The organism is Blautia sp. XA-2221 (genome assembly GCF_028767025.1).
Taxonomy (GTDB): Bacteria; Bacillota; Clostridia; order Lachnospirales; family Lachnospiraceae; genus Blautia_A.
This window is the reverse complement of record NZ_JAJQXX010000010.1, coordinates 57,672-108,744: the sequence shown is the minus strand read 5'-3', so window position 1 is coordinate 108,744 and position 51,073 is coordinate 57,672. Positions and strand designations below refer to the sequence as shown.

Annotated in this window: 42 protein-coding genes, 1 tRNA gene, 1 pseudogene and 1 riboswitch; of the genes and pseudogenes, 6 read left to right on the top strand and 38 right to left on the bottom strand. The window is 43.6% G+C overall.

The window, feature by feature from the left end; genetic code table 11:
* Window positions 1-1,085: 1,085 nt before the first annotated feature.
* From LU279_RS09715 to LU279_RS09680, 8 genes and pseudogenes are all read right to left on the bottom strand, one after another.
* Window positions 1,086-1,217 (bottom strand): annotated as a pseudogene (locus LU279_RS09715) (DUF4825 domain-containing protein); the annotation flags it as partial.
* Between the two features lie 60 nt (window positions 1,218-1,277).
* The gene (locus tag LU279_RS09710; protein ID WP_055215974.1) at window positions 1,278-1,694 is read right to left on the bottom strand and encodes a YjdF family protein; all 417 of its coding nucleotides are present in this window, start codon (window positions 1,692-1,694) and stop codon (window positions 1,278-1,280) included.
* Window positions 1,695-1,967: 273 nt separating this feature from the next.
* On the bottom strand, window positions 1,968-2,822 hold the full coding sequence (locus LU279_RS09705) for a hypothetical protein (protein WP_015560107.1): 855 nt from the start codon (window positions 2,820-2,822) through the stop codon (window positions 1,968-1,970).
* 24 nt (window positions 2,823-2,846) lie between these two features.
* Window positions 2,847-2,999 carry a hypothetical protein gene (locus tag LU279_RS09700; RefSeq protein WP_015560106.1) on the bottom strand — a complete coding sequence of 51 codons (153 nt, stop codon included), beginning with the start codon at window positions 2,997-2,999 and terminating at the stop codon, window positions 2,847-2,849.
* 211 nt (window positions 3,000-3,210) lie between these two features.
* Window positions 3,211-3,582, bottom strand: a complete 372-nt coding sequence (locus LU279_RS09695) for a TnpV protein (protein WP_168932955.1) — start codon at window positions 3,580-3,582, stop codon at window positions 3,211-3,213.
* 31 nt (window positions 3,583-3,613) lie between these two features.
* Window positions 3,614-5,272, bottom strand: a complete 1,659-nt coding sequence (gene rlmD, locus LU279_RS09690) for a 23S rRNA (uracil(1939)-C(5))-methyltransferase RlmD (RefSeq protein ID WP_274422337.1) — start codon at window positions 5,270-5,272, stop codon at window positions 3,614-3,616.
* Window positions 5,273-5,277: 5 nt separating this feature from the next.
* Window positions 5,278-6,225 (bottom strand): 3'-5' exoribonuclease YhaM family protein, encoded by a 948-nt coding sequence (locus LU279_RS09685; RefSeq protein WP_274422336.1) that lies wholly within the window; start codon window positions 6,223-6,225, stop codon window positions 5,278-5,280.
* A gap of 16 nt (window positions 6,226-6,241) precedes the next feature.
* A complete protein-coding gene (locus tag LU279_RS09680) occupies window positions 6,242-7,507 on the bottom strand; it encodes a S1C family serine protease (RefSeq protein WP_274422335.1) in 1,266 nt (421 codons plus the stop codon).
* Window positions 7,508-7,750: 243 nt separating this feature from the next.
* Between LU279_RS09680 and LU279_RS09675 the strand changes: the two genes are divergently transcribed.
* The 3 genes from LU279_RS09675 to LU279_RS09665 are packed head-to-tail and all read left to right on the top strand — an operon-like array spanning window position 7,751 to window position 12,258.
* The gene (locus LU279_RS09675; RefSeq protein WP_274422334.1) at window positions 7,751-10,129 is read left to right on the top strand and encodes an endonuclease MutS2; all 2,379 of its coding nucleotides are present in this window, start codon (window positions 7,751-7,753) and stop codon (window positions 10,127-10,129) included.
* 18 nt (window positions 10,130-10,147) lie between these two features.
* Window positions 10,148-10,849 carry a response regulator transcription factor gene (locus LU279_RS09670; protein ID WP_274422333.1) on the top strand — a complete coding sequence of 234 codons (702 nt, stop codon included), beginning with the start codon at window positions 10,148-10,150 and terminating at the stop codon, window positions 10,847-10,849.
* Window positions 10,846-12,258 (top strand): HAMP domain-containing sensor histidine kinase, encoded by a 1,413-nt coding sequence (locus LU279_RS09665; protein ID WP_274422332.1) that lies wholly within the window; start codon window positions 10,846-10,848, stop codon window positions 12,256-12,258. Before LU279_RS09670 ends, LU279_RS09665 begins: the two co-directional genes overlap by 4 nt.
* Window positions 12,259-12,327: 69 nt before the next feature.
* On the opposite strand, the gene ade is transcribed toward LU279_RS09665, so the two are convergent.
* The 12 genes from ade to LU279_RS09605 form a co-directional block, all read right to left on the bottom strand.
* Window positions 12,328-14,055: an adenine deaminase gene (gene ade, locus LU279_RS09660; protein WP_274422331.1), complete on the bottom strand. Its 1,728-nt coding sequence runs from the start codon at window positions 14,053-14,055 to the stop codon at window positions 12,328-12,330.
* A gap of 409 nt (window positions 14,056-14,464) precedes the next feature.
* Complete coding sequence (locus LU279_RS09655; protein WP_274422330.1) at window positions 14,465-14,959, bottom strand: tRNA (cytidine(34)-2'-O)-methyltransferase; 495 nt, start codon at window positions 14,957-14,959, stop codon at window positions 14,465-14,467.
* A complete protein-coding gene (locus LU279_RS09650; RefSeq protein WP_274422329.1) occupies window positions 14,953-15,687 on the bottom strand; it encodes an AIR synthase-related protein in 735 nt (244 codons plus the stop codon). The genes LU279_RS09655 and LU279_RS09650 overlap by 7 nt, the downstream gene beginning before the upstream one ends.
* Window positions 15,688-15,844: 157 nt before the next feature.
* On the bottom strand, window positions 15,845-17,515 hold the full coding sequence (locus tag LU279_RS09645; protein ID WP_274422328.1) for a B12-binding domain-containing radical SAM protein: 1,671 nt from the start codon (window positions 17,513-17,515) through the stop codon (window positions 15,845-15,847).
* 24 nt (window positions 17,516-17,539) lie between these two features.
* On the bottom strand, window positions 17,540-17,842 hold the full coding sequence (gene trxA, locus LU279_RS09640; protein WP_274422327.1) for a thioredoxin: 303 nt from the start codon (window positions 17,840-17,842) through the stop codon (window positions 17,540-17,542).
* 14 nt (window positions 17,843-17,856) lie between these two features.
* Complete coding sequence (locus tag LU279_RS09635) at window positions 17,857-18,759, bottom strand: NAD(P)/FAD-dependent oxidoreductase (protein WP_274422326.1); 903 nt, start codon at window positions 18,757-18,759, stop codon at window positions 17,857-17,859.
* Between the two features lie 146 nt (window positions 18,760-18,905).
* Complete coding sequence (locus LU279_RS09630; RefSeq protein WP_274422325.1) at window positions 18,906-19,673, bottom strand: LamB/YcsF family protein; 768 nt, start codon at window positions 19,671-19,673, stop codon at window positions 18,906-18,908.
* A gap of 14 nt (window positions 19,674-19,687) precedes the next feature.
* Entirely contained in the window at window positions 19,688-21,034 is a 1,347-nt protein-coding gene (gene accC / locus LU279_RS09625; RefSeq protein WP_274422324.1) for an acetyl-CoA carboxylase biotin carboxylase subunit, read from the bottom strand.
* Window positions 21,035-21,056: 22 nt separating this feature from the next.
* Entirely contained in the window at window positions 21,057-21,494 is a 438-nt protein-coding gene (gene accB / locus LU279_RS09620) for an acetyl-CoA carboxylase biotin carboxyl carrier protein (protein WP_274422323.1), read from the bottom strand.
* Window positions 21,495-21,585: 91 nt separating this feature from the next.
* Window positions 21,586-22,590: a biotin-dependent carboxyltransferase family protein gene (locus tag LU279_RS09615; RefSeq protein ID WP_274422322.1), complete on the bottom strand. Its 1,005-nt coding sequence runs from the start codon at window positions 22,588-22,590 to the stop codon at window positions 21,586-21,588.
* Between the two features lies 1 nt (window position 22,591).
* Window positions 22,592-23,320, bottom strand: a complete 729-nt coding sequence (pxpB, locus tag LU279_RS09610) for a 5-oxoprolinase subunit PxpB (RefSeq protein ID WP_274422321.1) — start codon at window positions 23,318-23,320, stop codon at window positions 22,592-22,594.
* A 77-nt stretch (window positions 23,321-23,397) separates the two neighbouring features.
* Window positions 23,398-24,600, bottom strand: a complete 1,203-nt coding sequence (locus LU279_RS09605) for an NRAMP family divalent metal transporter (RefSeq protein ID WP_274422320.1) — start codon at window positions 24,598-24,600, stop codon at window positions 23,398-23,400.
* A 335-nt stretch (window positions 24,601-24,935) separates the two neighbouring features.
* Between LU279_RS09605 and LU279_RS09600 the strand changes: the two genes are divergently transcribed.
* A complete protein-coding gene (locus LU279_RS09600; RefSeq protein WP_274422319.1) occupies window positions 24,936-26,120 on the top strand; it encodes an iron-containing alcohol dehydrogenase in 1,185 nt (394 codons plus the stop codon).
* A gap of 201 nt (window positions 26,121-26,321) precedes the next feature.
* Here the strand turns inward: LU279_RS09600 and LU279_RS09595 are convergent, their stop codons facing one another.
* Window positions 26,322-26,969 carry a glycoside hydrolase family 31 protein gene (locus LU279_RS09595; protein ID WP_274422318.1) on the bottom strand — a complete coding sequence of 216 codons (648 nt, stop codon included), beginning with the start codon at window positions 26,967-26,969 and terminating at the stop codon, window positions 26,322-26,324.
* An 857-nt stretch (window positions 26,970-27,826) separates the two neighbouring features.
* On the opposite strand from LU279_RS09595, the gene LU279_RS09590 reads away from it, so the two are divergent.
* Entirely contained in the window at window positions 27,827-29,182 is a 1,356-nt protein-coding gene (locus LU279_RS09590; RefSeq protein ID WP_274422317.1) for an MATE family efflux transporter, read from the top strand.
* 78 nt (window positions 29,183-29,260) lie between these two features.
* On the opposite strand, the gene LU279_RS09585 is transcribed toward LU279_RS09590, so the two are convergent.
* Genes LU279_RS09585 through LU279_RS09570 form a run of 4 tightly spaced genes read right to left on the bottom strand, consistent with a single transcriptional unit; the run spans window position 29,261 to window position 32,913 of the window.
* Window positions 29,261-30,046, bottom strand: coding sequence for a CPBP family intramembrane glutamic endopeptidase (locus LU279_RS09585; protein WP_274422316.1), 786 nt, complete (start codon window positions 30,044-30,046; stop codon window positions 29,261-29,263).
* A gap of 41 nt (window positions 30,047-30,087) precedes the next feature.
* The gene (locus LU279_RS09580; protein WP_274422315.1) at window positions 30,088-30,735 is read right to left on the bottom strand and encodes an HAD-IA family hydrolase; all 648 of its coding nucleotides are present in this window, start codon (window positions 30,733-30,735) and stop codon (window positions 30,088-30,090) included.
* Window positions 30,736-30,785: 50 nt separating this feature from the next.
* Window positions 30,786-31,694 (bottom strand): hypothetical protein, encoded by a 909-nt coding sequence (locus tag LU279_RS09575; protein WP_274422314.1) that lies wholly within the window; start codon window positions 31,692-31,694, stop codon window positions 30,786-30,788.
* Window positions 31,695-31,698: 4 nt separating this feature from the next.
* Window positions 31,699-32,913: a serine/threonine-protein kinase gene (locus LU279_RS09570; protein ID WP_274422313.1), complete on the bottom strand. Its 1,215-nt coding sequence runs from the start codon at window positions 32,911-32,913 to the stop codon at window positions 31,699-31,701.
* Between the two features lie 452 nt (window positions 32,914-33,365).
* On the opposite strand from LU279_RS09570, the gene LU279_RS09565 reads away from it, so the two are divergent.
* A tRNA-Gly gene (locus tag LU279_RS09565) sits at window positions 33,366-33,438 on the top strand.
* A 384-nt stretch (window positions 33,439-33,822) separates the two neighbouring features.
* Here the strand turns inward: LU279_RS09565 and LU279_RS09560 are convergent.
* The 13 genes from LU279_RS09560 to LU279_RS09500 all read right to left on the bottom strand — a co-directional run bounded on the left by LU279_RS09560 (window position 33,823) and on the right by LU279_RS09500 (window position 51,019).
* A complete protein-coding gene (locus tag LU279_RS09560) occupies window positions 33,823-35,007 on the bottom strand; it encodes a phosphoribosylaminoimidazolecarboxamide formyltransferase (RefSeq protein ID WP_274422312.1) in 1,185 nt (394 codons plus the stop codon).
* 13 nt (window positions 35,008-35,020) lie between these two features.
* Window positions 35,021-35,734, bottom strand: a complete 714-nt coding sequence (locus LU279_RS09555) for an IMP cyclohydrolase (RefSeq protein WP_274422311.1) — start codon at window positions 35,732-35,734, stop codon at window positions 35,021-35,023.
* A 103-nt stretch (window positions 35,735-35,837) separates the two neighbouring features.
* Window positions 35,838-35,919, bottom strand: a riboswitch (ZMP/ZTP riboswitch).
* Window positions 35,920-35,967: 48 nt separating this feature from the next.
* Window positions 35,968-37,422: an IMP dehydrogenase gene (gene guaB / locus LU279_RS09550; protein ID WP_274422310.1), complete on the bottom strand. Its 1,455-nt coding sequence runs from the start codon at window positions 37,420-37,422 to the stop codon at window positions 35,968-35,970.
* Between the two features lie 104 nt (window positions 37,423-37,526).
* Window positions 37,527-38,030, bottom strand: coding sequence for a DUF6106 family protein (locus LU279_RS09545; protein ID WP_274422309.1), 504 nt, complete (start codon window positions 38,028-38,030; stop codon window positions 37,527-37,529).
* 112 nt (window positions 38,031-38,142) lie between these two features.
* Window positions 38,143-39,765, bottom strand: coding sequence for a chaperonin GroEL (groL, locus tag LU279_RS09540; protein WP_274422308.1), 1,623 nt, complete (start codon window positions 39,763-39,765; stop codon window positions 38,143-38,145).
* 112 nt (window positions 39,766-39,877) lie between these two features.
* Window positions 39,878-40,162, bottom strand: a complete 285-nt coding sequence (gene groES, locus LU279_RS09535; RefSeq protein ID WP_022068894.1) for a co-chaperone GroES — start codon at window positions 40,160-40,162, stop codon at window positions 39,878-39,880.
* A 539-nt stretch (window positions 40,163-40,701) separates the two neighbouring features.
* Window positions 40,702-41,487 (bottom strand): GTP-sensing pleiotropic transcriptional regulator CodY, encoded by a 786-nt coding sequence (gene codY / locus LU279_RS09530; protein WP_274422307.1) that lies wholly within the window; start codon window positions 41,485-41,487, stop codon window positions 40,702-40,704.
* Window positions 41,488-41,647: 160 nt separating this feature from the next.
* A complete protein-coding gene (gene topA / locus LU279_RS09525; RefSeq protein ID WP_274422306.1) occupies window positions 41,648-43,720 on the bottom strand; it encodes a type I DNA topoisomerase in 2,073 nt (690 codons plus the stop codon).
* Between the two features lie 27 nt (window positions 43,721-43,747).
* Window positions 43,748-44,638 carry a DNA-processing protein DprA gene (dprA, locus tag LU279_RS09520; protein ID WP_274422305.1) on the bottom strand — a complete coding sequence of 297 codons (891 nt, stop codon included), beginning with the start codon at window positions 44,636-44,638 and terminating at the stop codon, window positions 43,748-43,750.
* 48 nt (window positions 44,639-44,686) lie between these two features.
* On the bottom strand, window positions 44,687-46,204 hold the full coding sequence (locus LU279_RS09515) for a YifB family Mg chelatase-like AAA ATPase (RefSeq protein ID WP_274422304.1): 1,518 nt from the start codon (window positions 46,202-46,204) through the stop codon (window positions 44,687-44,689).
* Between the two features lie 315 nt (window positions 46,205-46,519).
* On the bottom strand, window positions 46,520-47,452 hold the full coding sequence (locus tag LU279_RS09510; protein ID WP_274422303.1) for a YARHG domain-containing protein: 933 nt from the start codon (window positions 47,450-47,452) through the stop codon (window positions 46,520-46,522).
* A 57-nt stretch (window positions 47,453-47,509) separates the two neighbouring features.
* Window positions 47,510-48,925: an amidophosphoribosyltransferase gene (locus LU279_RS09505; protein WP_274422302.1), complete on the bottom strand. Its 1,416-nt coding sequence runs from the start codon at window positions 48,923-48,925 to the stop codon at window positions 47,510-47,512.
* A 138-nt stretch (window positions 48,926-49,063) separates the two neighbouring features.
* On the bottom strand, window positions 49,064-51,019 hold the full coding sequence (locus LU279_RS09500) for a fructose-1,6-bisphosphatase (protein ID WP_274422301.1): 1,956 nt from the start codon (window positions 51,017-51,019) through the stop codon (window positions 49,064-49,066).
* Window positions 51,020-51,073 lie beyond the last annotated feature (54 nt).

The following is a 51,073-nucleotide window of genomic DNA, read 5'->3' as shown; positions in this document are numbered from 1 at the left end:
TTTATTTGTTTTTCAAAGTTTCGTTTTTCGGAACAACGAAAAACTCCACAATGTAAAACAGGGCCTTGCCCTAACAATAAAAAGCAGGCGTTGTCCCACAGAGAGGGCAGACGCCTGCATAACAACAAAGCACGAAAAAACACCACGATACAGTTCAAAGACTGCTCGTGTCAAACCTACGTGTTCCTTTGCATACGCACGCAAAAAAAGCCCACCATCATGTGGAAAGGTACTTCTACTTTTTATTGCTTATTAGCGTACACAAATTAACACACGTAAGCCTCCTTCCAATCTCAAACTGTCGCACAGTATAACACACATCCGATAGACTTGTCAACCATTTTTAACCTTGTTTTCCATCTTGTTTTTCCATCTCTTACGGGCAGTAGCAAAGCCAGGCGAGCCAGTCAACGGTCAAGATGAACGGCGCTTTCAGCGCCGCCGTTGACAGTCTCGCCCGTCTTTGCTAATGGGTAATCAAGGCGGGAAAGCCATTTTAGGGCTTTCCCGCCCATTTCAATTTTGGGAGAAGAAAGGCCCCAAAATGAACGAGTGCGGCCAAACACTTTTAGGGATTGGCCACCTTGTCCACCCATCCAGCGGGGCGGCGGGGAACGGTCAAGGCCGGGCGTCAGCCCATTCATTTCAGCCTTGACGGTTTCCTGCCGTCCTGCTACTTTTCCCGGAGTGTGGCCACACATCTGGTCACGGTGTCCAGAGCTTTGGGACTTTTTGTCCCATAGGCCGGGGGCGGAGGACGAGGGACGGGGGCTTTCATAATACGCCCTGTCTGCTGCTGAAATCAGCCCTTTGTTTCCGGCTTACCAGCCCCAAACAAAGCCCTGCTTTCCTGCCGCGTCAAATGCCCTTGCCCTCCCCGGCGGCAACGGTATTTTCAGGGCAACGCCGACAGAGCGTATAACACACTACACTTTGCTCCGCAAAGTCGTGTGCCAAATGGGGCGCTGCCCCCTTTGGAAACCCCCGCAACAAACAGGTGCTATGCACCCAGCCGGGAGCATAGCGCCGTTTGTTGTCAGCAGCCCGTTTCACGGTCTGCGTGTAGTTCCTTGTAAACTGACCTAAGAATCTCCTACATAATCTGTCTTATACTGCGATAAATCAGGAATTTCGTACAGTTTTTCTTTTTTTCCGCACGCCGAAATCAACATGATTGATACAGCAACTAACATAATTGCAAGTACTTTTTTCTTCATAGAAACACCCCCGAAAGCTTTATTCAACAATTTACGATTTGAGTAAAAGCCCAAGGAACTTTAATGTCCCTTATGCTTTTCTCTTTTCTTTCGCTGTTTCAGTTCAAACATTCGCTGCTCTTCTGCCTCTTTTCTCTTGCGGCTTTTCTCTTTACGTTCCTGCTTGTTCTGTTCCTGTTGTAATTTCAACGCCTGTTGCGATTTTGTACCAATGCCTATTTCCAGCATCTGCTTCTTTGCTTCCCGCTGCATCCGTTTCGGATTTCTTTTGATATCCTTTACAACAGTTTCAACAACCGGACTGAATTTCAAACTGAAATAGCACTTTTGAATATATTCCTGTACTTCATAATCTTTTGGCTCTGCACCAAATGTTACCTTTGCCACAGATAGTTTACCATCTTCGATGCGTTCAAAGATTCCCACCCAAAACGGCTCTTCAAAAAATACTGTCAGCTTTCCATTTACTTTGTCCATAAGAATCCCTCCTAAAAATGATTGAACAAAGAATGGACAACCCGGAGGGGCAGGTTACTTACCCTATTTATATAGGACGGCCGGGCTACCTACCGGCTCTGGTACATCAAAGATGTACGTTGCGTTTTTATCTTTGCTTTTATAATCAAGCCATATGGCACGATTAACTTAATTCTGAAACTTCTAAGTTACTTTTTATGCTAAGTAGCGAAACCATCACCTTTTGAGAAAAGGTTTATACTCCACTTAGGGAGATATCATTTAACTCACCATTTAAAAATCAATATCGGTATACTTATTTTTCAACTTGTAAAATGCTATTATTACGCTTGTATAATATTGCATCATCCAATCATACCATATTTCTTTGCTATAATCGTTCTTTTGATCTGCACGATTATGGCGAATATTATAACCATTAACTATACCAAAAATCAACTTATCATGTTCATTTTTAGGAACTTCATACTCAGCATTTAAAGTATCTTTTACTTCTTCACGTTCACTTTCCAAAATATCGGCAAGAATATTAATAGCTTTCTTTTTCTGTTCCAAATTGGCATCAAAACGATAATACATTTCTGTGGCTGTTGCTAATTGCTCATATACTGAATCGGGTAAATCAGAACCGTCATATTCTAACTGTTCACGCAACGCACCGTTAGGTATTTGCATTATAAATCCATTTGTCGGTTCAAGATAATATCCCTCTTTATATGCACGTAAGATATTATTAATTTGTTCAGCAAATTCTTCCTTTTGTGCTTCATTTTCAAACTGATCTGTTTCATAGTTATAAACACCAATATGGTCGTATAAAATCTCAATCACTGAAAACAATGTCTGCTCATCATATTCTTCAAGATATTGCCAAATTGGCCAAACCTCTTTATCCTGTAAGCATGTTGCAAAATACACTTCCGGTGATGGCAACAAACTTGGTGGTAAAATCTGCTCCGAATCCTGCGTATAAGGAATTTGCCTCCACACCCCTCTTGTAGCCACTTCAAAATACTCTTTATCACAAAAATATTTATATACCTGTCCGAAATACTGTAATAACTCATCAAAATCTATCTGTAGTTGCTTTGTAAGTAAACCATGTCTTTCTGCGTAATATTTTTTCATATTTTTCTGTTCTCCTTATGTCAACTAAAAATTGCCTTGTTCATTTTTAATACTATTTTCCATTAATCTAATCAAATCATCAATGAATGCATTACAGATTTCCCCAAAGTCATAAGCCTTATATTCGCAGGCAAATTGATTTGCAATTACATTTCTTAATTCATCAACTTTCCTCATTTCTGTCTGTTCAATCTAATAGTATTATTTTACCATATCACTTGTTTTTTTACCATCTTTAAAAGAGCAATAGCAAAAAAGCTGATCAAGAATCATAACCTTCCAATATTTTCTCGCTCTGCATCTGTTCCATGTAAATAGATTGCTTTCCGACACGTGAAAAAATTGTTTGTAGAAACGGTAAAAAGCTCCCGAAGGAGCTTTCCACACTTTAAATATAGACCAATTCTTTTAACACAATCTCTTCTGCCATATTACGAATACCATTTACCGCTCTGACCCATTCCATCTGATCACAAGCTTTCAATTCTTCCGTAATGCCCTGCCTCTCCATCATCTGACGCATCAGAATATCCATTCTCTCCTGTGCTTCATCGTCCACAGTATTCAGATGTTCTGTCAGTCTGTCTTCCAACATATACAGTGAATACATTGCCGGACGATGCTCTTTCAGATATGTTTTTCGCATTATTCCATATTTCCCATAATGCGGTTCTTCATCTGTACTGACAAGATTCGGATAGTAAATTCCGTCTGCGCCAAGTGTGTAGGTTCCACCCATTTTTTCAAATGTGCTTTTCATGTGTTATTCCTCCTTGAAATCAGCGATGTCCTTAGATCATCGCATAATATTTCAGGGCAGCCTTGATAGCATCTTCTTTCTCTTTCGGGCATTGTGGAACTCTTGCATTTTCTGATTTTGGAAGATTATAGTTCTCTCCCACTTCAATTCCACATTTGCGTTTTACCTGAGAAATATATAAATTTGAAACCTTCAAGCCAAATTCTTTCAGCACATAATCTTTGATTTCCTGATAGGTTGCTTTCAACTCGGCACTGGTGGCATCCAACTCATCCAGGTCTAAGTCGATCTCTATCGTGTCATCTGGCTTCTGTTGGGACAAAAGAACTACCGTCTCCACATGTACCGTCATCGGGAACATATCCACCGGGCACACCTTCTTCACCTGGTACCCTCTCTCGCACAGGTACTTCAGATCCCTTGCCAGGGTGGCGGAATCGCAGCTTACATACACGACTCTGTCCGGCTGCATTTCTACGATCGTATCAAGCAACACTTCATCGCAGCCTTTTCTGGGAGGATCTACAACAATCACATCGGCCCGGGCGTTTTCTCCCGGATGGTGTGCGGCATAATCTGCATAGTAATCCGGAAGGACTTCTTCTGCCTTTCCCACAAAAAATTCTGCATTCCGGATTCCATTCAGTCGAGCATTGCGGCGGGCATCTTCAATGGCCGCAGGCACAATTTCCACACCGCGAACAAATTTTGCCTTCTGCGCAAGAAAAAGTGAGATGGTTCCAATGCCGCAGTAAAGATCCCACACAGTCTCCTCTCCGTGAAGGTCTGCATACTCCAGAGCCTTGGAATACAGCTTCCATGTCTGCTGAGGATTCACCTGATAAAAAGACAGCGGAGAAATCTGGTAGGAAATATCTCCGATTTTATCTGTAATATATTCCTGTCCCCAGAGAACCTGGATTTTTTCTCCCAGGATCACATTATTACGGTTTTTATTGATATTCAGTGTAATGCTGACCATACCCGGAATTTCTCTCAGAGATTCCACCAGCTCCTGCTGATATGGAAGCTTACTGCCGTTGGCAACAATACAGACCATGATTTCTCCTGTATGATAGCCGCAGCGAGTAAAAACGTGACGGATCAGACCTTTCCCCGTAGCCTCATCATAAGAAGAAATACCATAGGTTTCCATATAGCCGATCACACGATCCAGAATCTCTTTGTTCTGGGGAACTCCAAGGGCGCAGTCTCTGTTTTCAATGATGCTGTGTGTACGTCCTGCATAAAAACCGGTGACAATTTTGCCATCCCTGTTCCGCCCTACCGGAAACTGTGCTTTATTGCGGTAATGGAACGGCTCTTCCATACCAAGGACAGGCTCCATGGGAAGGTCCGTAAAACCGCCGATCCGTTCCAGATGTCCACGAACCTTAGCCGCTTTAAATTCCAGCTGCTTTTCATAAGAAAGCGCCTGAAGCTGACAGCCGCCGCACTGACGGGCAGAGGGACATACCGGTTCCACACGGTCTGGAGAAGGGGTCAGGATTTCCATAAGCCTTCCATATCCGTAGTTCTTTTTTGCTTTCATGATCTTGGCTGTAACTCTGTCTCCAATGACTGCGTCCTTTACAAAAACAGTGAAGCCATCAGCTTTGCCGATGCCTTCACCATTTGTACCGCAATCCACAATATCTAACGTAACTATATCATTTTTACGATATTCCATGAGGATTACACTTCTCCTGTTCTTCTTAAATTTGATTCAAAAAATCTATTGTATCCAATCCAGTCTTTTTTGCCTTTATCTGCCGCAAAAATCTCAGTCAGTGTCTCCATTCTGGCATCTGTATTGTCCGCCAGGTTAAGAGCAACCGCCTCTACAAGGGCAGGTTTTTTGGGAGAACCATACTCCAGTTCCCCGTGATGAGCCAGAATACAGTGAATCAGTTCATTTTCCAACACTTCCGGAAAATCCGGAATTTCTTTTGCCAGATCATGAATCATCTGGGAACCAATGATGATATGTCCCAGAAGCTGGCCTTCATCTGTATAATCATTCTGTGGAAACGCAGAAAGCTCTTTTGTTTTTCCAATATCATGTAAAAGGGCTGCTGTGATCAGAAGATCTCTTTTCAGAAGAGGATAAGCACCTGCCATATAATCGCAGAGCCTTGCCACACTTAACGTATGCTCCATAAGACCTCCGATAAATCCATGATGGACTGTTTTGGCCGCAGAATGACCCTGAAAAGCTTTTATAAACTCCTGATCTTCCACAAACAGCTTCCTGAGGATAGTATTCAGGTAAGAGTTTTTTACGGTGCCAATCATGTCGCAAAGCTGGCGATACATATCGTCTGTACTATTTTCACTGACCGGAAGATAATCTGCCGGATCATATTCTCCCTCTCCGGCTTTTCGCACACGTTTGATATTTACCTGCATGGCCCCTGCAAAGCTTGTGACATCTCCTACAACATCTATGTAATCCAGCGAGTCAAATTCATCAATTCCCAGGGAATTAGGATCCCAGATCTTTCCGTCCAGCGTTCCTGTCTTATCCTGTAAAATAACGCTGTCATATGGTTTCCCGTTCTTGGTCACTGCTGACTGTTTCTGTTTGCACAGATAAATTCCGCTGATTCTGTCGCCTTCGTGTAATTCATTAATAAAACGCATTTCTTTTTCTGCCTCTCTATTTTTGTTTTATCAGTACTTCAAGTTCCACATCCACATACTGTCCTGACGGATTTTTGCGGTACACAGTAAGTTCTGCCTGCTGCCCCGGCTTCATATTCTGAAGCAGCTCGCTGTATTCCCGCATTGTGGTTATTTCCCTGCCATTCATCTTATGAAGAATGTCGCCGCTCTGGACACCTGCAGCCATAGCCGGAGAATTGCTTTCCACCCGGTCAATATAAACTCCTCCGGGAATGCCTCTGCTTTCAGACTGCATCTGAGAAATTGTGCTTCCGATCAGTCCCACATAACAGATGGATTTTCCATTGGAAAGTTTTTCCATAAGAACCCCCAGCTGTGCCACGGACACTGCGCGGATCACCGTACTTTCTTCATCCTCATGGGAAAGAATAATACCTATCATCTTTCCATCCATATCCAGAAGGACACCGCCTCCGTCATTTCCGGCAGCCATATCTGTTGTGATCAGCGTATATTCTGCATCCGGAATGGTAAGTTTCCCTGAAACAGAAGTGATATTTCCATAAATAAGAGAATTGGTATCTCCATTTGGACTTCCGATGGCAATCACCGGCTCTGTCTGCTGCTGGCTGGATTCGGAAGATAACGTAACTGCCGTGATCTCATCTCTGTACTCTTCCTCTATATTCCTTACCGGAACCCTGACAACCACCAGGTTGGTACGAGGATCTGCGCCGCACAAAGTTCCCTCTGCCATCACTCCGTTTGAAAACGTAATCTTAAACTTTTCTGCTTTATCCAGTTCATCCGATGTTGTTAGTATGTAGAAAGCATCCTTGTTTTTCAGAAAAACAATTCCCTCTTCATCCCCATAAGTAAGAAGAGAATCATCCAGAAGATCTTCGGTATCCGTAAGTCCTGTCACATGGACCAACGCCTTTCGGGGCTCCTCTGCAATATCTCTGATGGTGCTGTATATTTTTTTCAGATGTTCTGCCGATTCCCCGTCTTCTGTTTCTGTCTGCTGTACAGTTTCCGCAGTCTGTGATTCTTTTTTCTGTACAGAATCTGACTGGGCCGGAGGCGACAGCTGGACCATTTCCGGTTTTTTTGCTTCTTTTTCAAGCTGCCTGAAAATATCAGGCATAAAAGTCATAACTGTTACAACTGCACAGATCCCGAATACAATTCCACAGACAGCAGCCATTGCCAGTCTGCGTAACACTGTCTTTTTATCTATGGGTCGTTCTTTTATTGTTTCTTTTATAAATGGATAGTCCTGATCCTTTTTATCAACCATAACTATTCTCCCATAAACCAGATAATTTAAGTGTATTTTAGCAAAAATTTATGAACTTTTTATTAACAAAAACATACTTTTTCCTTTTCATTATGAAATAAATCATGTATGATAAGTTTATCAGAATAATTTTATTTCCGATTCTGTGTTTCATCTGGAAAAAAACATCAGAATCTGATATGATAAAAGACTAAATACTATCAGAATTTACAGGAGATGCTGCTTCTGGCAGCGACAAATATTATGAATCAAAAAGCATTAACATCACTTGAATATCCAAAAATCATAGAAAAGCTTACAGAAAAGGCTTCTTCTCCTATGGGAAAAGAGCTGTGCCGGAAACTTCTGCCTTCTACTGATATAAATAAGATCCGTCTCATGCAGACTCAGACAAAAGATGCTCTGACCCGTCTGTTTCAGAAAGGTTCTGTTTCTTTTGGAAGTGTAAAGGATATCCGCGGCTCACTGAAACGACTGGAAATAGGAAGTTCTCTGAGCATTATGGAAATTCTTTCTGTCTGCTCTCTTCTGGAAAACACCTCCAGGGTAAAGGCATATTCCAGAGGTGACCGAAGCGACCTTCCTTCTGATTCTCTTGACAGTATGTTTGAACAGCTGTCCCCTCTGACACCTTTGTCGGCAGAGATCAGAAGATGCATCCTCTCAGAGGATGAGATCAGTGATGACGCAAGCTCTGCGCTGCGCCAGATACGAAGGAATATGAAAATAACCAATGACCGGATCCATACACAGCTTTCCGGACTGGTAAACGGAAGCGCCCGCACTTACCTTCAGGATTCCGTGATCACTATGAGGAACGGCCGTTACTGTATTCCGGTCAAAGCGGAATACAAAGGACAGGTTCCAGGTATGATCCACGATCAGTCTTCCACCGGCTCCACCCTTTTTATTGAGCCTATGGCTGTGGTAAAACTGAATAATGACATGCGTGAGCTTGAGCTTCAGGAACAAAAAGAAATTGAAGTCATTCTTGCAGGCTTAAGTGAACAGATTGCAGAAGAACGTAAAACCATTTCTCTGAACCTGGAGCTGATGGTACAGCTCGACTTTATTTTTGCCAGAGCCGGTCTTGCCATGGATATGAACGGAAGTGAACCTGTTTTTAATGAGGAGGGCCGCGTGCTTTTGAAAAAAGCCCGTCATCCCCTGATTCCCAAAAAGAAAGTAGTTCCTATTGATATCCGTCTGGGAGATGATTTTGACCTTCTTATTATCACAGGTCCCAACACCGGCGGAAAAACAGTTTCTCTGAAAACCGTTGGTTTGCTTACGCTTATGGGCCAGGCAGGACTTCACATTCCCGCTCTTGACCGCAGTGAGCTGGCTCTTTTTCATGAAATTTATGCAGATATCGGAGATGAACAGAGCATCGAACAGTCTCTGAGTACATTCTCCTCTCATATGACCAATATTGTATCCTTTCTGGAAAAGGCAGATTCCCGTTCTCTGGTTCTCTTTGACGAGCTGGGCGCAGGAACGGATCCTACAGAAGGCGCAGCGCTTGCCATTTCCATTCTTTCCTACCTGCATGAAAGAGGTGTGCGCACCATGGCGACTACGCATTACAGCGAGCTTAAAGTATACGCTCTTTCTACTCCGGGCGTGGAAAATGCCTGCTGTGAATTCAGTGTGGAAACCCTGCGTCCTACCTACCGCCTTCTGATCGGTATTCCCGGAAAAAGTAACGCTTTTGCCATTTCTTCCAAGCTTGGACTTTCCGATCAGATTATTGAAAGAGCAAAGGAACAGATCAGCGAGCAGGACGAATCCTTTGAGGATGTCCTTTCTTCTCTGGAAGAAAACCGTGTTACCATCGAAAACGAAAAACTGGAGATCGCACGTTACAAAGAGGAGATCAAAACCCTCAAAGCACAGCTGGAATCCCGCCAGGAAAAACTGGACGCACAGCGTGACCGTATTCTCCGTCAGGCAAATGAAGAGGCTCACAAAGTTCTTGAGGATGCAAAAGAATACGCAGACCAGACCATGAAGCTGTTCCATAAATTCCAGAAAAATAATGTGGATACGGCTGCCGTGGAAAAAGAGCGCCAGGAGCTCCGCAAACGGATGAACAAAGCGGAAAAAAATATGTCCGACAAGCAGGAAACAAAAAAGCCGAAGAAGCAGCTTACTGCCAAGGATATCCATCCGGGAGATTCTGTTAAGGTCCTCAGTATGAATCTGAAAGGAACTGTGGGAAGCCGTCCGGATTCCAAAGGTTTCCTCTTTGTGCAGATGGGAATTATCCGTTCCAAAGTACATCTCTCTGATCTGGAACTTGTAGATGAGCCGGTAATCACCACGCCTTCTCTTCAGAAAACAGGCGCCGGAAAGATCCGTATGTCAAAATCTGCCAGCGTTTCCACAGAAATCAATCTTCTTGGACGCACCGTAGATGAAGCCATTGCCGAACTTGACAAATACCTGGATGATGCCTATATTGCTCACCTGAAAAGTGTCCGTGTGGTCCACGGAAAGGGAACAGGAGCCCTGAGAAAGGGAATCCACGACTATCTGCGCCGCCAGAAGCATGTTTCCTCTTTCCGTCTCGGCGAATTCGGAGAAGGTGACGCAGGCGTGACTATTGTAGATTTTAAATAACAGAGGGAGGGTTGTCTAATGACATCCAAACAGAAAATTCTTATCGTCGATGATGATAATAACATTGCAGAACTGATTTCTCTGTATCTTACCAAAGAATGTTTTGAAACAAAAATCGTAAATGACGGAGAACAGGCTCTGAGGGAATTCGACTCTTTTCACCCGGATCTTATTCTTCTTGATCTGATGCTGCCCGGAATTGACGGCTATCAGGTATGCAGAGAACTCCGTCATACCTCGGATGTTCCCATTATCATGCTCTCTGCAAAGGGCGAAACCTTTGACAAAGTTCTTGGACTTGAGCTGGGAGCAGATGATTATATCATCAAACCCTTTGATGCAAAAGAACTGGTGGCTCGTGTCCGGGCTGTTCTCCGCCGCTTTAAGGTCAGACAGCCGTCTGCTGCTTCCGGCGGAAAATCAGTATCCTATCCCGACCTTACCATCAATCTTACCAACTACTCTGTCACCTATATGGGAAAACAGGTAGACATGCCCCCAAAGGAGCTGGAGCTGCTTTATTTTCTTGCATCTTCTCCCAACCAGGTTTTTACAAGAGAACAGCTTCTTGACCACATCTGGGGCTATGAATATATCGGAGATACAAGAACTGTGGATGTCCACATTAAAAGACTCCGTGAAAAAATCAAAGATCATCCCGGCTGGAGCATCGCAACGGTCTGGGGTATCGGCTACAAATTTGAGGTAAAAAGCAGATGAAAAAAAAACTGTCCCGGAAATTCATGGCAGTCTATCTTCTTGTAGGTCTCCTGGGTTTTCTGCTGGTCACACTGTTAGGCTCCCATATGATCGAATCTATGCTGGAAAAAGATATCAGTGCAGATCTCTATCAGAGTGCCTGCCGCATCTCAGAAAATGAAGATATCCGGTACAATATTTCCGCTTCCAGCCTTGACAGCATCCGCGAAAAACTTACCATGGTTGCCGACTATCCCAATACCATTATCTGGATCATCAATGACAGAGGCGAAGTTGTTCTGAGTACCCGAAAGGATATTGCACCGGAAGACCCGATTCCTCTTAAAAATTTTGATCCATCCATCTGGGGAAGCACCTATTATCAGGTTGGGTATTTTTACGGATATTTTGAAGACGATGCACGTCTCAGTGTAATCACTCCTATTACGGACAACATGACTACAAAAGGCTATGTTGCCATCCATTACATGATGAGCAGCCTTTACCAGCAGCGGGGCAGATATCTTTTTGTGCTTCAGTTTCTTTTCCTGCTTGTCTATATACTGATGTCTCTGATCCTGATCGTGTTCCGTCAGCATGTATACAAACCGCTTTCAGAGATCAAAAAAGGAGTTACCGAGTATGCCGGAGGCAACCTTACCTATAAAATCCCTGCGTATACAGATGATGAACTTGGATATCTGGCCAATAACCTAAACTACATGGCAGATAAAATGAACCGGAACGGAGAATATCAGAGACAGTTTATTTCCAATATCTCCCATGACTTCCGCTCGCCTCTGACCTCCATTAAAGGTTATGTGGAAGCAATGATGGACGGAACCATCCCCGTGGAAATGCAGGACAAATACCTGAAGATCATTGCCTATGAGGCTGACCGTCTGGAAAAACTTACAAAAGGACTTCTCACCCTGAATGAACTGGATATCCACAAACGTCTCCTGAACATTCAGACCTTTGATATCAATGACGCCATAAAAAAGGCAGCCGCCACTTACGAGGGCGACTGCACCAGACATCATATTCTCCTTGAACTGATCCTTTCCGGAAAAGAACTGTATGCCAGGGCAGATGTGGAACAGATCCAGCAGGTACTTCATAATCTGCTGAACAACGCTATCAAGTTCAGCCCGGATCATTCAACCATCATTATAGAAACAACCGAAAAAAATGAAAAAATTTTTGTTTCTGTCAAGGATCATGGAATCGGCATCCCAAAAGAAAGCCTTTCCAAAATCTGGGAACGCTTTTATAAAACCGATATTTCCAGAGGAAAAGATCAAAAAGGAACCGGTCTGGGACTGTCTATTGTCAAAGAGATCATTCATGCCCACGATCAGCACATTAATGTGATCAGTACAGAAGGCATTGGAACAGAATTTATTTTTACTCTGGAAAAAGCACGATAGGAATTATTTCCTGTCGTGCTTTTCCTCATTTATCGGTAATATTCTCTTATCCTTCCAGGGTTGATAAAATTATTTTTCAAAAGGACTGGAAAGGATTCTGTCCTCTTTTACAAGATAAATTCCTCTTGGAGTAACACGTATCTCAGGAATAACCGGAAGCGCCATAAAGGACAGCGTGATAAAAGGATCAAACCCTTTTTTTATGCCCATTTCATAGGCTCTGGGGATCATCTTTCCAAGAAGGGCGTTTACCTTTTCATATCCTTCATCACTCATCAAGCCCATAACCGGAAGCGGCAGTGTCTCATAAACTTTTCCGTTCTGCACCAGAGTATATCCGCCCTGAGTTCGCAAAAGCTCCTGTACAGCAAGGTACATATCTCTGTCATTATCTCCGATCACAATAAGATTGTGAGAATCATGGGAAACACTTGACGCGATGGCGCCTCCTGTGATTCCAAAGCCTTTTACAATACCTACTCCTGTTTTTCCTGTATTCTTATGACGTTCAATCACTGCAATTTTCTGGTAAACACTGTCTGCAGCAAAAAACCTCTCTCCGCCTTCTTCCCGGAAAGGAACCTCCTCCACAAGATCCTCTGTTACAATCTGCCCCTCCACCATCCGGAGCACATGAGCTTTTTCACCGGTATGTATAAGTCTCAGGTCATTTTCACTGAAATTCTTTAAATGAACTGTATTTTTTAGAGATGGCGCACAGGGACGAATCTCAGCTTTCTCATCTTTCTGGATTTTAATGCCTTTATGATAGACTTCCAGCACGTTCATGTCCTTCAGATTATCCAGAATTACAAGATCAGCCTGATATCCCGGAGCGATTGCGCCCAGATGCCTTAATCCATAACACCGGGCAGCCTGGATTGTTGCCATTTTAAGAGCTTTTTCCGGAGCCAGCCCAAGCTGTACCGCACGTTTTACATTATAATTAATATGTCCCTCTCTCCGTATTTCTTCAATATGTTTGTCATCTGTGCAGAAACAGAACCCTGAAGTATCTGTATTGTTTTTTACAACACCTTTTATAATAGCCTCCAGATTGCGAGCCGCGCTGCCTTCCCGGATCAGAACCTGCATACCGTTTCTGCACTCTTCCATGGCATATTCATAATCCACACATTCATGGTCCGTTGAAATTCCCGCCAAAGCGTAGGCGGCCAGTTCTCCCTTTGCCAGAAACGGCGCATGGCCGTCCCGGATACGATTCTGAAACAGTCCCAGCTTTTCATGCATGGAAACACTGCCATTGATCACGGAAACAGCGTCCATCACCTCTCCCAGTCCCAAAATTCTCGGATTGTCCAGATATCCTTTCATTTTTCCTGCCGTCAGAGTGCAGCCATTGTCATCTACATGAGTTGCAGGTACGCAGGAGGGCATCATCACATACACATTGGCCGGAACAGCCTCTGTCTGCTCCAGAATATAATCAATCCCGTCTGTTCCTGACACATTGGCAGATTCATGAGGATCCACAATAAATGTAGTGGTTCCACACTGCGCAGCCTGGCGGATCAGCTCTCCCGGAGTCACAAGAGTGGATTCCAGATGAAGGTGGCTGTCAATAAAGCCCGGGCAGACATACTTTCCGGTAAGATCTGTCTCCTTCTCTCCGCTGTAGCTTCCTGTTCCAAGGATCAGCCCGTCTGCAACAGCCACATCGCCTTTACGGAATTCACCTGAATGTGCATAAAAAATATTCGCATTTTTCAAAACAAGAGGAGCCTTTCGGATTCCTCTTGCCATTTCAGAATACACACGATACTGTTCAAGCTCCATATCCCTGCCTCCTTTATACATCCGAGAATATCCCGTTTCTATATTCTCATAAAATTTGTTCATTATCCATATATACAGAATCTTCTCTGTCTATCAAAGTTATATTTTTATTATATTACCATCTTTTCTATGTATTTTCAATTATTATTTGTATATTTTATATAAATATCAATGGTTTTCTTTTTTATTTTAGTTCTTATTTGTAAATATTCTGAAAATTATTTCATTTTCTTTCCAGATCTGTCCCTGTATAATGAATATACAGGGCGTATTTTAAAAGAGAAGTTTTTCCAGTATAATTTTCTATAAAACAAAAACTCTGAGGTATTCCACATTCAGAATGTATCTCAGAGTTTTTATTTTTGTTCAGTACAGAATCTTCTCACAGACAAGCATTCTGTCTGATTTTTTATTTCCAGTGATATTTCGTAAGCTGACCTTCCAGCTGCATATGACTGAAATTCTGCTGTCTCAGCGCTTCATAGAGGATCACCGCTACTGAATTACTGAGATTCAGGGAACGGATGTCATTGATCATTGGAATCCTCACACAGCGTTCCTGATTTTTAAGAAGAATTTCCTCCGGTATGCCTGCGCTTTCCTTGCCAAACATAATAAAGCAGTCTTCCTCATAGCTGACCTCTGCATAAGTCTGAGGCGCTTTTGTACTGGCATAATAAATTTTTGCTCCCGGATTTCTGTTCAGGAAATCCTCATAATCAAGATAAGTGGTAACATCCAGATCCTTCCAGTAATCCATTCCGGCTCTTTTTAATGCCTTTTCGCTGAGACTGAAGCCAAGAGGCTCGATCAGATGGAGCCTGGTTCCTGTTGCCACACAGGTCCTTCCGATATTTCCGGTGTTTGCCGGGATTTCCGGCTCATGAAGTACGATATTCAGCATTTCTGTTTCTCCTTATGTTTTCCCGGAAGCAGACCTTTCTTTTTCCAGGAACTTCCCCAGGAAAATTTTGTAAGTTCATCTTCTGCCGGCCGTTCCAGGTATCGGCAGTTCTCTCCGCTGTACAGCAGCCTGTCGTTTCCTTTTACAGCCTGCCCGATCACCGCAGCAGGAATCCCCTTTTGCCTGCAGAACAGTTCAAGTTCTGTCCCGTTTGGAGTGCCGATCAGCAATGCCCCTTCAGAAAAAAGTCTGTAAGGGTTCAGATCAAACCTTTCACAAATTTCTATGGTTTCCTGACGGACAGGAATTTTACGGAGATCTGCCTGAATTCCTGTTTCCCCGGCCTCTGCCATTTTCCAGAGTCCGGCAAGCACGCCGCCTGTTCCCAGAACACAGAGTGCATCTGCGCCCATATTCCGGGCAGCTTTCCACACAGAGGATTTTTCTGCGCGGACTTTATTTTTTTCATTCAGCTGCTCACAGGTAAGATTTTCCCATTTTCCCGGAAGAATCTCCAGTTCATATGCTCCATAGAGAGAATGACTTCTCTGCGCATCCCAGAGAAAACCTTCTGAAAAATAGCATTTAAGAGTTTCTTTTTCCTTTTCAGCAATCAGAGCAGTTCCCGACAGGGCAATGTCTCCCACAACAACCAGATCATCCCCTGCTTTCAGCTCACCTGTGATCTCAGCTTTTAATGCTTCCATTGCTTTTTGTCCAAGTTTCATTTTTATTTCCTCTGTCAGGCAAGAATGGACAGGATACTTGGAACTACCATGGCAAGCACAAGGATAATAGCAATCACTGCTGTAATTATTTTACGTTTTTTCGGATTAAACATTCCCATTTTTGTCACCTCTTTTATGTTACAGATCACATTTCTGTTTATACATTACTTTCTGAGTTCTGTTTCGGAAAAATCAGTTCCGCCAGGGCATTATTTGTAAGAGGATCACGCTTTTCATAGTCAAACAGAACTGCGCTTCCATCCTCAAATACTTCAATATGAGCGGTTTTTGAAATCTTGTTTGCTTTCCTGTAATTTCGCACAGATGCTTCATAAGGTTTCTGATCCGAAGCAAACACCGGACGTTTTTTCAGCTTTTCTCTCAGATAAAGATCATATACCATATACTGAGCTACTGTATTTACAGAAAGCTGAGTCTTCTCTTTTAGAAATTCCAGAAGAATCTCATAACGCCTGAGTCTGGAATGGGAAACCTCTTCATATCCTTTTTCCTCATAATAGGCTCCCAGACTTTCATAAAAAGAAAACATGTCCTGATAAAACGTTTCAATCCAGGAAAGTGTTTTCCGAAACTGACCACTATTATAATACACTTCCACCATACTTTCCACCATTTTTAGCTTCAAAATATCCTTATAAGAAAGCCAGGCGGTAGACAGAACCTCATAAGGCTCCTTTTCCTTATACACAATTTCGTATTTTTGCGCCTCATGATACATGGAGGATCCTTTCAGCACTTTCAGAAATCCCAGCTGAAGCTGATCCGGTTTCATACGATAAACCTGTTCAAAAGAACGGCGGAAGCTTTCATAATCTTCATAGGGAAGTCCGGCGATCAGATCCAGGTGCTGATGAATGTTTCCAAAACTTTTTACACGTGCCACAGATGTTTCCAGTTTTTTCAGATCCATATTCCTGTGGATTGCACAGATGGTATCCGGATTTGTGGACTGAACCCCGATTTCAAGCTGGATCAGTCCCGGGCGCATCCTGCTCATCAGTTCCAGCTCTTCCTCACGAAGCAGATCCGCAGATATTTCAAAATGAAAGTTCGTCACTCCATTGTCATGGTCCAGAATATATTTCCAGATCTCCATTGCATGGTCATGTTTACAGTTAAAGGTTCTGTCCACGAACTTTACCTGAGGAACTTTTTTGTCCAGGAAAAACTGAAGTTCTTTTTTTACAAGCTCAAGATCACGGAATCGGAGTTTTTTATCAATAGATGAAAGACAGTAACTGCATGAAAAAGGACATCCCCTGCTGCTCTCATAATAAATGATCCTGTTTGCAAAATCTTCTGTCTGCTCATAGGCAAAAGGTACTCTGCTTAAATCCATCACATCCCGCCATCCGTTGTGAAAAATCTGACCCTTTTCCCGGAATGCGATACCCCGGATATCTGCCAGTACTCCTTTTCCTTCTATGTAATAACGGGTCAGCTCCAGAAAAGTTTCTTCTCCTTCTCCTACCATAACGCCTGTCACCTGCGGCATTTCCCTTAAAAAATTTTCCGCATCAAAAGAAACCTCCGGGCCACCGACCCAGAAAGCCGTACCCGGAAGTATTTTTTTGAGGTCAGGGATCAGATCCCGGATAAAAGAAATATTCCAGATATAGCAGGAAAAGCAGACCACCTCTGCACCGCTTCTGTAAATATCCTTCAGGATCTCATCCCTTGTCTGATTGATCGTATACTCCCCAAGAAGTATATGTTCTTTATATTCAGATGCAAACGCTCTGAGATCATACACTGCCGGATTAGAGTGGATGTACTTTGCGTTGCATGCTGCCAGCAAAATTTTCATATGTCAGACTCCCCGCTGATCTCTTCAGTCATTGAGAAGCGCAAGCAGGTCATTCTTGGAGGTAAGCCCTACAATACGGTTTGCTTCTTTTCCATTCTTAAATACAATCAGGGTAGGAATACTCATGATCTGAAACTGCTGAGCAAGAGCAGGCTCCTGATCCACATCAACCTTCCCTACTGTATATCCCTCAGCTGCGATTTCTTCCACAATAGGGGCCTGGCGCATACACGGTCCGCACCATGTTGCCCAAAAATCCACCAGAACCGGCTTTTCTGACTGAAGTACCTCTGCTTCAAAATTCTGTGATGTTAATGTAATTTCCATAATCAATCGCTCCTTTATTTTTTGAATTTTCTTCGAATATATTTTCCTGCACTGATTCCTGCCACGCAGCCTTCTGAAACTGCTGTCGCTACCTGAAGCAGACCGCCTGTGCAGTCTCCTGCTGCAAAAAGTCCCGGAATCGTTGTTTCCATTTCCTGGTTTACTCTGATATTTCCTTTTTCTGTCAGTTCAGCTCCCATCTGGCGGGCAATTTCTGCGCTCCCCGCAGTTCCAAGCGCTACGAAAATCCCATCAGCCGGATAAAAAGAATCCTTTCGGTCCTTACAATCCAAAGCGCTCATATCCTGATCCATCCGAAGGCCGGAAACAGTATTTTCACCTTCTACCGACTGGATTTTCATGGTATTCACCTGAATATCATGCTCTCTTGAAAACTCAGGCTCCTCGCCATTGGTATAGATTGTTACGGAAGGAGTCACATTCTTCAGCTGTTCTGCCTCATGGAGGGCAAAATCGCTGTTTCCAAGAACTGCAACCTGTTTTCCTCTGTAAAAAAAGGCATCGCAGATGGCGCAGTAACTGACACCTTTTCCCTCGTATTCCCTGAGTCCCGGAATGGAGGGCGCTGCCCGTTTACTTCCTGTAGCAAGGATCACACTTTCGGTTTCTATCTCTCCGTCTGTTGTCCGGATCGTAAAAGTATCAAATCCGCTGATCCCCAGAACCTGGGTTTCCATTACTCTTACTCCCAGAGCCTTCGCCTGGGAAATTCCTCTGTCAAAAAGCTCCTGCCCGGAAAGCGGTTTCTCCAGACCATAATAATTTTCTATTTTTTCTGCTTTTTCAAGGGCTCCGATCCCTGTGTGGATCACAAGGGGATCCAGATTTCCTCTGGCTGTATAAAGGGCTGCGGAAATCCCTGCGGGACCTGCGCCAATGATCACTACATGTTCCATTTCCATTCACCTGCCTTTTCTATAATATACTGTTTTCATGAAAAAATTTCCGTGATATTGTCACAGAAAAAATTTCCTGTTTTTAAAATAAGTAAGACAGAACCCTCCAGAAGCTCTGAACTGATTCTGTCTTATTTTATTCACATTTACACAATCCTGTCAAGGGCGCAGATTTCCACACCCTCATCCGTCAGAGCTCTGCGGATTTTTTCCACAAAGGCCAGAGCCTTTGCTCCGTCTCCGTGAACGCACACAGAATCTGCCTGAATAGGAATATCCTTTCCTGTAATGGCTGTAACCTTTTTCTCTTTTACCATCCGCACCACACGAGAAACCGCAAGATCCTCATCTGTGATCATTGCGCCCTCTTTACGGCGATTTACAAGAGAACCGTCCTCCTCATAAGCGCGGTCCGCAAAAACCTCCAAAGCAGTACGAAGCCCCAGATCTTTTGCCGCCCGGGCAAGCTCGCCTCCGGAAAGCGCCAGAACAATAAGATCCGGATCAAACTCTTTAATTCCCTGGCAGATTGCAAAAGACAACTCATAATCTCTGGCAGCCATATTGTAAAGAGCTCCGTGAGGCTTCACATGCTGCATTTTCATATGATGGACTCTGCAGAATGCGTCCAGCGCTCCAAGCTGATACAGAACATATGCCTTGGCTTCATCAGGGCTGACACTTAAATTCCTTCTTCCAAATCCCATAAGATCCGGAAATCCCGGATGTGCTCCCACACCAATTCCGGCTGCTTTTGCCATGCCAAGAGTTTTATCCATCACAACAGGATCTGAAGCATGGTAGCCACAGGCTACATTGGCTGAGGTGATCAGAGGGATCACTTTTTCATCATTTCCAATGGTATAACTGCCAAAGCTTTCTCCCAGGTCACTGTTTAAATCTACTTTGTACATAAACGCCCTCACTCCTATTTAATATTCATCATACTTTCTATAAATCCTGTATCTGCTTTTCCCTCACAGAATACCGGATGCTTCATGATCTGGTACTGAAAATCAAGATTTGTTTCCACCCCTACGATAAGCATCTCATCCAGCGCAGAACGCATTTTCTGAAGAGCTGCCTCACGATCCGGCGCATGGACGATCACCTTTGCGATCATGGAATCATACTCAGAAGGGATCCGGTACCCTGTATAAAGCCCGGTATCCACCCGCACTCCGTTGCCTGCCGGAAGATGAAGATTCTGGACCACACCGGGACTTGGCATAAAATTCTTTTCCGGGATCTCCGCATTGATCCTGCACTCAATGGCATGACCGCGCAGTTTCACATCCTCCTGGCCAAAGCTCAGAGGAAGTCCCATAGCAACTCTGATCTGTTCAATGATCAGATCTGTACCTGTAACCATTTCTGTCACACCATGCTCCACCTGGATTCGGGTATTCATTTCCATAAAAAAGAATTCACCTTTTGGGCTTACAATAAACTCAATGGTTCCTGCATTGGTGTAGTTTACAGTTTTTGCAGCCAGTACCGCATACTGATTCATTTTTTCTCTGATTTCTTCTGTAATGGCCGGAGACGGAGATTCCTCGATCAGCTTCTGATGATTTCTCTGGACAGAACAGTCCCTTTCGCCCAGCGCCACAACATTTCCAAATTTATCTGCCATAATCTGTATTTCCACATGACGGGGATTTTCCACAAACCGTTCAATATACATGGTGTCATCGCCAAAGGCATTGGCAGACTCTCTCTGCGCCACATTAAACTGAAACTCAAACTCATCTTCTGAAGCAGCCACCCGCATTCCTTTTCCGCCGCCTCCGGAAGATGCCTTGATCATAACAGGATATCCAATCTCACCGGCCAGCTTCCGCCCGGTTTCTGCATCATAAACCGGTTCCTTTGTTCCCGGCACTACAGGAACTCCTGCTTCCATCATAGTTTTTCTTGCCTGGGATTTATTTCCCATTTTATCGATCACATCTGCATCCGGACCTATAAAAGTGATTCCGTTTTCCTGACATCTGCGGACAAACTCACTGTTTTCAGACAAAAAACCAAATCCGGGATGAATGGCGTCCGCTCCCATATTTCTGGCTGCCTGGATGATCCTGTCCATATTCAGATAACTGTTTCTGGCAGGTCCCTCTCCAATACAGATTCTCTGATCTGCCAGCTGTACATGAAGGCTTTTGGCATCTTCCTTGGAATAGACAGCCACACTTCGTATTCCCAGATTCCTGCAGGCACGGATGATCCGGACAGCAATTTCTCCCCGGTTGGCAATCAAAATTTTGTTAAACAATATTCAGGCCTCCCTCCGGCTTTTATAATTTTTTTACACGAAACAGAGGCTGTCCGTATTCTACCTTCTGCTCATTGCTTACAAGAACTGCCTCGATCTCACAGTCAAAATCACTCTGAATCTCATTCATCAGCTTCATTGCTTCAAGAATACATACCGTCTGTCCGTTTTTCACCTGATCTCCCACCTTTACAAAAGTCGGGGCATCCGGCGCCGGAGCTGAATAAAAGGTTCCCACGATCGGAGAAGTGATAAAAAGTTTTTCATCTTCCGGATCTGCTTCTTCCACTGTTACTTCCGGTACTGCCGGAGCAGTCGGCATCGGCATTCCGGCTGCCACTACAGGAGGATGATCCAGCTTGCTCATTGTGATCTTCATATCTCCCTCTTTCAGAGTAAATTCTGTCAGAGAAGAATTTTCGATTATTTTTACCAGTCCTTCAATTTTTTCTAAATCCATTCGTATCTCTCCTTTTCTGCTGCATTTTCTGTTTCTGTTGGTTTCTGAAAGTACAGGATACTGTTCTCACAGTACTGTCCCATACAAAACTTTATTCAAATAATTTCCTCAGTCTTTTTGCCACCAGTCTGCAGTCCAGAACCTCTTTGCAGGGCTGATGGATAATTTTTCTCATGGCATCCAGTTCTTCAATTTCCTTCAGATAAAGAGCCTGAGCTTCCTGCACTGTAACTGCCCGGAACCGCAGCTTCTGATCCGTTTTCCTCTGCACTACAGCCGGGATATCTACAGATGCCACTGTGGCGATCTTTCCATATCCTCCGGTTGTCTGCCTGTCAGAAAGAAGGATGATCGGTTTTCCATGAGAAGGAACCTGCACAGAGCCAAACGCAATTCCGTCAGAAATAATATCCGAGGTTTCCTTTGGAGCAATAAACGGACCTTCCAGTCTGCATCCCATTCTGTCAAAGTCGCTTGTCACTGTGTACTCGCTGCTAAGAAAAGTCTCAATTCCCTGTCTGCTGAAAAGTTCTTCCTGAGGTCCCATAACCACACGGATTTCCGCCTGATCCTGATCGAAGTTTTCCGGCTCCAGCTTTCTGGAAAGGAAAAACGGAAGATATCTTCTCTTGATCCGGAAATTCATATAATCTCCTGCCTGAAGTTTCCTTCCCTTAAAGCCACCGATCCCGCTTTTCATATTGGTACAACGGCTTCCCATAACCACCGGGATATCCAGATAGCTGGAAAAAGCAATATAACCTCTGCTTCCGGTTCTTGCGCTTCCAAATTTCAGAATATCCCCTTTGTTCATATAAAGGGCCGTATACATAGGTACCGGCTCTCCATTGACCTGTGGCTGAAAATCTCCTCCGGTAATGGCAATAATGGTTGCTGATGTAAATTCCAGTGTTGGACCGATCAGCGTCATTTCCAGCACCGCCTCGTTTTCCGGATTATCCAGAAGAAGATTAGCTATTTTAAAGGAACGCACATCCATGACTCCTGCCACAGAAAAGCCCTGACTCTGATATCCGGTGCGGCCAAGATCCTGAACTGTTGTCATCATTCCACCTTTTAATACACGAATTCCCATTTTACACCTCTTCCTCGTGGATCACGCACTGATATTCTCCACGTTCCACAGCATCCTTGATACGAAGATATTCTGCTTCGTCTACCGGGACAAACCTGATATAATCTCCGGCTTCTACCAGGATAGGCACTTCCCTGTCCGGATCATAGGTTTTTACCGGAGTCATGCCCATAAGCTGCCAGCCTCCCGGAGAGTCCAGAGGATAAATACCTGTCTGAGAGCCTCCGATTCCCACACTGCCTGCACTGATCCGAATTCTCGGATTGGCAAGCCTTGGTGTATGAAGCCGTTCATCCAGTCCTCCCAGATAAGTAAAACCAGGCAGAAAGCCCAGCATATAGATGAGATAATCCTTTGAAGAATGAATGCGGATAACCTCTTCCTCTGTCAGGTCTGCATGTTCTGCAATATTTGCAATATCCGGTCCATATTCACCGCCGTAGCATACCGGGATCTCAAAAATTCTTTTGCGGTTCTCTCCCGCTTTTACTTCTACCTTTACCAGCGCCTGCATTCTTTTGCGGATCTCATCATAGGAGATCACGCGGGGGTCGTAATTGATCAGAAGAGAACAGAAGGCAGGGATCATGTCCACCACTCCCTCAATATGCTGTTCCTTCATAAGCTGAATAGTAGCAGAAATCTTCCTGTTGATCTCCGGACTGATCTCCTTTCCGAATTCAATTAAAATAGAAGAATCTCCTGCTGTTAAAATTCTGATATTCTGCATGTTTTTCTCCTTGATTCATAAATATCAGAAAAAGGTGTAAGCCTCTGTGACCACACCTTTCCCCGTTCTCACTATGCTCAGAATAAACTTCCCAGATTTGATACAAAGGTTGTGATTCCAAGATAAGCAGAAATAATAACTACAATAATTCCAAGTACCAGAAGCCATGTAGGATGATGATATGTTTCTCCCATAATGGTTTTCTTCTTTGATGCGATCAGACAGATTCCCAGAGTGATCGGAAGGATCAGTCCGTTCAGAGCTCCTGCAACAACAAGAAGCGTTGCCGGATTTCCAAGGATCAGCATGATCAGTGTAGATGCCGCGATAAAACCAATGATCACTCCATTCTCATGCTTTTCAATAGCCGGATGGAAGGTCTTTAAAAAGGATACGGATGTATAGGCAGCACCAATGATGGAAGTGATCGCCGCACACAGCAGAACAAGTCCTGCAAAACGGTATCCGATCTCGCCCGCACCTTTTTTGAACGCATCAGCTGCCGGGTTGGCAGGATCAAGAGTCACACCCTTTACGACTACGCCAAGCACTGCCAGAAACAGGAAAATACGCACAATCGTTGCAATACCGATTCCCATTACAGAGCTTTTGTTGATCTCTTTTAAGTTCTTTTCACCTGTAATACCTGCATCGATCAGACGGTGCGCTCCGGCAAAGGTAATGTAGCCTCCCACAGTTCCGCCCAGAAGCGTGATAATGGCAGGAACAAGAGCCTGAACACCTGCATCCGGAACAAATGTATTCTTAATCGCTGAACCTACCGGTGGTCTTACAACTACGATCACTATAAAAATAACTGCGATCATGATCGCTCCAAGAACTTTTGTCAGTGTATCCATGGCTCCTTTTGCATTTCTGGAGAGAAATACCAGGATTGCCAGCACTCCGGCAAGTACATATCCCACTTTGGTAGGAATTCCCAGAAGTGTATTAAAACCAAGAGCTCCTCCGCCAACATTGCCGATATTAAATACCAGGCCGCCTAAGACTACCATGAAAGATACCAGATACCCAAGTCCCGGAAGAACTTTATTGGCAACTTCCTGTCCTCTCAGACCTGTCACGCAGAGCACTCTCCAGATATTCATCTGTGCCACTGCAGCCAGAAGAATGGAGATCAGGATTACAAAGCCGAAGCTTGCCTGAAAATCACTGGTAAATTTTGATGTCTGAGTCAGAAATCCAGGTCCGATTGCTGAGGTTGCCATCAAAAAGGCAGCACCCAGAAGCGCACCTCCATTTTTCTTTTTGTCGCTCATTCTCTTTCCTCCTTTTTCGTTTTTGATAGAAAAAGACACTCTGCGTTGCGCAGAGTGCCTGCTTCAAACTCTTTGGTTATTATATCATAATTTACAGTATTCAACAAGAATTTTTTGATTAACCGGCAAGCGATGATTTATCTGTCAGTGTTTTTATAATGGATTTTGCCTGCTCTCTGTTATCAGGGATTTTCAGCACCAGAGAAATACCTTCCGCGATCAACTCCATTATACAATTTTTTTGTATTCTTTTTCAATTTTATTAAATTTTTTTTGACTATTTGTGATATCTTTTTTATAATAGAAAGAGTATTAACATAAAAGGAGCATTTGCTATGAGAGGCTTTGAATATTACACCCCTACAAGGGTTATTTTTGGAAAAGATACGCATTTAAAAGCCGGCGAACTTCTGAAAGAATATGGCTGTAAAAAAGTCCTGATCCATTACGGAAGCGGAAGCGCTGTTTCTACTGGACTTCTGGATCAGATCAAATCCAGCCTGACCGAAGCCGGAGTAAATTTTGTCACACTGGGAGGCGTTGTATCCAATCCCAGACTCAGTAAGGTTCGTGAGGGAATTGAGCTGTGTAAAAAAGAACAGGTTGATTTTCTTCTTGCCGTAGGCGGCGGAAGTGTGATAGATTCCTGCAAGGCCATCGGCTACGGAGTTGCCAATCCCTGGACAGACGTATGGAATTTCTTCCTGAAAACAGAAGTTCCTGAAGACTGTCTTCCCATTGGCGCCATTCCTACCATTGCCGCATCAGGAAGTGAAATGAGCGGATCCTGCGTGATCACAAACGAGGACGGATGGCTGAAACGAGGAAGCACCAGAAGCGATCTCTGCCGCCCCAGATTCGCTCTTTTGAATCCCAGACTCACATATACGCTGCCTCAGTACCAGACCGAAAGCGGATGTGTGGATATTCTTATGCATACCATGGAACGATACTTTGTTAATCTGGAAACCATGGAGATCACTGACAGCATCAGCGAATCTCTGATGCAGACTGTGATCTATAATGCCAGAATACTCATGAAAGAACCGGGCAATTACAATGCCAGAGCTGAGGTAATGTGGGCCGGAAGCCTTTCCCATAACGGGCTGACAGGCTGTGGAACAGGAGGAGGCGACTGGGCCTGTCATCAGCTTGAACACGAGCTGGGCGGCCTGTATGATGTTGCCCACGGCGCCGGGCTTGCCGCCATCTGGGGCAGCTGGGCAAGATATGTATATCAGGAAAACCCGGAGCGCTTTGCCCAGTTTGCCACAAATGTATTTGATATTCCCTGCTATGTGGACTTTGAAAAAACAGCCCTGGCAGGTATTGAAGCCATGGAAGATTTTTTCCGCTCAATAAAAATGCCTACCAGCCTCCGGGAGCTTGGTCTTGATCTGAATGAAAAACAGATTCACGAGCTTGCCTTTAAATGCAGTTTTGAAGACACCCGTACCATTGGCGTTTTCAAACAGCTGAATATGAAAGACATGGAAAAAATTTATCTTATGGCACGCTGATCTTTCCGATCCGCATACCAGAACAATATTTTTTCTCTGTAATCAAAGATTTTCCTCAGATATCCTGAAATTCCACCACATATTTCTGATCTGTTTCAGAAGCAAGGGTGGATTTCAGGATTCTTTTTTATTTACTTGGAAACAAAGTAATACTTTCTGTACTAACCTTCCTGGTAAATAAAAGCGCTCCGCTTTGTTCTCTTATAGAGAAATACTTTGCTCCTTTCCGTCATATGCAAAACGCTTCTCCACCTTATCCCCTTCCAGAATCACACGACATTCGCGTCCCTTCAGTCCCTGTGCAAAGGTATGCTCTGCTGCCCCCACAGTCAGACAGCGCTCATCATCCTTCCAGATAAGAGAAATCTGGTTGTATTTTCCCTGCTCATAAGCATATCCGTCTCCGTCATCCTCATACAGAACAAAGCTTCCGTCAGCACCCGGATAAATATGGATCTCAAAGGGTGTTTCCACCACCTCATCCGCATAGCGCATTCTCTGCTCCATGGGAACGATGGCTCCGGCTTTTACAAATACCGGAATATGGTCAAGAGATGCATCGGCTTTAACCTCTGTGCCGCCCTCATATACCCCCATAGTGTGGAAATTATACCATTTTGTGCCGGCCGGAAGATAGCAGCTCCAAATTTTCTCACAGTCAATGGCACGATTTTCCCTCTCATAATACATGGGCTCTGTTACCGGACACACCAGAAGGCTGTCGCCGAACATATACTCATCCCCCAGCGCCGCCGCACGTTTATCCTCTGCAAAATCAAAAAGCAGACTTCTCATTATGGTGTAATCGTCTGTCCAGACCCTTGCTGCATTAGAGTAAATATAAGGCATCAGTCTGTATCTCAGCTCAATATTCTTTCCTGGTATGTGTGTCGTGGGTACTGGTAAGTTCTGCTCGTTTGAAACTGAATATCACGAAATCTGTGATACCATTCAGTTGGAAAAGTATCGTTATCTTTTTCAATATGCAAAGGAAAGTAATGATTTTGATTCATTTATGAAAATCGCAGTGTAGTTTTGTGCAATTTTTCAAATTTGCTCATTTATAGTATAATTACTAATCTTAGCCTACTCTAGGAAAAATCACATTTTCTTTTACTATTTTTTATTTATGTGTACTGTTTTAATTTCTCAGGCATAGTATAAATACTTTATATAGTTCTCTCTACACTGTTGAAATTTTCACACTTTGAAACTAGAATATGACATACTTTTATGTCTGCAAATGATATAACACTATTGCTGCCGAACCTCCAGCAGAAAGGAGGTGAATGCTAATGTCAGAACTTATCATGACGTTTTTTGTTTCTGTCGCAGCAGGTATAGTTAGCTACTATATCTGCAAATGGCTGGACAAAAACAATAGGCAGTAACAGTCTAAAGGTCTAAGCCACCTTACATAAAAGGAATAGCCCCCCCGGAAGTGTTGTGGACTTCCGGGGGGGCGTTTTCGCTAATGTCAGAATCATAACGTTTTTAGCTATTATCAGTATATGCTTCTCCTACCTGAAAGTCAACAAAATCTCATCGACAATATTCTTTTAATCTGTCACCTGGTTTCAGGTATCTCTAAAAATCCTAAAAATCCAAAATCCAACGCTTCCTTGACAATTCCTGATGATTTTCAGTATAATTTAGTGTAGTAAATCAAAAGAGAATTAAAATACTGAACAAGCGAGGTTTTACATATGAGCGCCACTTCTTCAAAAACACTTCTCACAGAAGGAGCCATCTGGAAAAGGATGACGGCTTTTGCCATTCCTATTTTTCTGGGCAATCTTTTTCAACAGCTTTACAATACTGCCGATTCTCTGATCGTAGGAAACTTTCTGGGCAGTAATGCTCTGGCTGCAGTCAGTTCTTCCGGAAGCCTTATTTTTCTTCTGGTAGGTTTTTTCAATGGGATTGCCATCGGCGCCGGAGTGGTCATTGCCCGATACTTCGGCGCAAGACAGACAAAGAATTTACAGAAAGCCATCCACACCACTATAGGCTTTGGACTATTCTCCGGAATTCTCTTGACGATCCTCGGTCTCCTTCTTGCTCCAAAGATCCTGGTTCTGATGAAAACTCCTGCAGACGTACTCCCCAATTCCATCCGATATTTCAGGATCTATTTCCTGGGGTCTGTGGCTTTTGTCCTCTATAATAATTTTGTCGGTATCCTGCAGTCCGTGGGGGACAGCAAGCATCCCCTTTACTACCTGATATTTTCCTCCCTGGTAAATATCTGTCTGGATCTTTTATTTGTAGGTGTTTTCCACATGGGAGTAGGCGCCGCAGCAGCTGCCACGATCATTTCCCAGTTTGTCAGCGCCTTTCTCTGCCTGAACCGTCTTACCAGGAAGAGTCCCGAAGAATATCGAGTATCTCTTCGTAAAATCCAGCTGGATCCCTCCATGCTCCGTCAGATCATTTCCAACGGACTGCCTGCAGGAATCCAGAATTCCATTATCTCTCTGGCAAATGTGGTGGTTCAGTCCAACATCAACAGCTTTGGCAAACTGGCTGTAGCCGGTTGTGGTTCCTATTCTAAAATAGAAGGTTTCGGTTTTCTTCCCATCACCTGTTTTTCCATGTCACTGACTACCTTTATCAGCCAGAATCTCGGGGCAAAAAAATATGACAGGGCAAAAAAAGGAGCCCGCTTCGGCATTATCTGCAGTCTTGTCATGGCAGAGTGCATAGGAATCATTATCTACTTTGCCTCTCCTGTACTGATCGCAGCTTTTAACAGCGATCCTGATGTTGTTGCTTTCGGAGTACAACAGGCCCGCACAGTGACTCTGTTTTATTTTCTTCTGGCATTTTCCCATTGTCTGGCAGGGCTTCTCCGGGGAGCAGGAAAATCCATTATTCCCATGTTTGTTATGATGATCTGCTGGTGTATCATCCGTGTAAGTTATATTACTGTTATTGTAAAGCTTATTCCATCTATCCAGGTAATCTTCTGGGCATACCCACTGACCTGGACGCTGAGTTCCATCGTATTTCTTATTTTTTATTTAAAGTCGGATTGGCTGCATATTACTTCCCGCAGTTAAAAATAGAATATGAAATAGCAGTCTCTACGGAAAGGGGATGTAAAAAAACTCGATTGAGTTTTTTTGCATCCCCTTTTTTTAAATCATCCGTCTGTAACATGTATGTCTTTTAAAATAACTGATGCCTGTTCCAAGTATGCATAAAAGAACTATATCAATCCCCAACGCAACCGTGATCATCTGTTCCTCCGGCATCCGAATCAGTAGTTCCGGAAGAATCAATGACCAGATATTTGCCCCCATATGAAGCAGAACACTTGCCCACAGATTTCCTGTGAGTTCCAGAAAATACGCAAACACAATTCCCAGAATCCCTGCATAAACAGCCTGGGTAAGATTCATGTGATAGATGCCAAAGAATACTCCTGATATCACTGCTGCAGTTGCCATCCGGGTATAATCCCTCAGTCTAAGATAAATCAGCCATCGAAAAACAATCTCCTCTGCAAGAGGAGCGATCACTCCCATCCAAAGTATAAGCATAAAAAAGCTTTTTCCGTTTGTGATCTGTGCTATATTTTCCTGATATTCCTGTACATTCAGAACGTTTTGAAGCAAAGCCACCAGCATATTGGCAAATGTAGCAAACGCCGCTCCTATCAACAGTAAAAAGATTCCTTCTCCAGGTTTCAGTTTTCTTCCCGGCTGCTCCGGAATCAATCCCCTGGCAACTCTTGCATTTTTATCCTTCTGATAAAACCAGATACAGGGAACCATTGTCAGAAGCGCGGTAATCCCAATCATCAGAATGGTCTGGGACTGATAAAATTCCAGTCCATATCCCATACCGTAACAAAGAACTGCCAGAGCTGTATATCCTACAATCTGGCTAATCAGAAAATGAATTCCACAGGGATAGATCACCCTCCACACTTTTTTGAAAATGTTCTGTTTATGCAGAGGGGTCAGCAGAAAAAATCAGTGATCCCCTGTACAGAATCTACAATCTTTAAAGGCTGCGCCTGTTTCAGTTCGTCTTCTGTACCATATCCATAAGATACTGCCACACATTCAAGTCCTGCCTTTCTGGCGCCTAACACATCATGCTCCTTATCCCCTACCATAATAACTTCATTACGATGATTCTGCATATTCAGACGGTTCAGAACCTCCTCGATTACTTCCGCTTTTCCGGTTCTTTTGCCGCTCATTTCACTTCCCACAATCTCACTGAAATATCCGGTCAGTGCAAAATGATTCAGGATTTTTTTTACAAAATATTCCGGCTTGGAAGAAGCAACTGCAAGGATATATCCTTTGTCGCACAATGTATCCAGCATCTCTTCCACTCCAGGATACGGCCGATTTTCAAAAATCCCGACAGTAGCATACCGCTCTCTGTAATACTCCACTGCTTTTCTTCCTGTTTCCTCGTCCAGTCCGGCATATGTCATAAACTGCTGTAAAAGAGGCGGTCCCACAAACACCTCCAGTTTTTTCAGATCTTCCTTCGGTTTTCCCAGTTTCTCCAACGCATACTGCACAGATTTAGTGATTCCCTCACCTGATTCTGTCAGTGTGCCGTCCAGATCAAATAAAATTACTTTATACATAAACGCCTCCGATTTTCAGAATTTTTATTTACTGATTATCGGATAGTATATCATGATTTTCCCGGGACGTCCATGTAAATTCCGCTCTCCATTCCGTTATAGGAAAGAAAAGCTATTTCTGTATGAAATGCTTCTTCTGATTCCTTCTGCTCCTCAGGGATGTCAAGATAGATCCTGCTTTTCTCCTGGTGCCATCTGGTTTCTTTTCCATTGACCCGCAGGGAAAGAATCTGAACATTTCTGTTTAGTTTTATACTCAGCGCAGGCTCTCCCGCATTTTTTATTGTCCTCTTCCAGTAAACAACCTCCGGTACAACATTCAGCTGATCCGAGAATCGTTCCGGTACCTTATTTCTGTTATCTTTTCCTGTTTTCTCTGTCTGATATAACTCCGGTTCCAGATCTGGCGCAGTATCAACAGCAGCAGCTGGCGAAACTGTTACCACTGGTAACTGTGTCCTGTAAGACGGTCTGTTCCGGACACTTTCTGTACAATCCGACTCCCCTCCCTCAATCCAATTTTCCGGTAACTGTTCTGTCACATCCTGGCTCACCGGTTCTTCTAAATATTCTTCGTCTGTAGTTCCAATGCTGTTTTCCCATCCGGATCCATCCCCACTTTCCGGTTCTTCATAAACATCCTCCTGCCAGTTTCCTTCGCCTGACCCAAAGATATCTTCATATCCATTTTCCTCAGACTGCTGTTGTTCCCCAAACTCTTCTCCTCCATTTCCTGTTTCCCAATCAGACGGAAGGCCTTCGCTCTCTCCCGGAAGTGTCTCCACATGAAACCCTCCAAGGTCCTGAGCAGCGCCGGTCTGTCTTAATGCTGTTATAAATACAAGCGATAAGATCACTGTCAGATACTTTTTGTATGCAGAAATACCAGTCCGATATTTTCCCTCAGAATGTCTCTTTCTCCTTGCATCATACTCTCTATTCTTTCTATTGAAACTCATCCCTCTATTTTTCTCCTTTCGCAAAAGATAAACGGCTCAAATACTGTTTCCATTGTTTTATATTCTCCTTTGACCCAAAATCATTTTTCAGAGATTTCTGCTCCTTCATCATTTGATATAATTCCGCACTTTCATTTTCTCTTCCCTGCCTGATAAGGAACAACCCGTACAGGGAATATCCTTTACTGCATGCCTTTTCCCGAAGCATCTCTCTGTAATACCCTTCTGCCTTTGCCATATTTCCTTCCAGTTCGCTGTTCTGAGCAAGAAGTATAAGTATCTGTTCCTGCTGCTCCCAGGCATCATACATCCTCAGAAGTCTCTGTCCGGCCTTTTCTGTCTGACATGTAATTATTTTTCTGATACCGTTCCCGCCTGACCGATAATCCATAGAATAATACCAGGCAGTAACCGGAGATAGGACAGTTTCCAGTTCCGGCATTTTCGTTCTATGCATCGTTTCTATTGCCAGAAATCCTATCGCGGATACAATACATAGAAAACAACACAGTCCAACAGCAGTTCCCTTCCATACTTTCCATGACAACGGTTTTATTTTTTTCAGGACATTCTCTGCTTCCTCTGCTGATTTCCAGCGCTTCTCCACCTGGCTGCGACAACTTTTTCTGATAAAAAGACCAAGTCCGGGATACTGGAAAAAATACAGGAATCTGCGTTTCCCACACAGCTCATCCACTGTTTTTCCCAGAGCATAAAAATCACTGGCCGGAACAACCTGTCCCTGATACTGCTCCGGAGCTGCATACCCTTCTGTTCCCAGACAGATCACACTTTTTCTTTCATATCCCAGAACAGCGCTTCCAAAATCAACCAGATAAAGTCTGCCAGTTTCTGTCAGCATCAGATTATCCGGTTTCAGATCGCCATAATAAACTGCAGGCTTTCTGGAATGCAGATACTTCAATATCTCCAGAACCGTACCTGCAATACTCATAATCTCTTCTCCTGAAAATACCTTTCCATCATCCAAATACTGTCTCAGAGATTTTCCTCTGATATATTCCATTACAAGATAACAATGACCGTTCTGTTCTGCATAATCAATCATTTTTGGCAAAGAAGGATGCTCCAAAAGCCGCAGAAGACCTGCCTCACGTTTTTTCTCGGCAGGCAATTCCTTTACCGCCCGGTATATTCCAAGTTCCAGATCTCTCGCAAGATAAAGGGAGCCCTCCCCACCTCTTCCAATTCTCTCCACAATACAATAACGCCCTTTTAAAATAATTCCGGTTAATTCGATATGATCTCCTCCTCTTTCCAGGCACACGAATTACCTGTTTGTTCTTTTCATATTTTTCTGAAAAATAAAATGGGAATTTACCGGATGAACTCCGGCAACAGAAATGTTGATAAATTTATTCTAGCACAAAACGTTCTTATTAATTCTTAAATTTTTATAAAACATACAGAAAAAACTCCAATCAGCGAAATTTTATCACTGACCGGAGAAATGATTGTACCTGGTTTTTTACAGAAACAGCCGGACATTAACAGGATTAATTCCTCCTCAAAATCCTAACATATGATATCTCCGAAATTTTTTTTGAAATTTTTTAAAAAATTTCAAAAAAACATTTGACAAATACAATTCTATCTGGTATAGTATATTTTGTCAGCGAGGGAAACACCTCACAAGACAATCTAACACATGCGATAGTGGCGTAGTTGGTAACGCGCGACCTTGCCAAGGTCGAGACCGCGGGTTCGAGCCCCGTCTATCGCTCTTCTAAACCAGAACAGTTTTGTTCTGGTTTTTTATTTTTATAAATTTTAAATCATGCACTATATTTTCTATCCAGATAAACAATACCGGGAGGCAATAAACTGTGTGCACTTTCAGCATATGGGATTCAAATCTGTTGTCATAAAAAATCCTGAAAATAGCACTATTGCTGTAAGTGATTTTAAAATAGCAGAAGAAACTTATCTGTCTCTGTTCATGCTTGATGCAAGCTATAAAGAAAAAGGATTTGGCAGCAAAATCTATGGTCAGTTAGAAAATATTTTTAAATCAAAGGGTTCCACAAAAGTTCGAATTGATAATGATACCAGAACAGGGCAGCTCCTACGGCTGCCCTGTTCTGGTATCATCCTTATTATAAAACTTTTAGTGATGGAACAGTCTGATTCCGGTAAATGCCATTGTCATACCGTATTTGTCACAAGTTGCGATTACATCCTCATCTCTTACAGATCCGCCCGGCTGTGCAATATATTTCACACCGCTCTTATGAGCCCTTTCAATGTTATCGCTAAACGGGAAGAACGCATCTGATCCCAGCGTTACGTCAGTCAGCTGATCCAGCCATGCGCGTTTCGCTTCTCTTGTAAATACTTCCGGCTTCTCAGCAAAAATTCTCTCCCACGCGCCATCAGCAAGAACATCCATGTATTCTTCGCCAATATAAACATCAATGGCGTTGTCTCTTTCTGCACGGCTGATTCCCTCTTTAAATGGAAGGTTCAGAACCTGAGGACTCTGACGGAGGAACCAGTTATCTGCTTTCTGTCCTGCCAGTCTGGTACAGTGTACACGGGACTGCTGACCAGCTCCTACGCCAATTGCCTGTCCGTCCTTTACAAAGCATACGGAGTTAGACTGAGTATATTTCAGAACGATCAGAGAAATTTTCAGGTCACGTTTTGCATCTTCTGTAAGCTCTTTATTCTGAGTCACAATGTTCGCGATCAGATCATCATTGATCTCAAGCTCCTGTCTTCCCTGCTCAAAAGTTACCCCAAACACTTCCTTGTGTTCCAGAGGAGCCGGTACAAAATCAGGATCAATCTCAATGACATTGTAATTGCCTTTTTTCTTGGCTTTCAAAATCTCCAGTGCTTCTTCGGTATATCCCGGAGCAATCACACCATCGGAAACTTCTCTTTTAATAAGAAGAGCGGTATCTTTGTCGCAGACATCAGAAAGAGAAATAAAATCTCCAAAAGATGACATACGGTCTGCGCCTCTTGCTCTTGCATAAGCGCAGGCAATTGGCGAAAACTCTTTCCAGTTCATATCGTCCACCCAGTAGATCTTTGCCAGAGTTTCTGTAAGAGGAAGTCCCACAGAAGCACCTGCCGGGGAAACATGTTTAAAGGAAGTTGCTGCTGCAAGTCCGGTAGCTTTTTTCAGATCTCTTACAAGCTGCCAGCCGTTAAAAGCATCCAAGAAGTTAATATATCCAGGGTTTCCGGAAAGAACTCTGATAGGAAGTTCGCTTCCGTCGTTCATATAGATTCTGGAAGGCTTCTGATTTGGATTGCATCCGTATTTTAACTGTAACTCATTCATTACTGCATTCTCCTTATTTATTCTTATTTACAATAGTTGTCTCATATTTACCGGTTTCTATATCAATATAACGCACAAACAGAGACACTTTATTTTCTTCATTAAGGCTGTTCCAGAGAAGATCTGTAAACTCTTTCATATCGTTTGGAATCTGAACCAGCTTCGGTTCTCCCTCAAAGCTTGGAAGTGGATTTCCGTCACATTTATATGTATGAATGAATCGTCCTTCTCCCGGAATTGCTTTTTCATAAGCATATGTGTAACGAAGACATGCATCCGGATTTCCGTTATCGCTTTTCAGTATAGACATTGCGTAGCTGTAATTGCCGTCTTCAATGTGCATCACGCCGGAAATACGAGGTGTATAGTTCGGTCCGTCCGGCTCAAATTCACGGCATCTCAAGGACTGTTCAAAGGTCATCTGTTTGTCCATTCCTTCGTAAATGGTATCTGTCTGATCTCCGTTTGTAACAATGGTCTTGTTTCCAAGGACACGTACCGGAGCATAAATGATCAGGCTTGGATCTGTAAGTTTGGACGGGTCAAATGCCTGTGTACGGATCCCCTCTCCTTCTGTGACAAACACACGGTTTCTGCTGTTTTCACTTCTTCCCATAATAAAGTAAGCTGCCACTGCTTTTGTTCCGTCAAGAGAACGGCCGAGGATGATTCCTCTTCCCGGATAAGAATTATTTTTCAGTTCATTTTCCAGTGATATCATTTCCATAGTCTGATCTCCTTTTTCTAAAAATCGTAATATAAACGCGCTGTTCTGGCCCCATATCGCATTTCTGTTAAAAATAAAACAAACCGCCTGGGTAGTCTGTATTTCAGGCTGCCCAGGCGGTCGGCTTATCACTTACTGCACTCCCCACAGGTAACTCCTGTTTTCCGCCAGTCATGCAGTCGTTATTATTATCATATCATATTTTTTGTTTTTTTCAAGAAAAAATTTCCTGATTATTCATCTACGCTGTAGTTCGGAGCCTCTTTTGTAATATGAATATCATGAGGATGAGACTCTTTCAGGGAAGCTGCAGAAATCTTAATGAACTTACCTGTTGTTTTCAGAGCTTCGATATTTTCTGCTCCACAGTATCCCATACCTGCGCGAAGTCCGCCGATCAACTGATAAACAGTGTCTTCCACGTGTCCCTTATAAGCCACACGACCTTCTACGCCTTCCGGAACAAGTTTCTTGGCATCCTGCTGGAAGTAACGGTCCTTGCTGCCGTTTTCCATTGCTGCAATGGAGCCCATTCCGCGGTATACCTTAAATTTACGTCCCTGGTACAGCTCAAATGTTCCCGGGCTCTCATCACATCCGGCAAACATACTTCCCATCATACACACATTAGCGCCTGCTGCAATAGATTTTGTGATATCTCCGGAATATTTGATTCCGCCGTCTGCAATGATCGGCACTCCATAACGGTTTGCAACCTCATAGCAGTCCATGACAGCTGTGACCTGAGGAACACCGATACCTGCAACCACACGAGTGGTACAAATAGAACCAGGTCCGATACCAACCTTAACTGCGTCAACACCTGCTTCAATAAGAGCCTTGGTAGCAGCTCCTGTAGCAACGTTTCCGGCAATTACCTGAAGATCCGGATACGCCTCTTTCATTTCGCGTACAGCCTTTAAAATATTCTCAGAGTGACCGTGAGCAGAATCCACTACAATCACGTCTACACATGCTTTTACAAGAGCTTCCACTCTTGCAAGAACGTTGGATGTGATACCAACTGCCGCACCGCAGAGAAGACGTCCCTGCTCATCCTTTGCAGCCAGAGGATATTTGATCTGTTTTTCAATATCCTTAATGGTGATCAGACCTTTTAAATTGAAGTTATCATCTACAATGGGTAATTTTTCTTTACGGGATTTTGCGAGGATCTTTTTTGCTTCCTCCAGAGTGATTCCTTCTTTGGCAGTGATCAGACCTTCAGAAGTCATGCACTCGCCAATCTTTCTTGAGAAATCCGTCTCAAATTTCAGATCACGGTTGGTAATAATACCTACCAGTTTTTTGCCTTCTGTGATCGGCACACCGGAAATACGGTATTTCGCCATAAGATCATTGGCATCTTTCAGAGTATGCTCTGCGGATAAATAAAATGGATCAGTAATAACGCCGTTTTCGGAACGTTTTACCTTATCTACTTCCTCTGCCTGAGCCTCAATGGACATGTTTTTGTGAATGATACCGATACCGCCCTGTCTTGCCATGGCAATAGCCATGCGATGCTCGGTAACTGTGTCCATTCCCGCGCTCATAAGCGGAATGTTCAGCTTCACCTTTTTAGTCAGCCAGGTTGTTACATCCACCTGGTTCGGAATCACCTTTGAATACGCAGGAACTAACAGTACATCGTCAAATGTAATGCCTTCACCGATAATTGTACCCATTGTATTTTTTCCTCCCTTGTATGTAATTTTTACAGGATGTGCTTATTCACACCTGCATGATATTTTGAGTTTGGTTCATAGTGTAGCAAAAAAAAAATACGGTGTCAATCCAAAAAAACTTTGCTGGGCGCTGAATTTTTTATAGCATTCGCCATAGCATCGTCCGGTTCTACGATCACTTTGCACGCCTCGCCTCCGTCACGGATGATGATGCCAAATCTTTTATGTTCCGGATTCCCTGAAGAATAATCCAGAACTTTCATTTTCTGGTTGCCGTTATAATAATCCATTCTGTGAGAATTCAGAGGAGCAATCAGATCCGCTTCGGTAATATTCAAAGATTTTATTCTTTTTCTTTTTGATTTTGCCATGATCTTATCAATATCCAGTTCCCCGTTTACAAACAGGTATTCGTACTCAAGATCTGTTTTGGGAATAATAAAATAACACGCCACGCCCAGACCAATGGCAACGATCAGAAGCAGCGGATTCAGAAAAAGTCCTGCTGCCGCAGCCACTACAGTCAATCCGATCATTCCGAATTTAATCAGAGCATCCTTAAATGTGGATTCCTTTTTCACAAGGAATTCCGAGTACAGTTCACTCATAATTCACTCTCCTTACGAGACACAGCTCGTGCTTATATTAATAATATTTTTATTCTAACATAAAAAGGAATCAGCGTCTATGACGCCGATTCCTTTTTATAAAATATTTATATTACATCATTCCCATTCCAGGATTTCCTGCCGGCATTGCAGGAGCATCTTCCTTAATGGTTGCAACAACAGACTCTGTTGTCAGTAAAGTAGATGCAACACTTGTTGCGTTCTGAAGAGCGCTTCTTGTAACCTTGGCAGGATCCAGGATTCCGGACTCTACCATGTTTACATATTCTTCATTCAAAGCGTCAAATCCAACGCCTGGCTCGGACTCTCTTACTTTGTTGATGATCACAGAGCCTTCCAGACCTGCATTTGCAGAAATATGGAATAAAGGAGCCTCCAGAGCTTTCAGGATAATGTTTGCGCCTGTTTTTTCATCGCCTTCCAGAGTTGCTGCAAGCTCTGCAACTTTCTTGGATGCGTGAATGTATGCAGAACCGCCGCCTGCAATGATGCCTTCCTCAACTGCTGCTCTTGTAGCTGCAAGAGCATCCTCAAGACGGAGTTTTGCTTCTTTCATCTCTGTCTCAGTAGCTGCGCCTACACGGATAACTGCTACGCCGCCTGCCAGTTTTGCAAGTCTTTCCTGTAATTTTTCTTTATCGAATTCAGAGTTTGTTTCTTCAATCTGTCCACGGATCTGAGCAACACGGTCAGCAATTGCTTTTTTGTCGCCGCAGCCGTCAACGATAACTGTATTTTCTTTTGCAACTTTAACGGATTTTGCACGTCCAAGCTGTTCCATAGTAGCTTCTTTCAGATCCAGACCAAGCTCTTCGGAAATTACCTGACCGCCTGTAAGGATAGCGATATCCTGAAGCATTTCTTTTCTTCTGTCGCCATATCCCGGAGCCTTAACAGCAACTACCTGGAAGGTTCCTCTTAATTTGTTTACAATAAGAGTTGTAAGAGCCTCGCCCTCTACATCCTCTGCGATAATAAGAAGTTTTGCACCTGCCTGAACGATCTGCTCCAGAAGAGGAAGAATCTCCTGAATATTGCTGATCTTCTTATCTGTGATCAGGATGTACGGATCTTCAAGGTTTGCTTCCATTTTTTCCATATCTGTGGACATATAAGCGGAAATATATCCACGGTCAAACTGCATACCTTCTACAAGATCAAGCTCTGTATGCATGGTTTTGGACTCTTCTACTGTGATAACGCCGTCTTTGGAAACTTTTTCCATAGCGTCTGCAACAAGCTGACCAACTTCTTCATCACTTGCAGAAATTGCTGCTACATTTGCGATCTGTTTCTTTCCGCTGATTGTCTGGCTCATTTCCTGAATTGCCTTTACAGCTGTGTCAGTTGCTTTTTTCATTCCTTTACGAAGGATGATCGGGTTTGCTCCTGCTGCAAGGTTCTTCATTCCTTCATGAACCATAGCCTGTGCAAGAACAGTAGCTGTTGTAGTACCGTCACCTGCAACATCGTTTGTTTTGGAAGCAACTTCTTTGATCAGCTGTGCTCCCATATTTTCAAATCCGTCCTCAAGCTCAATTTCTTTTGCGATAGTCACACCGTCGTTTGTAATAAGCGGAGCGCCAAAAGATTTGTCAAGAACAACGTTTCTTCCTTTCGGTCCAAGTGTTACTCTTACTGTATTTGCAAGCTGGTTTACACCATTTTCAAGTGCGGCTCTTGCTTCTGCACCAAATTTGATTTCTTTTGCCATGATGAAAATTCCTCCTAGTCTTTCATGAGATACAAAACTTTTAAAGAAACACCATTTTCACTGGTTTCACCTTTCTATGTATGCGGATCCACTCAGTGTTCACATCTGTGTTTTATTTAACAACTGCTAAAATATCGCTCTGTTTTACAATGATGTACTCTTCACCGTCAAGCTTAACTTCTGTTCCTGCATATTTTGAATAAATAACCTGATCTCCTGCAGCAACTTCCATTTTTACTTCTTTTCCGTCTACCATTCCGCCAGGTCCTACTGCAATAACTTCTGCCTGCTGCGGTTTTTCCTGAGCCTGACCCGGAAGCACGATACCGGATTTTGTTGTTTCTTCTGCTTCTAACTGTTTTAATACAACTCTGTCACCTAAAGGTACTAATTTCATGATCTATTTCCTCCTTTTATTTGTCACATTCTGTTGCTAGCACTCATTTCGTCTGAGTGCTAATCACTGTCCTTATATTATTGAATTGCCTCCCATTTCGCAACTCTTTTCACAGTCATATAAATATATATATACTTTTATTATCTCTTATTATCTCTTTTAATCTCTTTTTTTCTTATCTTCTTATTTTTTTATAAATCTAATGCCAAAACCAGAAGGCTCACAGGATTATTTCTAATTGTCCATATTGATCAATATGGAGCTGACTGCATACTGCTTAAAATTCAGATGCGTTCAAATTTCAGGACAGCTTAAAGATGTTTTCAAATTACAGACCATTCAAAGCTGCAGTTCCTGATTTATCTTATCCAGCGATTTGTATCCCGGACATTTTTCTTCCCGTGTCTTTTCGATCATACTGTTCTGTTTACGGACAGATAAAAAGGGCTGTAAAATAACAGCCCCTACGGAAAAAGAGACCATGAAAAACTCCATTGAATTTTTCACAGCCTCTTTAAATATCATTTATTCAGACTTCTTTATGATTTTTTATTTCGCTGAGCTTTGATCTCTTCCAGCTCATCAAAAATCACTTCATTCAGAACCTTGATATAGGTTCCCTTCATTCCTGAAGAACGGGACTCGATCACACCTGCACTCTCAAATTTACGCAGAGCATTGACGATCACTGATCTGGTGATTCCCACTCTGTCAGCAATCTTGCTGGCTACAAGGATACCCTCATCTCCGTCCAGCTCGTCAAAAATATGAATGATTGCTTCCAGTTCAGAGAAAGATAAGGTATTAAATGCTGATTTTACTACCTGCTGCTTTCTGTCTTCTTCTGCATTTTCCTCATGGACTGCGCGCATCATCTCCAGACCAACCACAGTTGTTCCGTATTCGCTGACAATAATATCCTCAATATCATATGGCTTGTCATCCCTGTACATAAATACAGTTCCAAGACGTTCTCCGGCAATATCAATAGGATTGATGATGCCCTGACACCGACTGTCCACATGCTCAAAACCAAGTGTCTGAAGATTTACATTCTCTTTTGTTGATAAAACTCCTAAAAATCTTTCATTCAGAAGAGTATCTACATGTCCGCCGACTTTATCTTCGATCAGCTCTGTGATCTCCTGTACACCCGGGCATAAGCTGACACCCAGTACCTTGCCTTTTTTGCTCAACACCAGTATATTAGAACTCAAAGTCTCCATCAGTACCTGGCAGATATCATTAAATACTACCTTGCTGGAGCTGCTGTTGTGCAAAAGTTTATTAATCTTTCTTGTTCTGTCTAACAACTGAACGCTCATACTGGCCTCCTTTTCTCATCTATCCGGTATTTTCTATATAAATGTTCTGATGATTTTATATTACACGTTTTTTTTCAAAATTACAAGACATTTTTATGTTTTTTCAATTTTGCCTGCCTATTCTGAAAATATTTTCTTTTTAAATTTATTGTGTAATTTTTCAATCATCCTGCTTTGTTTTCTGCTCTACATAGCCACAGGTTTCCTGACTGCACACAAGTTTGCTGCCTTTTTCTACCATATAGCTGCCGCATACCGGACATTTTTTGTCAGAAGGCTTCTGCCAGGACATAAAATCACACTCGGGATTGTCCTCGCAGCCATAATATTTTCGACCTTTCTGCGTTTTTTTCAAAACCACATCCTTACCACATTTCGGACACGCAACACCGATCTTCACATAGTAAGGCTTGGTGTTTCTGCAATCCGGAAAGCCCGGACAAGCAAGGAATCTTCCATGAGGGCCGTATTTGATCACCATGTTCCGTCCACAGAGATCGCAGACTACGTCTGTCACCTCATCCTGGATGTCTACCTTTTCCAGCTCCTGCTCCGCTGCATCCACATCTCTTTTCAGATCCGGGTAAAAATTACGTACCACCGTTTTCCACTGAACAGTACCTGCTTCCACACAGTCCAGAAGCCCTTCCATCATAGCTGTAAAATGAACATCTACGATACTGGGAAACGCCTGCTTCATAATATTGTTCACTACCTCGCCCAGCTCTGTCATATACAGATTTTTCTGTTCTTTAGACACATAACGGCGGCTGATAATAGTGGTAATGGTAGGCGCATAGGTACTTGGACGACCGATTCCCTGTTCTTCCAGAGCCTTTACCAGAGAAGCTTCTGTATAATGAGCCGGCGGCTGGGTAAAATGCTGTTCCGGCTTCAATTCCAGAAGTTCAAGCTCCATACCTTTTTCCAGACTCTGACTGAGGACATTTCCCTTCTTATTGTCATCATCCTGCACATACACGGACATAAAACCGTCAAATACCACCTTTGACGCCGCTACTGTAAATGTATATTCTCCTGCGCCGATCTTTACAGAAGTGGTTTCATAACGTGCCGATGCCATTCTGCTTGCAGTGAAACGCTTCCATATAAGCTGATAAAGACGGAACTGATCTCTGGAAAGAGATTCCTTCAGCATTGCCGGAGTTCTTGCAATATCGGTGGGACGGATGGCTTCATGGGCATCCTGGATCTTCTGGTCCTTCTTTACTGCCTTTCCGCCCTCTGCCACATATCTTTCTCCATACTGCTCTCCGATGTATGCTCTTGCAGCTTCATCAGCCTCCTGTGAGATTCTTGTAGAATCCGTACGCAGATAGGTGATAATACCTACTGTGCCGCTTCCCTTAATGTCAATACCCTCGTAAAGCTGCTGTGCAAGGCGCATGGTTTTCTGAGTGGAAAAATTAAGCGTTTTGGCTGCCTCCTGCTGCAGGGTACTGGTGGTAAACGGAAGGGGAGCATTTTTGATCCTCTCGCCTTTTTTTACTTCTGTCACCTGATATTCTGCATTTTCCAGCTTTTTCAGGATTTCATCCATCTCTGCTTTATTATGAACAGGCAACTTTTTGTCTGTTCCATAAAATTTTGCCTGAAGAGGTTTCTTTTCTCCCTGGATCTTAAACTCTCCCTCAAGGCTCCAGTATTCCTCCGGAATAAAGGAATTGATCTCTTCCTCTCTGTCGCAGATGATACGAAGGGCTACTGACTGCACACGACCTGCACTCAAACCTCTTTTTACCTTTGCCCAGAGCAACGGACTGATGCTGTAGCCTACCATACGGTCCAACATTCTTCTGGCCTGCTGTGCATCCACAAGATTCATATCCAGCTCTCTTGGCTGTTTGATTGAATTTTTTACTGCTGTTTTGGTGATCTCATTAAAGGTGATCCTGCGCATCTTCTTCGGATCTTCCTTTAACGCCTGCATCAGATGCCAGGAAATAGCTTCTCCCTCACGGTCAGGGTCAGTGGCCAGATAAATTTTATCAGCCTTTTTTGCTGCCTTGCGCAATCCTGCCAGAAGCTCTCCCTTTCCGCGGATGGTTATATATTTAGGCTCAAAGTCATTTTCCACATCAATTCCAAACTGGCTTTTGGGAAAATCTCTTACATGTCCGTTCGATGCCTGCACATCATAATTACTCCCCAGAAACTTCTTAATTGTTTTTACCTTTGCAGGTGACTCCACGATCACCAGATATTTCGCCATGCTACCTCTCCTATTTATCAAAATCACTTATGTCTGAATTTTCACATAATAATGTCTGCTGATTTCTCTGACCAGTCCCAGAATGTTCAGTTCCACAAGAATACTCCCTGTTTTTTCAGCAGAAAGTCCTGTTTCCTGCATAATACTGTCCCTGGATTTTGGTCGTAAATCGAGACAACTATACACCATATTCAAATCACTTGCAAGTCCTAAGTTCTTTTTTTCAGATGATTTCACGGTATTTTTAGAATTTATCCCAAGTTCCTCTAAAAGCACTTCCGGCTTGTATGCCAGCCCTGCGCCGTCATAGATCAGCCGATGACAACCTTTGCTAAGCTCTTCATTGACAGGTCCGGGAAGGGCAAAAACCGCCTTTCCCTGTTCCAGCGCCCATTGGGCTGTAATAAGAGAACCGCTCTTTTCTTTTGCCTCCACTACAAGAACAAGATCTGACAATGCGCTTAAAATTCTGTTCCTTGCAGGAAAATGATAATTCCTCGGCTGAGTGCCCGGAGGATATTCGCTGATTATTCCTCCATTTTCTCTTAAAATTCTTTCATAAAGATTCCGGTTAGCTGCCGGATAACAGACATCCGGTCCACTTCCCAGAACTGCCCAGGTAGGCATTCCTCCTGCAAGAGCTCCTCTGTGCCCTTCTGAGTCGATCCCTGTTGCCATTCCGCTTATGATCTGTACGCCTGCCTGTGCCAGAGTTTTTGCGTACTGAAACGCCTGGATTCTTCCATAGGGACTGCACATTCTTGCCCCCACGATTGCGGCGCATGGTCTTTCGGGATCCGGCATTTCACCTTTTATATAGAGCTTTTCCGGCATATTGTCGTAAACTTTCAGTTTTTCCGGATATTCCGGCTGGCTTTTTTCCATGCACCTGATATTGTCTGAGTGATTTCTTTCCATATAAAATACCCCTTCTCTCAGTTTTTTATGACTTTTTATTTTCTCTGTTCACGCCCAGTATTTTTTGTCAAACGCCCGGTAGGACAGAGCCTCTCCTATGTGCTGTTTTTTTATCAGATCCGAGCCCTCCATATCGGCAATGGTCCGTGAAACCTTCAGTATCCTGTGATATGCTCTGGCACTAAAATCCATTCTGTCAAAGGCGGCTTCCAGAAGCGCTTTTCCCTGAGTATCTGTACGGCAGTAAACTTCGATCATGTTCCCTTTCAGTTCCCCGTTGAACTGGATATTTTCTTTCTGATATCGCTTCCTCTGGATTTCATGTACCTTTTCTACCCGTTTCCTGATCACATCCGATTCCTCTCCCTGTCTTCCGTTCAGACTGGAAAAGCTTACCGGTTCTGCCTCCGCACAGAGATCCAGACGGTCAAGAAGCGGCTGGCTGATCTTATTCAGGTACCGGCTTACCTGCCCTGACGTACATCGACACCGGTTCATATCCGGATAATATCCACAGGGACAGGGATTCATAGCCGCGCAAAGGATAAAATCAGCAGGAAACGTGTAGGTTCCATATACTCTTGAAATCCGTATCACCCGGTCTTCCAGAGGCTGCCGCAGGATTTCCAAAGTTCTTCTGGAAAATTCCGGCATTTCATCCAGAAACAAAACGCCTCTGTGAGCAAGGGTGATCTCTCCCGGTCTTGGATTGCGCCCGCCGCCTGCAAGCGCCGGAGCCGGACTTGAGTGATGAGGACTTCGAAAAGGTCTCTGCCTTACCAGAGGATCTGAAGGGGAAAGAAGCCCTGCGATACTGTAGATTTTTGTAAGCTCCAGACTTTCCTCAAAGGTCAGAGGCGGCATAATTCCCGGTATCCGTCTTGCCACCATTGTTTTTCCTGCTCCGGGCGGTCCGATCATCAGAAGATTGTGGAATCCACTTACAGAAATCTCCACTGCCCTCCTTAACGATTCCTGTCCCCGGATATCGCTGAAATCCAGTTCTTGTCCCGGCTGTTCTGATTCCTGTTTTATACAAGGCTGTCTGTACTTTTCAGGAGATTTCAGGAAAACAATCAGTTCCTTTAAATTTTTTACTCCAATGATCTTCATATCCGGCACCAGACAGGCTTCTCTCAGATTCCCCCAGGGAACAATGCACAGTCGGCACTTCTCTTCTCTTGCCCTTATAACAATAGGAAGGATACCGGGAATCGCATGAATTTCCCCATTAAGGCTCAGCTCTCCTGCAAACATAACTCCCTTTAATACTTCCGGTTCCAAAATGCCGGAAGCTGCCAGAACGGCTGCCGCTACCGGAACATCAAATCCTGCTCCTTCTTTTTTTATGTCAGCCGGGGCGAAATTAACTGTGATCCTTTTTGGCGGAAGCGCAATCTCATTATTTTTAAAAGCTGTTCTCACTCTGTCCTGAGCCTCCTTCACCTGAACAGAAGGAAAACCTACCATAGTAAAAGATGGCAGCCCATCGCTTACATCAGCCTCCACCTGTACCGGATGTACCTCCATGCCAAGTATCACTGCAGATAATACTGCTGCAAACATAACACTCCTTTCTGCAAAAATCCGACCCCCGATCCCGGTTTCCACGAAAATATAAAACTATGCTTTTCAACAATCACTATAAATGGAAATTCCAGCAGAACTGCTGTATGAGAAATAAAAATTTAAAAGATAATCTGTCTGTTTTTTATTATAGAACGACTGCCTCGAAAACACAAGTCCCCATTCGCCCCAAAAGCCCTTAAAGCCAGAATCGGGACAGCCTTCCAATGCCTTCAGTTCTTAGCAAAAATCCATGCAAAAAAGGCATATATGGTTTTCCATACATGCCTCTCTGTTTCCTGATACAGTTTATAATCAGTTTCCTGCTGCCTTTTTCAGCATTTCCCATTCCTCGATCTTCTGGATATTTGCAATCTCATATTCATTAAAAACGGAATCCTGCTGAGAATCAAAGGTGTCGGGATCAACAGTTCCCTGATACCAGGATTTACTGTTAAAATAATCCGCAATACTTTGCGTTACAAAGATCCTTCCGTGACGGGCATAAATCTCATTTTTTGCAAGTTCAAGCTGAGCTGACGAATACACAGAAACCTCATCATCTGTCAGATACCGGCTGTTGCTTTCCGGGAAGAAATATTCTCCAGTCTGGCTGATCTGCTGATTCTGTCCCTGAGGAGTGGGTATTGGTGTTGCCGTAGGATCCGGTATAAGCGGAATCTGATTCCGGCTCATAATACAGTTCACGCTTGGATAGACAGCAGATACCGGCTCGCTGGTGGCAATCTTCACATAAAGCTGTCCATTGTCAAAAATCAAATTCCCGGACGAATTGTTTCCGGCTGAATCGGAAAAATAAAATTTCGCCGCATTGCCGGCAACTTCAGCCGTTACATCTGCCGTCACTGTCTGGGTCTGATTGCGGTCTGTCTGAGAAAAACTGAAGGATACGGTATCCAGGCTGATATTATAGATATTCATTGTCACAGTTCCGTCTGTACTGTACCATTCATTCCAGAAATCATCCGGATTAAAAGCCGCCACTACAGTTGGAATCGGCGTTGGTGTTGCCGTAGGTCTCGGTGTCGGAGAAGGCGTTGCGGATACCGCAAGAGTAGGGGCAACGGTAGGCCTGTTTTCCAGCGCTGCCAGCGCCTCCTGTTTTTTCTGCTCCTTCTGTGCGCTGGTTCGAAAACCCACAAGCAGCAGCGCCGCGGCGCTTACCATCACAAAAACTGCAATCAGCACACAGAGCAGTATTTTCAGCATCTCTCGTTTTCTTCTCATTCTGTTTCACCTCTGTTCTGCACGTACCCTTCAGAACGCATTTCTTAAGTCGATTCTTTACTCCTTGCCGCTCCAGCAATAAGTACAGAGCTTACAGGGCTCGATATCAATAGAAGCTACAAGATCGTCAAGACGATGGTATTTCAGGGTCGTAAAATTCAGTTCTTTACGGATATCCTCCAGCATTCCCTTATAGTTATCAGAATCCGGATTCGCATAGTCCGCAAGAGTTTTTTCATCCACATTGTCACCTTCCCGTTTTGCGATCACTCTTCTTGTGATCAGATCCATTTCGGATTTTGAACGGGAAAAATTCAGATATTTACATCCGTACAAAAGCGGCGGGCAGGCCGGACGGATATGTACCTCTTTTGCTCCGTTGCTGTAAAGGAAATCTGAAGTTTCGCGAAGCTGGGTTCCCCTTACAATGGAATCGTCGATCATCAGAAGGCTTTTATCCTTGATCAGTCTGTGAACAGGGATCAGCTTCATTCTGGCGATCAGGTTTCTCTGGCTCTGCTGAGTCGGCATAAAGGATCTCGGCCAGGTAGGTGTGTATTTGATAAACGGACGGGCAAACGGCACTCCGGAACGGTTCGCATAACCGATGGCATGAGCGATTCCGGAATCCGGAACGCCTGCTACAATATCAGGCTTTACCTCCCCAAAATCACGTTCTGCCAGCATATCGCCGCATTTATAGCGCATTTCTTCTACATTTACTCCCTCATAGGTGGAAGTAGGATATCCATAGTATACCCAGAGGAAAGAACAGATACGCATTTTATCGCCGGGCTTCTGCAGGGTTTCAATTCCCTCAGGCGTCACTGCCACGATCTCGCCCGGTCCCAGTGCTTTTTCATCTTCATAGCCCAGATTAATGTATGCATGGCTTTCAAAAGAAACGCATCTCGCTCCGTCTTTCTTTCCAATAATGAGAGGAGTTCTTCCCAGACGGTCTCTGGCTGCAAAAAGTCCCTTAGGAGTCAGGATCAGCATAGTCATAGATCCGTCTATCATTTCCTGTGCATAGCGGATTCCCTCTACCATAGTTGACTTCTGATTGATCAGAGAAGCAACCATTTCTGTAGGATTCACATTTCCACCGCTCATTTCCAGAAAATGTGTACTTCCGTTTTTAAAAGAATGCTCCACAAGCTCTTCCATATTATTGATCTTACCTACTGTTGTAATGGCAAAATTCCCAAGATGAGAACGTACCAGCAGAGGCTGAGGCTCATTATCAGAAATACATCCGATTCCAAGATTTCCCTGAAGCTCTGATACATCTCTGTCAAACTTTGTACGGAACGGGGAATTTTCAATGTTATGAATGGCTCTGTCAAATCCCTTTGCCGAATCATATACAGCCATTCCTCCCCTTCTTGTTCCCAGATGAGAATGATAGTCAATTCCGAAAAACAAATCCAGCACACAGCTGGATTTTGAAGCTACTCCAAAAATTCCGCCCATAATTCTGTTCTCTCCTTATTATGTTTTTTCGCTACGTGAAGCTGAGAGATTACCGTCTCTTCCCGGCAACCCTAAGTTTGATCTTCCGTATTCACTGCAAGCATCATTATATAAAAACAGGAAAAATAAGTAAAGCCTTTATTTTGTTTCTTTTATAATACCTTTCCTGTAAGCTTCAAGCAGACGGGTAAGTTCCTGTATCCTTTCCCGAAGCGCTTTTCCGTTATCTGTATCCCCAACAAGACGCCTTTTTGAAGAATAATGCACTGCCATCTGGCTGGACACAATATCATTTCCTTTGGAAACTGCCTCCTCCGCAGAGGTAAACGGCTCATGGGCTGCAAGAAACAGTCCGTAAGAATTATAGATCAGGGTATATCCTGCGATTCCTGTCACTTTCTGGTATGCCTTGCACAGACCGCCATCAATAACAATCACCTTGCCGCCGCATTTTACCGGACTTTCTCCCTCAATCTGATGTACCGGAACATGACCGTTGATAATATGGCTCTTTGCCGGATCCAGGCCAAACTCCTGAAGCATACGGTCTACTACCTCCTCCTTTTCCAGAAGCTGATAGTAGGCGCCTTTTTTCTCTTTTGCAACCTCTTTGTCTTCTATAAAATACCGTTCAAAGGTAGTCATTTTGTCTTTTCCGAACAAAGGAGAGTTGGGACCTGCCCAGATATACCACAGAATATCTTTTCCCTTTTTCTGCTCTTCTGTATCCACAGAAAAAAATGCTCTGCGCACATAGCTTTCCAGAATGTCATAAAGAGCCCTGCCGCTGTAAGTTTCTCCGTAAACCTCCACTTCTTTCATACTTCCGTCCTCATTGAGAGGAATGCAGCCATGAAAAAGCAGATTTCCGTTATAGATCTTGTACAGACCTCCCACATCCAAAAGAAGGCGCATATGATTCTGAAGCTTTTCACAGTTTCGAAAAGCTGCTTCCAGCCGCTCCATCACTTCCAGCTCTCCTGCCGTAAGCTCATAGGGTTGTTCCCAGTCAACAGTTGGAAACAGGCTGTCCCTGAGAGGATATTCCTTTCCGTCCGGCATGACAATGATTCCCTTTTCCAGATCAATTCTGTGAAGAAGACAGCGGTCTTCCATATGAAATTCCCTGCGTTCTCTCAGAAGCTTGCCCTCCAGCTTAAATTGGATCACAGCAATGGCCTTGTGCATTTTTCGTCCCAGCTCCTGCTCCAGAGAGTGGTAATCGGAAACGCCCTTGATTCCAAACACTGTACACGGATCATCTTTATATGCTTCCATGGCATAGGTTGCCAGAGGGAGCATGTTGATCCCGTAGCCATCCTCCAGAATGTCCAGATTTCCATAGCGAATGCTGTTTCTTACCACTGTGGCAATGCAGGCTCTCTGCCCCACTGCAGCCCCCATCCACACAACATCATGATTCCCCCACTGGATATCAAGAGAATGGTATTCCATCAGCCGGTCCATAATAAAATGCGGGCCCGGACCTCTGTCAAAAATATCTCCCAGAATGTGAAGATGATCCACAACCAGACGCTGGATCAATTCTGCCAGAGCAACAATAAAGTTTTCTGCCCTGCGGATCTCTATAATAGTATTAACAATAGAATTGTAGTAATCTTCTTTGTCAAGGACCTCTGCCTTCTCTGTGATCAGTTCCTCGATCACATAGGCATAATCCGGCGGAAGAGCTTTTCTCACCTTAGACCTGGTATATTTGGATGCAGTTGTCTTGCATACCTCGATCAGGCGGTACAGGGTGATCTTGTACCAGTTTTCCATATCCTCCTCTGTCTTTTTTACTAGACGGATTTTTTCTCTTGGATAATAGATCAGGGTTGCAAGATCTCTTTTGTCATGGTTGCTTAACGTATGGCCGAACACGTCATCTATTTTTTTCCGTACAGCGCCGGAACCATTCCTGAGAACATGGGAAAATGCCTCGTACTCTCCATGAAGATCCGACATAAAATGTTCAGTTCCTTTTGGAAGATTTAAAATAGACTGAAGATTAATGATCTCGGTAGAGGCTTTCCCAATGGTGGGATATAATTCTGCCAGACGCTGTAAATAACGAAGTTCATCTTTTTTCATAATTGTCTCCTGTCGGAAAATCGTTTTGTAACATTTCCGTAACATATTATAACA

What these genes read in the sequence shown, in the direction of transcription:
- LU279_RS09710 (WP_055215974.1), bottom strand. Translation starts at nt 1,694, where the DNA reads ATGGACAAAGTAAATGGAAAGCTGACAGTATTTTTTGAAGAGCCGTTT.
- LU279_RS09705 (WP_015560107.1), bottom strand. Translation starts at nt 2,822, where the DNA reads ATGAAAAAATATTACGCAGAAAGACATGGTTTACTTACAAAGCAACTA.
- LU279_RS09700 (WP_015560106.1), bottom strand. Translation starts at nt 2,999, where the DNA reads ATGAGGAAAGTTGATGAATTAAGAAATGTAATTGCAAATCAATTTGCC.
- LU279_RS09695 (WP_168932955.1), bottom strand. Translation starts at nt 3,582, where the DNA reads ATGAAAAGCACATTTGAAAAAATGGGTGGAACCTACACACTTGGCGCA.
- rlmD (WP_274422337.1), bottom strand. Translation starts at nt 5,272, where the DNA reads ATGGAATATCGTAAAAATGATATAGTTACGTTAGATATTGTGGATTGC.
- LU279_RS09685 (WP_274422336.1), bottom strand. Translation starts at nt 6,225, where the DNA reads ATGCGTTTTATTAATGAATTACACGAAGGCGACAGAATCAGCGGAATT.
- LU279_RS09680 (WP_274422335.1), bottom strand. Translation starts at nt 7,507, where the DNA reads ATGGTTGATAAAAAGGATCAGGACTATCCATTTATAAAAGAAACAATA.
- LU279_RS09675 (WP_274422334.1), top strand. Translation starts at nt 7,751, where the DNA reads ATGAATCAAAAAGCATTAACATCACTTGAATATCCAAAAATCATAGAA.
- LU279_RS09670 (WP_274422333.1), top strand. Translation starts at nt 10,148, where the DNA reads ATGACATCCAAACAGAAAATTCTTATCGTCGATGATGATAATAACATT.
- LU279_RS09665 (WP_274422332.1), top strand. Translation starts at nt 10,846, where the DNA reads ATGAAAAAAAAACTGTCCCGGAAATTCATGGCAGTCTATCTTCTTGTA.
- ade (WP_274422331.1), bottom strand. Translation starts at nt 14,055, where the DNA reads ATGGAGCTTGAACAGTATCGTGTGTATTCTGAAATGGCAAGAGGAATC.
- LU279_RS09655 (WP_274422330.1), bottom strand. Translation starts at nt 14,959, where the DNA reads ATGCTGAATATCGTACTTCATGAGCCGGAAATCCCGGCAAACACCGGA.
- LU279_RS09650 (WP_274422329.1), bottom strand. Translation starts at nt 15,687, where the DNA reads ATGAAACTTGGACAAAAAGCAATGGAAGCATTAAAAGCTGAGATCACA.
- LU279_RS09645 (WP_274422328.1), bottom strand. Translation starts at nt 17,515, where the DNA reads ATGAAAATTTTGCTGGCAGCATGCAACGCAAAGTACATCCACTCTAAT.
- trxA (WP_274422327.1), bottom strand. Translation starts at nt 17,842, where the DNA reads ATGGAAATTACATTAACATCACAGAATTTTGAAGCAGAGGTACTTCAG.
- LU279_RS09635 (WP_274422326.1), bottom strand. Translation starts at nt 18,759, where the DNA reads ATGGAACATGTAGTGATCATTGGCGCAGGTCCCGCAGGGATTTCCGCA.
- LU279_RS09630 (WP_274422325.1), bottom strand. Translation starts at nt 19,673, where the DNA reads ATGTACAAAGTAGATTTAAACAGTGACCTGGGAGAAAGCTTTGGCAGT.
- accB (WP_274422323.1), bottom strand. Translation starts at nt 21,494, where the DNA reads ATGGATTTAGAAAAAATTGAAGGACTGGTAAAAATAATCGAAAATTCT.
- LU279_RS09615 (WP_274422322.1), bottom strand. Translation starts at nt 22,590, where the DNA reads ATGGGAATTCGTGTATTAAAAGGTGGAATGATGACAACAGTTCAGGAT.
- pxpB (WP_274422321.1), bottom strand. Translation starts at nt 23,320, where the DNA reads ATGCAGAATATCAGAATTTTAACAGCAGGAGATTCTTCTATTTTAATT.
- LU279_RS09605 (WP_274422320.1), bottom strand. Translation starts at nt 24,600, where the DNA reads ATGAGCGACAAAAAGAAAAATGGAGGTGCGCTTCTGGGTGCTGCCTTT.
- LU279_RS09600 (WP_274422319.1), top strand. Translation starts at nt 24,936, where the DNA reads ATGAGAGGCTTTGAATATTACACCCCTACAAGGGTTATTTTTGGAAAA.
- LU279_RS09595 (WP_274422318.1), bottom strand. Translation starts at nt 26,969, where the DNA reads ATGCCTTATATTTACTCTAATGCAGCAAGGGTCTGGACAGACGATTAC.
- LU279_RS09590 (WP_274422317.1), top strand. Translation starts at nt 27,827, where the DNA reads ATGAGCGCCACTTCTTCAAAAACACTTCTCACAGAAGGAGCCATCTGG.
- LU279_RS09580 (WP_274422315.1), bottom strand. Translation starts at nt 30,735, where the DNA reads ATGTATAAAGTAATTTTATTTGATCTGGACGGCACACTGACAGAATCA.
- LU279_RS09575 (WP_274422314.1), bottom strand. Translation starts at nt 31,694, where the DNA reads ATGAGTTTCAATAGAAAGAATAGAGAGTATGATGCAAGGAGAAAGAGA.
- LU279_RS09560 (WP_274422312.1), bottom strand. Translation starts at nt 35,007, where the DNA reads ATGAATGAGTTACAGTTAAAATACGGATGCAATCCAAATCAGAAGCCT.
- LU279_RS09555 (WP_274422311.1), bottom strand. Translation starts at nt 35,734, where the DNA reads ATGGAAATGATATCACTGGAAAATGAACTGAAAAATAATTCTTATCCG.
- guaB (WP_274422310.1), bottom strand. Translation starts at nt 37,422, where the DNA reads ATGGGTACAATTATCGGTGAAGGCATTACATTTGACGATGTACTGTTA.
- LU279_RS09545 (WP_274422309.1), bottom strand. Translation starts at nt 38,030, where the DNA reads ATGAGTGAACTGTACTCGGAATTCCTTGTGAAAAAGGAATCCACATTT.
- groL (WP_274422308.1), bottom strand. Translation starts at nt 39,765, where the DNA reads ATGGCAAAAGAAATCAAATTTGGTGCAGAAGCAAGAGCCGCACTTGAA.
- groES (WP_022068894.1), bottom strand. Translation starts at nt 40,162, where the DNA reads ATGAAATTAGTACCTTTAGGTGACAGAGTTGTATTAAAACAGTTAGAA.
- codY (WP_274422307.1), bottom strand. Translation starts at nt 41,487, where the DNA reads ATGAGCGTTCAGTTGTTAGACAGAACAAGAAAGATTAATAAACTTTTG.
- topA (WP_274422306.1), bottom strand. Translation starts at nt 43,720, where the DNA reads ATGGCGAAATATCTGGTGATCGTGGAGTCACCTGCAAAGGTAAAAACA.
- dprA (WP_274422305.1), bottom strand. Translation starts at nt 44,638, where the DNA reads ATGGAAAGAAATCACTCAGACAATATCAGGTGCATGGAAAAAAGCCAG.
- LU279_RS09515 (WP_274422304.1), bottom strand. Translation starts at nt 46,204, where the DNA reads ATGTTTGCAGCAGTATTATCTGCAGTGATACTTGGCATGGAGGTACAT.
- LU279_RS09510 (WP_274422303.1), bottom strand. Translation starts at nt 47,452, where the DNA reads ATGAGAAGAAAACGAGAGATGCTGAAAATACTGCTCTGTGTGCTGATT.
- LU279_RS09505 (WP_274422302.1), bottom strand. Translation starts at nt 48,925, where the DNA reads ATGGGCGGAATTTTTGGAGTAGCTTCAAAATCCAGCTGTGTGCTGGAT.
- LU279_RS09500 (WP_274422301.1), bottom strand. Translation starts at nt 51,019, where the DNA reads ATGAAAAAAGATGAACTTCGTTATTTACAGCGTCTGGCAGAATTATAT.